The organism is Streptomyces sp. AB3(2024) (genome assembly GCF_041862025.1).
In the GTDB taxonomy this organism is placed as follows: domain Bacteria; phylum Actinomycetota; class Actinomycetes; order Streptomycetales; family Streptomycetaceae; genus Streptomyces.
The window spans coordinates 1-57,173 of record NZ_JBGWAB010000018.1 but is presented as its reverse complement, the minus strand read 5'-3'; the positions used below and the strand labels follow the sequence as shown (position 1 = coordinate 57,173).

Annotated in this window: 51 protein-coding genes (1 of these 51 running past the window's edge); 8 read left to right on the top strand and 43 right to left on the bottom strand. The window is 72.3% G+C overall.

The annotated features are described in order from the left end of the window. From ACEPPI_RS10710 to ACEPPI_RS10605, 22 genes are all read right to left on the bottom strand, one after another. A protein-coding gene (locus ACEPPI_RS10710; protein ID WP_373914992.1) for an MFS transporter crosses the window boundary here: on the bottom strand, nt 1–595 show its 5' end (the start). 677 nt of this gene lie to the left of the window's left edge; 595 of the gene's 1,272 nt are visible here — the first part of the coding sequence; it begins with the start codon at nt 593–595; its stop codon lies off the left edge, out of view. Between the two features lie 37 nt (nt 596–632). Next, a complete protein-coding gene (locus ACEPPI_RS10705; protein WP_373914991.1) occupies nt 633–1,454 on the bottom strand; it encodes a xanthine dehydrogenase family protein subunit M in 822 nt (273 codons plus the stop codon). Further along, on the bottom strand, nt 1,451–3,979 hold the full coding sequence (locus tag ACEPPI_RS10700; RefSeq protein WP_373914990.1) for a xanthine dehydrogenase family protein molybdopterin-binding subunit: 2,529 nt from the start codon (nt 3,977–3,979) through the stop codon (nt 1,451–1,453). The genes ACEPPI_RS10705 and ACEPPI_RS10700 overlap by 4 nt, the downstream gene beginning before the upstream one ends. A gap of 5 nt (nt 3,980–3,984) precedes the next feature. After that, nucleotides 3,985–4,512 (bottom strand): (2Fe-2S)-binding protein, encoded by a 528-nt coding sequence (locus ACEPPI_RS10695; RefSeq protein ID WP_373914989.1) that lies wholly within the window; start codon nt 4,510–4,512, stop codon nt 3,985–3,987. Further along, entirely contained in the window at nt 4,503–5,123 is a 621-nt protein-coding gene (locus ACEPPI_RS10690; RefSeq protein WP_373914988.1) for an NADPH-dependent F420 reductase, read from the bottom strand. Before ACEPPI_RS10690 ends, ACEPPI_RS10695 begins: the two co-directional genes overlap by 10 nt. 36 nt (nt 5,124–5,159) lie before the next feature. Next, a complete protein-coding gene (locus ACEPPI_RS10685) occupies nt 5,160–6,644 on the bottom strand; it encodes an aldehyde dehydrogenase (protein WP_373914987.1) in 1,485 nt (494 codons plus the stop codon). Nucleotides 6,645–6,669: 25 nt separating this feature from the next. After that, on the bottom strand, nt 6,670–7,410 hold the full coding sequence (locus ACEPPI_RS10680) for a type 1 glutamine amidotransferase domain-containing protein (protein ID WP_373914986.1): 741 nt from the start codon (nt 7,408–7,410) through the stop codon (nt 6,670–6,672). A 69-nt stretch (nt 7,411–7,479) separates the two neighbouring features. Next, nucleotides 7,480–8,226, bottom strand: coding sequence for a MinD/ParA family protein (locus ACEPPI_RS10675; protein ID WP_373914985.1), 747 nt, complete (start codon nt 8,224–8,226; stop codon nt 7,480–7,482). Beyond that, complete coding sequence (locus ACEPPI_RS10670; protein WP_373914984.1) at nt 8,226–9,485, bottom strand: PP2C family protein-serine/threonine phosphatase; 1,260 nt, start codon at nt 9,483–9,485, stop codon at nt 8,226–8,228. The genes ACEPPI_RS10675 and ACEPPI_RS10670 overlap by 1 nt, the downstream gene beginning before the upstream one ends. Next, the gene (locus ACEPPI_RS10665) at nt 9,467–9,922 is read right to left on the bottom strand and encodes an anti-sigma regulatory factor (RefSeq protein ID WP_266841494.1); all 456 of its coding nucleotides are present in this window, start codon (nt 9,920–9,922) and stop codon (nt 9,467–9,469) included. Before ACEPPI_RS10665 ends, ACEPPI_RS10670 begins: the two co-directional genes overlap by 19 nt. A gap of 29 nt (nt 9,923–9,951) precedes the next feature. Continuing rightward, nucleotides 9,952–10,263, bottom strand: a complete 312-nt coding sequence (locus tag ACEPPI_RS10660) for an STAS domain-containing protein (RefSeq protein ID WP_266837856.1) — start codon at nt 10,261–10,263, stop codon at nt 9,952–9,954. A 26-nt stretch (nt 10,264–10,289) separates the two neighbouring features. After that, the gene (glgX, locus tag ACEPPI_RS10655) at nt 10,290–12,434 is read right to left on the bottom strand and encodes a glycogen debranching protein GlgX (RefSeq protein ID WP_373914983.1); all 2,145 of its coding nucleotides are present in this window, start codon (nt 12,432–12,434) and stop codon (nt 10,290–10,292) included. Beyond that, on the bottom strand, nt 12,431–12,775 hold the full coding sequence (locus ACEPPI_RS10650; RefSeq protein ID WP_373914982.1) for an STAS domain-containing protein: 345 nt from the start codon (nt 12,773–12,775) through the stop codon (nt 12,431–12,433). The genes glgX and ACEPPI_RS10650 overlap by 4 nt, the downstream gene beginning before the upstream one ends. Nucleotides 12,776–12,812: 37 nt before the next feature. Further along, entirely contained in the window at nt 12,813–14,636 is a 1,824-nt protein-coding gene (locus ACEPPI_RS10645) for an AGE family epimerase/isomerase (RefSeq protein ID WP_373914981.1), read from the bottom strand. Between the two features lies 1 nt (nt 14,637). Then, nucleotides 14,638–15,072, bottom strand: coding sequence for a VOC family protein (locus ACEPPI_RS10640; protein ID WP_266837862.1), 435 nt, complete (start codon nt 15,070–15,072; stop codon nt 14,638–14,640). Then, nucleotides 15,072–15,683 (bottom strand): DJ-1/PfpI family protein, encoded by a 612-nt coding sequence (locus ACEPPI_RS10635; RefSeq protein WP_373914980.1) that lies wholly within the window; start codon nt 15,681–15,683, stop codon nt 15,072–15,074. Before ACEPPI_RS10635 ends, ACEPPI_RS10640 begins: the two co-directional genes overlap by 1 nt. Beyond that, the gene (locus tag ACEPPI_RS10630; protein WP_373914979.1) at nt 15,676–17,292 is read right to left on the bottom strand and encodes a GMC family oxidoreductase; all 1,617 of its coding nucleotides are present in this window, start codon (nt 17,290–17,292) and stop codon (nt 15,676–15,678) included. Before ACEPPI_RS10630 ends, ACEPPI_RS10635 begins: the two co-directional genes overlap by 8 nt. 17 nt (nt 17,293–17,309) lie before the next feature. Continuing rightward, on the bottom strand, nt 17,310–17,702 hold the full coding sequence (locus tag ACEPPI_RS10625; protein WP_373914978.1) for a nuclear transport factor 2 family protein: 393 nt from the start codon (nt 17,700–17,702) through the stop codon (nt 17,310–17,312). A gap of 4 nt (nt 17,703–17,706) precedes the next feature. Then, nucleotides 17,707–18,162, bottom strand: a complete 456-nt coding sequence (locus ACEPPI_RS10620) for a nuclear transport factor 2 family protein (RefSeq protein ID WP_373914977.1) — start codon at nt 18,160–18,162, stop codon at nt 17,707–17,709. A 13-nt stretch (nt 18,163–18,175) separates the two neighbouring features. Further along, on the bottom strand, nt 18,176–18,607 hold the full coding sequence (locus tag ACEPPI_RS10615) for a nuclear transport factor 2 family protein (protein ID WP_373914976.1): 432 nt from the start codon (nt 18,605–18,607) through the stop codon (nt 18,176–18,178). 33 nt (nt 18,608–18,640) lie between these two features. Continuing rightward, on the bottom strand, nt 18,641–20,284 hold the full coding sequence (locus tag ACEPPI_RS10610; protein WP_373914975.1) for a thiamine pyrophosphate-binding protein: 1,644 nt from the start codon (nt 20,282–20,284) through the stop codon (nt 18,641–18,643). A 35-nt stretch (nt 20,285–20,319) separates the two neighbouring features. After that, the gene (locus tag ACEPPI_RS10605; protein WP_373914974.1) at nt 20,320–21,144 is read right to left on the bottom strand and encodes a type 1 glutamine amidotransferase domain-containing protein; all 825 of its coding nucleotides are present in this window, start codon (nt 21,142–21,144) and stop codon (nt 20,320–20,322) included. A 277-nt stretch (nt 21,145–21,421) separates the two neighbouring features. Between ACEPPI_RS10605 and ACEPPI_RS10600 the strand changes: the two genes are divergently transcribed. From ACEPPI_RS10600 to ACEPPI_RS10580, 5 genes are all read left to right on the top strand, one after another. After that, the gene (locus ACEPPI_RS10600; RefSeq protein WP_373914973.1) at nt 21,422–21,694 is read left to right on the top strand and encodes a UBP-type zinc finger domain-containing protein; all 273 of its coding nucleotides are present in this window, start codon (nt 21,422–21,424) and stop codon (nt 21,692–21,694) included. Between the two features lie 131 nt (nt 21,695–21,825). Beyond that, nucleotides 21,826–23,463 carry an FAD-dependent oxidoreductase gene (locus ACEPPI_RS10595; RefSeq protein ID WP_373915014.1) on the top strand — a complete coding sequence of 546 codons (1,638 nt, stop codon included), beginning with the start codon at nt 21,826–21,828 and terminating at the stop codon, nt 23,461–23,463. 55 nt (nt 23,464–23,518) lie between these two features. Beyond that, on the top strand, nt 23,519–24,010 hold the full coding sequence (locus tag ACEPPI_RS10590; protein WP_373914972.1) for a hypothetical protein: 492 nt from the start codon (nt 23,519–23,521) through the stop codon (nt 24,008–24,010). 77 nt (nt 24,011–24,087) lie between these two features. Continuing rightward, on the top strand, nt 24,088–24,417 hold the full coding sequence (locus ACEPPI_RS10585; RefSeq protein WP_356218608.1) for an antibiotic biosynthesis monooxygenase: 330 nt from the start codon (nt 24,088–24,090) through the stop codon (nt 24,415–24,417). Further along, on the top strand, nt 24,414–24,893 hold the full coding sequence (locus tag ACEPPI_RS10580; RefSeq protein ID WP_373914971.1) for a group II truncated hemoglobin: 480 nt from the start codon (nt 24,414–24,416) through the stop codon (nt 24,891–24,893). The genes ACEPPI_RS10585 and ACEPPI_RS10580 overlap by 4 nt, the downstream gene beginning before the upstream one ends. A gap of 55 nt (nt 24,894–24,948) precedes the next feature. On the opposite strand, the gene ACEPPI_RS10575 is transcribed toward ACEPPI_RS10580, so the two are convergent. From ACEPPI_RS10575 to rpe, 5 genes are all read right to left on the bottom strand, one after another. Next, nucleotides 24,949–25,365 (bottom strand): barstar family protein, encoded by a 417-nt coding sequence (locus ACEPPI_RS10575; protein ID WP_373914970.1) that lies wholly within the window; start codon nt 25,363–25,365, stop codon nt 24,949–24,951. Then, nucleotides 25,362–25,811, bottom strand: a complete 450-nt coding sequence (locus tag ACEPPI_RS10570; RefSeq protein ID WP_373914969.1) for a ribonuclease domain-containing protein — start codon at nt 25,809–25,811, stop codon at nt 25,362–25,364. The genes ACEPPI_RS10575 and ACEPPI_RS10570 overlap by 4 nt, the downstream gene beginning before the upstream one ends. Nucleotides 25,812–25,877: 66 nt before the next feature. Beyond that, nucleotides 25,878–26,099 (bottom strand): CarD family transcriptional regulator, encoded by a 222-nt coding sequence (locus ACEPPI_RS10565; RefSeq protein WP_266837885.1) that lies wholly within the window; start codon nt 26,097–26,099, stop codon nt 25,878–25,880. A 95-nt stretch (nt 26,100–26,194) separates the two neighbouring features. Further along, nucleotides 26,195–27,241: a sugar-binding transcriptional regulator gene (locus tag ACEPPI_RS10560; RefSeq protein ID WP_078950459.1), complete on the bottom strand. Its 1,047-nt coding sequence runs from the start codon at nt 27,239–27,241 to the stop codon at nt 26,195–26,197. 104 nt (nt 27,242–27,345) lie between these two features. Then, nucleotides 27,346–28,032, bottom strand: a complete 687-nt coding sequence (gene rpe / locus ACEPPI_RS10555) for a ribulose-phosphate 3-epimerase (RefSeq protein WP_373914968.1) — start codon at nt 28,030–28,032, stop codon at nt 27,346–27,348. Nucleotides 28,033–28,199: 167 nt separating this feature from the next. On the opposite strand from rpe, the gene ACEPPI_RS10550 reads away from it, so the two are divergent. Continuing rightward, nucleotides 28,200–35,951, top strand: a complete 7,752-nt coding sequence (locus ACEPPI_RS10550) for an amino acid adenylation domain-containing protein (protein ID WP_373914967.1) — start codon at nt 28,200–28,202, stop codon at nt 35,949–35,951. 142 nt (nt 35,952–36,093) lie between these two features. Here ACEPPI_RS10550 and ACEPPI_RS10545 read toward each other — a convergent pair whose 3' ends face one another. Together ACEPPI_RS10545 and fmt are read right to left on the bottom strand one after the other, a co-directional pair. Next, nucleotides 36,094–37,581 (bottom strand): RsmB/NOP family class I SAM-dependent RNA methyltransferase, encoded by a 1,488-nt coding sequence (locus ACEPPI_RS10545; protein WP_373914966.1) that lies wholly within the window; start codon nt 37,579–37,581, stop codon nt 36,094–36,096. An 85-nt stretch (nt 37,582–37,666) separates the two neighbouring features. Next, nucleotides 37,667–38,611, bottom strand: coding sequence for a methionyl-tRNA formyltransferase (fmt, locus tag ACEPPI_RS10540; protein ID WP_373914965.1), 945 nt, complete (start codon nt 38,609–38,611; stop codon nt 37,667–37,669). Nucleotides 38,612–38,863: 252 nt separating this feature from the next. Here fmt and ACEPPI_RS10535 point away from each other — a divergent pair, with 252 nt between their 5' ends. Beyond that, a complete protein-coding gene (locus ACEPPI_RS10535) occupies nt 38,864–39,388 on the top strand; it encodes a hypothetical protein (protein WP_373914964.1) in 525 nt (174 codons plus the stop codon). A 230-nt stretch (nt 39,389–39,618) separates the two neighbouring features. Here the strand turns inward: ACEPPI_RS10535 and ACEPPI_RS10530 are convergent, their stop codons facing one another. The 14 genes from ACEPPI_RS10530 to pyrR form a co-directional block, all read right to left on the bottom strand. Then, complete coding sequence (locus ACEPPI_RS10530; protein WP_373914963.1) at nt 39,619–41,718, bottom strand: primosomal protein N'; 2,100 nt, start codon at nt 41,716–41,718, stop codon at nt 39,619–39,621. An 82-nt stretch (nt 41,719–41,800) separates the two neighbouring features. Further along, nucleotides 41,801–43,009 (bottom strand): methionine adenosyltransferase, encoded by a 1,209-nt coding sequence (gene metK / locus ACEPPI_RS10525; protein ID WP_356221221.1) that lies wholly within the window; start codon nt 43,007–43,009, stop codon nt 41,801–41,803. A 195-nt stretch (nt 43,010–43,204) separates the two neighbouring features. Then, nucleotides 43,205–44,440, bottom strand: coding sequence for a bifunctional phosphopantothenoylcysteine decarboxylase/phosphopantothenate--cysteine ligase CoaBC (gene coaBC, locus ACEPPI_RS10520; RefSeq protein WP_373914962.1), 1,236 nt, complete (start codon nt 44,438–44,440; stop codon nt 43,205–43,207). Between the two features lie 98 nt (nt 44,441–44,538). Further along, nucleotides 44,539–44,811, bottom strand: a complete 273-nt coding sequence (rpoZ, locus tag ACEPPI_RS10515; protein WP_004948662.1) for a DNA-directed RNA polymerase subunit omega — start codon at nt 44,809–44,811, stop codon at nt 44,539–44,541. Nucleotides 44,812–44,872: 61 nt separating this feature from the next. After that, the gene (gene gmk / locus ACEPPI_RS10510; protein ID WP_030234013.1) at nt 44,873–45,436 is read right to left on the bottom strand and encodes a guanylate kinase; all 564 of its coding nucleotides are present in this window, start codon (nt 45,434–45,436) and stop codon (nt 44,873–44,875) included. A gap of 61 nt (nt 45,437–45,497) precedes the next feature. Next, nucleotides 45,498–45,821, bottom strand: coding sequence for an integration host factor (locus tag ACEPPI_RS10505; protein ID WP_373914961.1), 324 nt, complete (start codon nt 45,819–45,821; stop codon nt 45,498–45,500). Nucleotides 45,822–46,123: 302 nt separating this feature from the next. Next, the gene (gene pyrF, locus ACEPPI_RS10500) at nt 46,124–46,966 is read right to left on the bottom strand and encodes an orotidine-5'-phosphate decarboxylase (protein ID WP_266837900.1); all 843 of its coding nucleotides are present in this window, start codon (nt 46,964–46,966) and stop codon (nt 46,124–46,126) included. Continuing rightward, entirely contained in the window at nt 46,963–48,072 is a 1,110-nt protein-coding gene (locus ACEPPI_RS10495) for a quinone-dependent dihydroorotate dehydrogenase (protein WP_373915013.1), read from the bottom strand. Before ACEPPI_RS10495 ends, pyrF begins: the two co-directional genes overlap by 4 nt. A gap of 92 nt (nt 48,073–48,164) precedes the next feature. Beyond that, complete coding sequence (carB, locus tag ACEPPI_RS10490) at nt 48,165–51,473, bottom strand: carbamoyl-phosphate synthase large subunit (protein ID WP_373914960.1); 3,309 nt, start codon at nt 51,471–51,473, stop codon at nt 48,165–48,167. Further along, nucleotides 51,466–52,608, bottom strand: a complete 1,143-nt coding sequence (carA, locus tag ACEPPI_RS10485; RefSeq protein WP_373914959.1) for a glutamine-hydrolyzing carbamoyl-phosphate synthase small subunit — start codon at nt 52,606–52,608, stop codon at nt 51,466–51,468. The genes carB and carA overlap by 8 nt, the downstream gene beginning before the upstream one ends. Next, on the bottom strand, nt 52,605–53,186 hold the full coding sequence (locus tag ACEPPI_RS10480; protein WP_266837905.1) for a hypothetical protein: 582 nt from the start codon (nt 53,184–53,186) through the stop codon (nt 52,605–52,607). The genes carA and ACEPPI_RS10480 overlap by 4 nt, the downstream gene beginning before the upstream one ends. Continuing rightward, on the bottom strand, nt 53,183–54,469 hold the full coding sequence (locus ACEPPI_RS10475; RefSeq protein WP_266837906.1) for a dihydroorotase: 1,287 nt from the start codon (nt 54,467–54,469) through the stop codon (nt 53,183–53,185). Before ACEPPI_RS10475 ends, ACEPPI_RS10480 begins: the two co-directional genes overlap by 4 nt. A gap of 2 nt (nt 54,470–54,471) precedes the next feature. Next, nucleotides 54,472–55,461, bottom strand: a complete 990-nt coding sequence (locus ACEPPI_RS10470) for an aspartate carbamoyltransferase catalytic subunit (protein ID WP_373914958.1) — start codon at nt 55,459–55,461, stop codon at nt 54,472–54,474. Between the two features lie 103 nt (nt 55,462–55,564). Next, the gene (gene pyrR, locus ACEPPI_RS10465; RefSeq protein ID WP_373914957.1) at nt 55,565–56,170 is read right to left on the bottom strand and encodes a bifunctional pyr operon transcriptional regulator/uracil phosphoribosyltransferase PyrR; all 606 of its coding nucleotides are present in this window, start codon (nt 56,168–56,170) and stop codon (nt 55,565–55,567) included. Nucleotides 56,171–56,435: 265 nt separating this feature from the next. Between pyrR and bldD the strand changes: the two genes are divergently transcribed. Further along, nucleotides 56,436–56,936: a transcriptional regulator BldD gene (bldD, locus tag ACEPPI_RS10460; protein WP_007263032.1), complete on the top strand. Its 501-nt coding sequence runs from the start codon at nt 56,436–56,438 to the stop codon at nt 56,934–56,936. The last annotated feature ends 237 nt before the right edge of the window (nt 56,937–57,173 follow it).

The following is a 57,173-nucleotide window of genomic DNA, read 5'->3' as shown; positions in this document are numbered from 1 at the left end:
TCGCGAAGGCTCCGACCAGCAGCAGGTAGCTGAGCACGGTGGGCGCGGGCGCGTACTGGACGAGGAGGCCGGCCCCGAGCCCGCCGAGGCCGATGCCCACGGTCGGTCCCGCGCTGTTGACCTGGGCGCCGAGCGCGGGCCGCGAGCGCGGGCTGAGTTCCAGCAGGGCCGCGCCCATCGCCCCGGTGGCCAGGCCCACCGCCAGCCCCTGGACGGCGCGGGCGGCGAGCAGCAGGACCGGTCCCCCGGCCCCGGCGAACAGGCCCATGGAGACGATCGCCAGGACCAGCGCGGCTCCGAGGACGGGCCGGCGGCCCACGGTGTCCGAGAGGGAGCCGAACAGCAGCAGTCCGGCGAGCACGGTGACGGCGTAGGCGGCGAAGACCACCGTGACCGTCCCCGGGGACAGGCCCCACCTCTCCTGGTAGAGCGCGTAGAGGGCGGAGGGCACGGAGGAGGAGAGCATCAGCAGGACGAGGACGGTGCCCACCACCCAGAAGCCCGACGGTCTGGCCGCGCCGCCCGGGGCGGCCGCGCGGGCGGCCCGGTGGTCCGCCGTGCCTCCTGTGGTCGTCGTCTCGGCCGGTTCGGCCATGGCGTCTACTCCCCTCCTCCTGGTGCCCGGCGGGCGGTCAGGCGGTGATCCGGGCCGCCCTCGCCAGCGCGCGGGCGGTGAGCACGCCCGCGAGGTGTCCCAGGTATTCGGCCGAGGTGCCGCGCCCGGGGACGAACAGCTCCCGGGGCTCGGCGCGGAAGGCGGCGAGCACCGCCTCCGTGGTGTACGGGCCGCCGCGCAGCCGGTCCTCGACCCCGCGCAGGCGCAGGGCGCGGGGGGTGGCTCCGGTGACGGCGATCCGCGGCCCGTCGGCGGTGATCCGTACGGCGGCCGCGCACAGCGGGTAGCGGGTGGCCCGGTCGGCGGCCTTCTCGAAGGCGGCGGCCGGGCCGGCGGCGGGCACCAGCAGGGCGGTGAGCACCGATCCGGCGGGCACCCCGCCGGCGGTGAACTCCTCGGCGCCCACCCGGGTGCGCCCGCCGGGGCCGGCCAGTTCCACCTCGGCGCCGGCGGCGAGGGCGGCGACCGGCAGGTCGGTCGGCCGGTCCGGGACCGCCAGGTTGCCGCCGGTGGTGCCGAGGTTGCGGACCTGGGGGTCGCCGTTGGCGCGGGCCGCGGCGGCCAGCTCCGGCGCCCCGTCCCGCACCAGGGGGTGCGCGGCGAGTTCGGCGAGGGTGGTCAGGGCCCCGACGCGCAGGGTCCCGTCGGCGCCGGAGATCCCCCGCAGCTCCTCCAGGTGGCGTACGTCGACCAGCAGCCGGGCCCGGTCGGTTCCGGCGCGCAGGCCGGGCAGCAGGCTCTGGCCGCCGGCCAGCACCCGGGCGCCGGGCCCGGCGAGCAGGTCCAGGGCCTCGTCGAGGCCGAGGGGGCGGACGTAGTCGAATTCGGTGAGGATCACTGCGTCTCTCCCTGCAGGCGGCGCCACACCTTCTCGGGGGTGAGCGGCATGTCGATGTGCCGGACGCCCAGGTCGGAGAGGGCGTCGACGACCGCGTTGACCACCGCGGCGGCGGGCGGCACGGTGGCGATCTCGCCGGCCCCCTTGGCGCCGAGCGGGTTGTGCGGGGAGGGCGTGACGGTCCGGTCGAGGGCGAAGAAGGGGACGTCGGCGGCGCGCGGCAGGGCGTAGTGGTTCAGGTCGGAGCTGATCAGGATGCCGTTCTCGTCGTACTCGGCCGCCTCCATCAGCGCCTGGCCGAGGCCGTGCACGATGCTGCCCTCGATCTGGCCGTTGACGATCTTCGGGTTGCCGATGTTGCCGGCGTCGTCGACGGCGGTGTAGGCCACCACCTCGGTCTCCCCGGTGAGTTCGTCGACCTCGACGACGGCGACGTGCGTGCCGAAGGGGTAGTTGAAGTCCGGCGGGTCGAAGTGCGTGGTCTCGTCGAGGGCCGGCTCGATCTCCGGGGGCAGTCCCCAGCCGTACCACATGGCCATGGCCAGGTCGGCGAAGCTCTTGGTGTTGTCGGGGTTGCCGTCCTCGTGGACGGCTCCGCCCCGGTAGACGACCTTGTCCTCGGGGACGCCCAGGAAGACGGCTCCGGCCCTGACCAGTTTGGCCTTGATCTTGCGGGCGGTGAGGGCGACGGCGGGGGCGGCCATGCTGTAGGAGCGGGAGCCGTAGGTGCCCTGCCCGTAAGGGGCCTTGAGGGTGTCCCCCTCGTACACCTGGACCTGGGAGGGGTCGATGCCCAGCTCGTCGGCGGCGACCATCGCGAAGACGGTGTGGTGGCTCTGGCCGGTGGAGGCGGAGCCGACGGTGACGGTGACCTCGCCGGTGGGGTGGACGCGGATGTTCGCGCTCTCCCAGGTGCCGCCGAGCATGCCCTCCTTGGACATCCGGGTGGAGGGGCCGACCCCGCAGATCGCGACGTAGGTGGCGATGCCGACGCCGAGCCGCTTGCCGCGCGTACGGGCCTCGGCCTTGCGGGCGGGCATGTCGGCGTAGCCGGACAGTTCGATGGCCCGGTCGAAGTTCGGCAGGTAGTTCCCGGAGTCGTAGGTCCAGCCCAGACCGTTGTCGTACGGGAACTCCTCCTTCGGCACCAGGTTCTTGCGCCGGACCTCCGCCGGGTCCATGCCGATCTCCCCGGCGTAGCGGTCGACGAGGCGTTCCATCAGGAAGGCTGCCTCCGCGCGCCCGCTGCCGCGCTGGGCGCCGAGCGAGACGGTGTTGGTGAAGGCGGCGTAGACCTCGCAGAAGGCCGCGGGGATCTCGTACATGCCGGTGATGGAGCGGCCCATCAGGGCGGTGGCGACGCCGGGGCCGATGGTGGAGGGGTAGGCGCCGAGGTTGGCGTAGCTGGTGCAGCGCACGGCGGTGATGCGGCCGTCCCGGGTGCCGGCGAGGGTGACGTGCTGGCGGTGGTCACGGCCCTGGACGGTGGAGTTCATCAGCCCGGTGCGGGTGTCCACCCATTTCACGGGCCGGCCGAGCGCCTTCGACAGGAGCAGAACGAGCGGCATGTCGGGGTAGAGGTAGCCCTTGGTGCCGAAGCTGCCGCCGACGGTGGGGGCGATCACCCGGAGCTTGTTGAAGGGGATGCCGAGGACCAGGGCGGAGAGCAGGAAGCGGTGGTTGTGCGGGCCCTGGGTGGTGGCGTAGAGGGTGTACTCGCCGGTGGTGGCGTCGTAGTCGCCGACCGCACCGCGCGGCTCGATGGGGCTGTTGATGGTGCGCTGGTTGACCAGGTCGAGCTCCACCGTGACCTCTGCTGCGGCGATGGCCGCGTCGGTGCGGTCCTTGTCGCCGCAGGTCCAGTACGCGTTCAGGTTCCCGGGGACGGCCTCGTGCAGCTGCGGCGCGCCCTCGGCGAGGGCCGCGTCGGCGCGGGTGACCACGGGCAGCGGCTCGTACTCGACGGAGATCGCGGCGAGCGCGGCGGCGGCCTGGCGCGGGGTCTCGGCGACGACCACGGCGATGGGGTCGCCGACGTGGCGGACGGCGTCGCCGGTGAGGACGGGGCGGGCGCCGGGCAGCCCGTAGGGGTGGGGCGGGAAGTGGCTCTCGACCCCTCCGGGGATCCAGATGCAGGGCAGCGGCATCACGTCGGTGAAGTCGGCGGCGGTGGCGACCTTGAGGACGCCGGGCATCTGTTCGGCGGCCTTGGTGTCGATGGAGAGGAGCTTCGCGTGGGCCACCGGGCTGCCGAGGATCGCCATGTGGGCGGTGCCCGGCAGGTCGATGTCCGCAACGTACGTGGCCTCGCCGCGCAGGAGCTGCGGGTCTTCGCGGGCGTCCATCGGCTGCCCGAGGACGGCGTGCTCCGCGGGCTCGGCGGCGGTCGCGGGCGGGGCGTCCTGCACGGCGATGGCGTCCCGCACCGGCGCGGCGTCCTGTACGGCGGTGGCGTCCCGCACGGCGATGGCGTCCCGCACCGGCGCGGCGTCCTGTACGGCGGTCTCCCCCGTCACTGCGGTCATCTCCCTCAGCCCTCCCGTCCGGGCGCGCCGGCCGCGGCCGTTCCCGCCGCCTCGGCGGGGGCGGGGGCGCAGGCGCGCTGTACCCCGCGGACCACGCTGTGGTAGCCGGTGCAGCGGCACAGGTTGCCGGTGAGCCACTCGCGGATCTCGGGCTCGGTGGGCGGCTCGCCGCCGGCGGTGTTCTCGACGAGCTCGCCGAGGGCCATGACCATGCCGGGGGTGCAGAAGCCGCACTGGGTGCCGTGCTCCTGGCGCAGGGCCTCCTGGAGGCCGGTCAGTTCTCCGCCCCGCTCCGCCACGCCCTCGATGGTGGCGACCTCGGAGCCGGCGGCCGCGGCGGTGAGGATCAGGCAGCTCTTGACCGACCTGCCGTCGAGCCGGACCACGCAGGTCCCGCACGTGCCGGTGTCGCAGCCGACCTTGGTGCCGGTGAGCCCGAGTCCGTCGCGGAGCCGCTCCACGAGGAGTTCGTTGGGCCGCGCCGCGAACCGCTCCGGTCTTCCGTTCACGTTCAGGTTCAGGTTCAGATCCATGCGAGCGCCTGCGCTTCCGTGAGCGACCGGTTGTAGAGGGGACCGCCGGGCTGCTGGAGAATTCCTCCGGAGTGCAGCGGGCCGGTGTCGACGGGCACGAATCCGAGGTCCGTGATGATTCCCGCGACGATTTCCTTCGCCTTCACGTCGTCGCCCGCCGTGAAATGGGCCAGGCGCTCGGACGGCTGTCGTCCGGGGGCGGTCCCGGCGACGGCGAGGGTCTCGAAGTACATGGTGTTCAGGGATTTCACGATCCGGGCACCGGGATACCACTCGGCGACCAGTTCGCTGGAGCCGCGGCCCGCCGGGTCGGCGGCGCCCCCGGGGCCGTTGAAGGCGTTGGTGGCGTCCACCAGCACCTTGTCCTGCACCACGTGCGGGGGCAGCAGCCCCCGCACGGTGGTGAAGGGCACCATCAGCACCAGGAGGTCGGCCTGCCCGGCCGCCTCGACGGGGCGTCCCGCCGCGGCGGCGGGTCCGAGCTCGGCCAGCAGCGGGGCGAGCGATCGCGGCCCGCGCGCGTTGGCGAGGACGACCTGGTGGCCCGCCGCCACGAGGATCCTGGCGAGGGTCGAGCCGATCCGCCCGGTGCCGATGACGCCTGTCCGCATGAGGACTCCTCGATCGGGGGTCCGGCCGGGTGGACCTCAGTCCATTCCGATCCAGACCGACTTGGTCTGCGTGTAGCTCTCCAGGGATTCCGGTCCGCACTCGCGTCCGTAGCCGGAGGCCTTGTAGCCGCCGTAGGGCACGGAGGGGTCGTACTGGTTGTAGCAATTCACCCAGACCGTGCCCGCCTTGATCTGCGAGGCGACCCGGTGGGCCCGCCGCAGGTCCTTGGTGTGGACCCCGGCGGCGAGGCCGTACGCGCTGTCGTTGGCGATGCGTACGGCGTCCTCCTCGGTGTCGAAGGGGATGATCGACAGGACGGGTCCGAAGATCTCCTCCTGGGCGATCCGCATGGAGTTGTCGACCCCGGTGAAGACGGTCGGCAGGAAGTACAGGCCCCTGCTGGAGGCGCCCTCGGGGGTCCAGCCGGCGCCTCCGGTGCGCAGGACCGCGCCTTCCTTCTCGCCGACCTCGATGTAGGAGCTGACCTTGTCGAACTGGCCCTGGTGGGCGAGTGGTCCGAAGAGGGTCCCGGGGTCGCGCGGGTCCCCGGGCTTGAGGTCGGCGGCCCGGCGCACCAGGCGTTCGACCATCTCGTCGTGGATGGGGCGGTGCAGCAGCAGCCGGGAGCCGGCGGTGCAGATCTCGCCCTTGTTGTAGTAGATGCCGAAGAAGGCGAGTTCCTCGGCGGCGTCGAGGTCGGCGTCGGCGAAGACGATGTTGGCGGACTTGCCGCCGAGTTCCATCGTCACCTTCTTCAGGGTGCCCGCCGACTTGCGGATGATCGACTGGCCGACCGCGGTGGAGCCGGTGAAGGCGATCTTGTCGATGCCGGCGTGGCCCGTGAGGGTCTCCCCCAGTTCCACGCCGGGACCGGTGATGACGTTCAGCACCCCGTCGGGGATCTCCGCCTCCTGGAAGAGTTCGGCGATCTTCAGGGCGGTGAGCGGGGTGGCCGGGGAGGGCTTGTGGACGACGGTGTTCCCCGCCGCGAGGGCCGGGGCGATCTTCGTCATCGACAGCAGGAGCGGGAAGTTGAAGGGGGTGATGGCGCAGACCACGCCCAGCGGTTCGCGCAGCGTGTACGCGAGCTGTCCGCCCGCCGGGGCCCGGGAGGACCCGTCGACGCGGGTGACCGCGCCGGCGTAGTAGTGCATCAGCTGGGCGGCCATGGGGGCGTCGACGGTGCTGGAGAAGGCGAACGGCTTGCCCATGTCCACCGTCTCCAGCAGCGCGATCTCCTCCAGGTCCCGCTCGATCAGTTCGCCGACGCGGTTGAGCCGCAGCGCGCGCTCCTGGGCGGAGAGCCGGCTCCAGGGACCTTCCTCGTAGGCCGTGCGGGCCGCGGTGACGGCGGCGTCGGCGTCGGACGCGGAGGCCTGGGCCACCGGAACGATCTCCTGTCCGTCGATCGGGCTGACGTCCGGTTCGGTACGGCCGTCCCGGGCGGGGATCCATCTGCCGCCGATGAACAGCTTCCCGGGGTTGGCCAGAGGTCGGTCGCTGAGCACGCGCTGGGTCATGGCTGCACCTTCCGGTGTCGCGGGGCTAGCCCTGGTCGAGCTGCTTCAGGAACGTCTCGGCGAGGGCCTTGGAGGAGTACGGGTTCTGGCCGGTGGTGAGCCTGCGGTCCACCACCACGTGCGAGTCCCAGATCGCTTCGGCCTTCTCGTAGCGGGCGCCGAGTCGGGTGAGTTCGGCCTCCAGGATCAGCGGGAGCCGGCCGGCCATGTTGGTGACCAGTTCCTCGGCGTGCGAGAAGGCGGTCATCCGGTAGCCCTCGAACGGCCAGCGGCCCTCGCCGTCGCGCAGGGACAGGAGCGCGGTGTGGCCGTGGCAGACGGTGGCGAGCGGCTTGTCCCGGTCGATGGCCCAGCGCAGCAGCTGGGCGAGTTCGTCGGACTTGGGCAGGTCGCCGATGGCCCCGTGGCCGCCGCTGATGTAGATGCCGTCGTAGTCGGCGATGTCCTTCTCGCCGAGGGTTTCCAGGGCGATGGGGTGCTGGAGCCGGGGGGTCTGCCCTATGACGCGGACGTACTCGGCGGCGTTGGCCGCGTCCTCGTCCGGGGAGCCTTCGGGCCGGACCCACCGCAGGAAGCCGGGGTCGATGCTGGTCCGGTCGACCGTGGGCGCCCGACCCCCGATCGTCGCCACGTCCACGGCGTGGCCGGCGGCCCGGAAGAGGGTATAGGGAACGACGAATTCCTCGGCCCAGAATCCCGAGGGGTGCTGTTCCCCGTCCAGGAGATGAAGCGTGGCCTTTGCCGTCATGACGACGAGAATCTTCATGATTCTCTCCTTGTTCTGGATTCGCTGCCGATTCAACACGCCCCCTTCCAGGGGCGTAAGGGGTGGACGTCAGGCCCGCGATACTTCGTCACGTGCGTCCAACGCCGAGAGGATCGCGCGGAATTCACCGACCAGGGGATGGTCGGGAAGGGCTTCCGCAAATATGCGCTCCCCGTACAGGGTGGCCATTTGTGGCACGTACGGGAGAATTCCGGCCAGCGGAGCCCCGTAGACCTCCTCGGCCCGTCGGCGGACGCTCTCCCGGTCGACGCCCTCGGGGGCCATGCTCAGTACGAGGGCCCGTCGGCAGGCCAGCCGCCCGGCCAGGGCGATGGTCTCCTCGACCCCGGAGAGGTCGACGCGGTCCGCCCGCGCCATGATCAGGACGATGTCGGCGCTGCCCAAGGCGGTCACCGACTCGTTGTTCAGTCCGGCGTGCGTGTCGAGCAGCAGCACGTCGAGCGCGAACCGCTGTGCCAGCCGGTCGAAGCCCTCCGGGAGCAGCCCCACGTCGTACCCGGTGGTCATCAGCTCCCGCAGGGCCGCCGTGCCGGACCGGGCCGGTACGACGTACAGCCCGGGCAGGAGGGTGCGGCGGGCCGCGGCCTCGATCTCGCAGCGGCCCAGCAGGTAGTCGGCCAGCGAGCCCGGACCCGGTCCGAGCCCGAACAGCAGGTCGAGGGTCGGCGACTGGAGGTCGGTGTCGACCGCCCCCACCCGCAGTCCCCCGGCGGCCAGCAGGACCGCGAGGTTGGCCAGCACTGAGGTCTTCCCGGTGCCGCCGCGGTGCGAGTGCACCACGATGGTCCGGGTCATCACGCCACCACCCGGTAGCCGTCGCCGGCCACGTGCGGCCCCCGCGCCGCACGTGGCCGGTGCAGGGCCAGCATGGTCACGTCGTCGTGCTGTTCGGCGGTCCCGGTGTGGCGGCGCACGGCCAGGTCCATCCGGTCCACCACGTCACGGCCGCTCGCCGGGGGGCCGGTGAGCAGTTCCAGCATCCGTTCGTCACCGAGGAAGCTGCCTTCGGGGCAGCGGGCCTCGGGTACCCCGTCGGTGAACACGAACAGGGTGTCGCCCGGGTCCAACTGGGCGTAGCCCAGGGTGTAGACGCAGTCGGGCAGCACGCCGACGGCCGGTCCCGTCACGTCGAGCGGCCGGGGCAGGGCGCCCTCGCCGGAGAGCAGCAGCGGCGGGTTGTGGCCGCCGTTGATGTAGACGAGGCTGCCGGTGAGCGGGTCCAGGACGCCGAAGAAGAGGGTGGCGAAGTAGCCCTGGCGCAGGTGGTTGCGGGTGAGGTAGCCGTTGGTGGCGGTGACCGCGTTGAGCAGCGGGGTGGCGCCGACGACCGGGGTGCGGCGGCTGCCGCCGGTGCGGCCGGCCGCCATCAGGTGCTGGAGTCCGCTGTTCTCGGCGGTGTGGCGCAGCAAGGAGCGGATCAGGGCCATGAAGAGGGCGGCGCCGACGCCCTTGTCGCAGACGTCGGCGACGACGACGGCGAGGCGCCGGCCCCGGGAGAGTTCGAAGACGTCGTAGAAGTCCCCGGCGACCTGACGGGCGGGGCGGAAGCGCACGTCGATCTCCCAGCCCTCGGGGACGGGCAGTGATTCGGGCAGGAAGCCGGCCTGGATCTCGCGGCCGATCTCCAGTTCCTTCTCGTATCCCATGAGTTCGGCGCGGGCGTCGGCCTCGCGCAGGGTGCGGCCCAGTCCGGCCCGCTCGGAGCAGCTGTGCAGCCGGGCGCCGACGAGGGCGGGCAGGAAGGGCGGGACGAGGTAGTCGTGGCCGAGGCTGACGTGCCGCTCCAGTGCGGCGAAGGCCGTGACGGTCCAGACGACCACGACGGGGGCTCCTGCCCGGCGGCGCAGCCGGCGCACGGCGCTGCGCACCGCTTCCCCGTCGGCCTCGGCGGGGGCGAGCAGCACGTCGGCGGGGGGCAGGGCCTCCAGTCGGCCGAGCAGCAGTTCGGACAGCGTGCGGGTGACGAGTTCCGCGTCCATCAGCCGGAGTGCTTCGAGCAGTTCGGCGGGTGGCGGCGGGTTCGCGTCGAGGATGATCACGGTGGTGGAGGGCATGCGTCCGTCCCCTCGGCCTTGACGGTCAGCGTGCTGATGTTGCGGCCGTCCCTGCGGGCGTAGGCGTACGTGTCCACGCTGGTCAGGGCCAGGTGGATGCCGAGGCCGCCGACCCGCCGCCGTTCCGGGGGGATCCCGGGGGCGGGGGGCAGGCGGCCTTCGACCGGGTCGAACGCGGGGGCGGTGTCCTCGATGACGATCCGCACCCCGTCGGGACCGCAGCGGCCGCGGACGGTGATCCGTCCGTCGCCGCCCCGGTACCCGTGCATCACGATGTTCGTGGCCAGCTCGTCCACCGCCAGCCGGATCCGGTACGTGGCCCCTTTGCCGAGGCCCGCCCGGCCGGCCAGCAGCAGGACGAACGCGGCGATCTCGCCCAGTGCCCCCACGGTGGCGGGCACCTCCAGCACGGCGGGCTTCCTCGCCAGTCCGACCATCTCACTCACCGTGCGGGCGGCCGTGGTGCTCAGCCATCGGACAGCTGGATGCTGCGGTCGAGGCCCGCCGTGCGGATGGTCCGGGAGACGGGCTCGATGGCGCCGACCACCTTGATGGTGACTCCGGAGCCCACCTTCTGCTGGGCGAAGACCAGGGAGCGCAGCCCGGCGCTGGCCATGTAGCCGACCCCGGCCATCCTGATCTCGACGGTGCCGGTGCCGTGACCGGCGGCCTTCTCGATCGTCTGGTGGAAGTCGGGGGCGGTCTTCGCGTCCAGCTCGCCCGTCAGTTCGATCACGGTGGTGTCGCCCTCGATGCTCAGGGACACGGAAAGCGGCATGTCAGGTCTCCTTCGGTCGGGGCGGCTCAGTCGTCCCGGGGGTCGGGGTCGTTCGCGCGGCCGACCAGGATCACGACCGAGCGCGGGCCGATCAGGTACTTGCCGGCGTTGTCCAGCTCCTGTTCGGTGCCCGGGGTGCGGATGTCGTGCGGTGCCTCGGCGCCGGTGTCCGCGAACAGGTGCCAGCTGCGGCCGCCGGGCAGCGCGGGCAGTTCCAGGTCGTGCGGCTCCCAGTGGGAGTTCATGGCCACGTAGACCACGTCCTCGTCGCCGACGCCGCAGCGGGCCACCGCCAGCAGCCGGCTCTCCGCCGACCAGTCGGGCTGCCAGGCCCGCTCCCCGTGCCAGCTGATGTCCGGCAGGCCCAGGCTGTCGCGCAGCCGGCCGGTGGGGTGCGAGGTGGAGCGCAGCTCGCGGTGGTGCCCCCGGAAGGCGATCATCTCCCGGGTGAACCGCAGCAGTTCGGCGTTCTCGTCGACCTGGTCCCAGTCGAACCAGGAGAGCTCGTTGTCCTGGCAGTAGGTGTTGTTGTTGCCCAGCTGGGTCCGCGCGACCTCGTCCCCGGCCAGCAGCATCGGGATGCCCTGGCTGGTGAAGAGGATCGCGAGGGCGTTCTTCATCTGGCGCAGCCGCAGCGCGTTCACCTCGGGGTCGTCGGTGGGCCCCTCGGCGCCGCAGTTCCAGCTGGCGTTGTCGTTGCCGCCGTCGTTGTTGCCCTCGCCGTTGGCCTCGTTGTGCTTGTCGTTGTACGAGACCAGGTCGGCCAGGGTGAAACCGTCGTGCGCGGTCAGGAAGTTGACGGAGGCCGAGGTCCCCCGGCTGGAGTAGAGGTCGGGCGAGCCCGCGATCCGGGTCGCCAGCTCTCCGGTGACCCCGGGGTCGCCCTTGAGGAAGCTGCGCACGGTGTCGCGGTACTTGCCGTTCCACTCCGCCCAGCGGCCGTAGGCCGGGAAGTTGCCGACCTCGTAGAGGCCGCCCGCGTCCCAGGCCTCGGCGATGAGCTTGGTGTGCCGCAGGACCGGGTCGAAGGCGAGCAGTTCCAGCAGCGGCGGGTTGGGCAGCGGGGTGCCGTCCGCGGACCGGCCGAGGATGGCGGCGAGGTCGAAGCGGAAGCCGTCGATGTGGTAGTCGGCGACCCAGTGGCGCAGGCAGTCGAGCACGAAGTTGCGCACGACGGGGTGGTTGCAGTTGACCGTGTTGCCCGTACCGCTGAAGTTGAAGTAGTACCCCTCCGGCGTGAGCATGTAGTACGTGGCGTTGTCGAGGCCCTTGAAGGAGATGGTCGGGCCCAGCTCGTTGCCCTCGGCGGTGTGGTTGAAGACGACGTCGAGGATGACCTCGATGCCGGCCGCGTGCAGGTCCTTGATCAGGGTGCGGAACTCGTCGCCCTGCATCCCGTAGCGTCCGGTGGCCGCGTAGCCGGCCTTCGGCGCGAAGAAGGAGACGGTGTTGTAGCCCCAGTAGTCGTAGAGCCTCTCGCCGGTCTCCGGGTTGGCCCGCGGGTTGTCGCTCTCGTCGAACTCGAAGACGGGCAGCAGCTCTATGCAGTTGACCCCGAGCTCCTTCAGGTACGGGATCTTCTCGCGCAGCCCCGCGAAGGTGCCGGGGGCGGTGACCTGTGAGGAGGGGTGGCGGGTGAAGCCGCGCACGTGGGTCTCGTAGACGACGAGGTCCTCGGCGGGGATCCGCAGCGGGGTGTCGTCGCCCCAGTCGAAGTCCTGGAGGCAGACCCGCGAGCGGTACTGATAGCCGCGGCTGCGGTCCGGTTCCACGCCCCACACGTCGCGGCCGGCGATCAGCCGGGCGTAGGGGTCGGAGAGGACCTGCCGGGCGTCGAAGCGGTGTCCGGTGGCCGGGTCGAAGGGTCCGTCCGCCCGGTAGCCGTACTCGATGTTCTCGTGGTCGAGGCCGAAGACGGTCATGGCGAAGACGCTGCCCGTGCGGAATTCCTCGGGGAACTGCAGCTCGGCCATCGGCTCGGGCTCTCCGCGCTTGAAGATGACCAGGGTCATGGAGGTGGCCTGGTCGGAGAAGACGGAGAAGCTGACCCCGCCCGGGACCACGTTGGCCCCGAACGGGAACGGCTTGCCGGCGCGGACGCGGTACCCGCCCACTTCGTGGGTCGGGTACGCGTCCACCCGCAGCACCTGGTCGGAGGAGGTCTCGCTCATCGCGCGACCTTGGCCCTGGCCGCGGCGGCCGCGGCCTCGCCGGTCTCGAAGAAGTCGAGGAAGCCGGTGGCCGACATGACGAACCGGACTTCCTCGCTCACCCCGTACAGGGTGACCGCGACGCCGACGTGCTGCGCCTCGCGGTAGACGACGAGCAGGGTGCGCAGGCCCGCGCTGGACACGTAGGTGACGGCGGTCAGGTCGATGCGCAGCGGCCGGCCCTCGCGGACCAGCGGCAGGAGTGCCTGGAGCAGGGCACCGGAGGTCTCGCTGTTGATCTCGCCGGTGGCGACGAGCACGGTGCCCGACTTGTTCCGGCGTTCCTTCACGGTCAGAGTCATTGCATTCCCCTCATGTTGGGGCGCCCCCCGTTGAGCGCTACTTCCGGTTCACCGGCCGGAGCCGGACCTTGACCTTGACCCGTCCCTGGACGTCGGGGAGGTGGACGGTCAGCTCGTCCGCGTCGAATTCCTCGTACGGCTTCTCGTCGATCTCCACGGACGCGATCCGCACCGAGCCCGCGGGCAGCAGGTCGGGTGAGACGCGCAGGGTCCGGCCGGGCAGGTCGGTCGGGTCGGGCTGGAAGTGGAAGTCCATCTCCCGGCCGTTGACGAGCAGGTTGTTGTAGACGGCGGCGAGGTAGCAGAGCTCCGCCGAGTGGTACATGGACATCGAGTGGCTGCCCTTGAGCCGCTCGGTGCCGAGCAGGTACGGCGTGCCGCTGGCGAGCACGTTGAAGTACACGGCTCCCTCGTCGTGGTCGAGGAAGAAGGTGTTGTAGAAGGCCTGCGCCTGCCGGGCCTCGCGCAGGTTCGCGTCGCCGCCGACCGTGCCGCCCAGGATGAGGTAGGCGAGGATCGCCTGTTCCTGCTGCCACCAGGCCTTGCGGTCGTGCCAGGCGAAACGATACGTCTCCTCGTCCCCCCGCTTCACCCGCTCCACCACGTCGTACCAGCCGCCCCGCTGGACGTCGCTGCCGACGGCCGGCATGATCTGGCCGATCTTCCGGGCCAGCTCCTCGTAGGCCGGCTTGGCCTTCAGGGAGTTCATCCGCATCAGGTTCCAGGCGATCTTGAGGTTGTGCCCGACGACCGCGCGGTTCTGCTGCCAGCTGTGCGCGGTGTCGTGCGACCAGTCGCGGAAGAAGCGCTCCTGGACGAACGGGCTGTTCTTGTAGTCCGGGAACCGGTCCGCGATGGTGTCGAAGGTGTACTCCAGGAAGTCGGCGTACTTCTGCTCGCCGGTCGCCAGGTACAGGTTGATCAGGTACGCGGGCGCGTGGTCGCCGACCGAGTTCCAGTTCTTGCGCTCGGCGTTCTCGCCCAGCGACTCGTGGTCGGGGCTGAAGAGGATCGGGTCGATGTGCGAGTAGTAGCCGCCCTGCTCCTCGTCCTTGAAGAACTTGTCGAAGAGGCGGATGGTGGCGTCCGCGTCGTTCCTGATCCGGGCGTCACCGGTGACCCGGTAGGTCTGGACGGGGCCGGCCAGCGCGTAGATCTGCTCGTACATCGGGATCGCGTCGTAGTCGTCGGAGAACTCCGAGGTGAACAGCTTGCGCTCGCTGTCCCCGTCGACGCTGATGCCGTGGTACCAGAAGACCACGTCCTCCTCGGTGTCGACGACCCGCATGTGCTTGCGCAGGTACTCGGTGCCGCGCTCGGCGATCTCCAGGTACTCGTCCTTGCCGGTCAGCAGGTAGGCCGAGGCCATGCCGTAGACCAGCCGGGAGATCGTGTCGGTCTCCTGGACGTGGCTGGCGGTCTTGTCCCCGCCGAGACGGATCTCGGTGCGGTACTGCGTGAAGTCCACCGGCCCGTCGCCGAACTGGGCCCGCTTGTAGAAGTCGGCCAGCGACTCGATCTGCTTGATCCACCAGCCGGTCTCCTCGAACCGGTAGTCCTCGGCCCCGCGGCCCAGGAACACCAGCCGCTTGGCCTCGAACCGTCCGTCCCCCTCCGGGTAGTGGACCCCGTAGGCGAAGAGGAAGCGGCCCGGGGAGAGCATCTCGTCGATGTGCCCGGAGGCGTCGATGTACGGCTCGTCCAGGTTGCGCACGAGCTCGGCACTGGGGTCGCCGGCGAGGGAGACCTCGAACTCGCGCTCGTCCGCGGTCTTCAGGCGCAGCAGTCGCGCCCCGGAATCGAAGCGGACGACGTAGCCCGCGATCGTGTCGGAGAAGGAGAAGCCGGGCGTGCCCGCCATGTCATGCACCGTCCTTGTCGTGTGAGCGGTCGTCCTCGAATCCCTGACTGACCTCGACGATCACCCCGTCGGGATCGCGGACCCACACGGTCCGCCACCCACAGATGAAGTCGTCGAAGTCCAGCGGCCCCAGGGTCACCTCGGCCGCGTCGCCCAGCTCCGCGAGGAACGCGTCGACGCTGTCGGTCTGGAAGGCCAGGTGCCGTATCCGGCCCGGGGCCGGCGGGCCGTCCTCGTGCGCCGTGCGGGCCGGCTCGGCCCCGGCCGCGAAGAGCTCCAAGTACGCGTCCCCCTTGCGCAGGAACACGATCCGGGCCTCCCCGAGGTCGACCACCCGGGCCCGGGTGAAGCCGAAGTGACGGGTGTAGAACTCCTCGGTGGTCTTCTGGTCCGCGCAGTTGAGGCCCACGTGCGACCAGACCATCGCGCCCGGCATCAGCCGGCCCTCCGGCCCCGCCCGGCGGCGAGCAGCTCGATGATCCGGCGGGCGAAGAGGTGGTGGTGGGCTCCGGTACGGCCGGTCACCAGGTCCCCGTCCACCACCACGTCCTCGTCCACGTACTCGGCGCCCATGTTGCGGACGTCGCCGATGAGGTTGTTGTGGCAGACGACCTTGCGGCCGCGCACCTTGCCCGGGATCGAGGACGCCAACCACATGCCGTGGCAGATGATCCCCTTGAGCACCGTCGGCTCCTCGAACGCCCGGCGCAGCAGCTCCGTCGCCGGGGCCGGTACGTCCACGTCCTCGGTGTAGCGCAGCCGGTCGGCGACCATGCCCGAGGGCACGATGAGCGCGGAGTAGCCGCGCAGCTCCTCGTCGGCCAGCCCCTCCAGGGAGCGGTCGGCGGTGAAGGGCGCCCGGTACTCGTGCCCGGTGAAGGTGAGGGAGTCGTTGCCCCACAGCCGGGTCAGGAAGTCGACCTCGGCACCCTCCTCCGCGAACCGGCGCTGGTAGTAGAAGATCTCGGGCTCGTAGAAGTCGCTCTCGACCAGGACCGCGATCCGGGTCCCGGACAGCGCTCCCTCGCGCAGGACCACGTCAGGCACGGGATTCCCCCCTGTTCCGGCCTCCGATGAAGTCCGCCGCGCGTTCGGCGATCATCGCGATGGCGGTGTGGCAGTTGCCCGACGGGACGGCGGGCATCACGCTCGCGTCGACGACGCGCAGGTTGCGCACGCCGTGCACCCGCAGCTCGGGGTCGACGACGGAGAGGTCGTCGACGCCCATGCGGCAGGAGCCGGCCTGGTGGTGGTAGCTCTCCGCCTTCTGCCGCACGAAGGTCCGCAGCTCCTCGTCCGAGACGTACCCCGGCCCCGGCTGGAGCTCCTGCTTGTACCAGGGCGAGAAGGCGGAGGTCGCGAAGAGCTCCCGGGCGGTCCTGACGCCCTGCACCATCCGCTCCAGGTCCCACCGGTCGCCCAGGTAGTTCGGGTGGATCAGCGGGTGGGCCAGCGGATCGGCGCTCGCGAGCCTGATCCAGCCCCGGGAGACCGGGCGCACGACGCCGGGCAGGATGGACACCGTGTTCGGGTGGTCCTGGCCGACGATCACGTCGAACGGGACGTGGACGAAGGCGATCTGCAGGTCCGGGGCCGGCAGACCGGGCCGCGAGGACAGGAACAGAGCGCTCTCGGAGAGGTTCTGCGCGGGTGGCGGCAGTTCCTGTGTGACCTCGGCCATGAGCCCGGTCAGCACGTGGTTGTGGAAGTTCTCCCCGACCCCGGGCAGGGCCGCGGTGACCTCGATGCCGTGCTCGCCCAGCTGCTCGGGGTGCCCGATCCCGGAGAGCATCAGCAGCTTCGGGGACTCGATCGCCCCGGCGGCCACGATCACCTCGCGCCGGGCCCGTACGGTGTGCCGGCCGGGCGCCGCCGCCCGGCTGTGGCCGTCGCGCACGGTGCGGCCCGGGATCTGGTCCGGGGCCCGGAGCTGTTCGTACTCGACGCCGGAGCAGGTGTCCCCGTCGAAGAGCAGCCGGGTGGTCTGGGCGTTGGTGCGCAGGGTCAGGTTGGGCCGTTCCAGCGCCGGTTCCAGGTAGGCGGCCAGGGTGCCCTGGCGGCGGCCGTCGGCCACGTCGATGTGGTGCCAGCCGGTGCCGAAGAGACCGCGCCGGGGGCCGTCGGTGTTGAAGTCGGCGATCTCCCGGTGGCCCAGTTCGACGGCCGCGTCGATGAAGGCGCGGGAGACCGGGTTGGGTCCGTGGAGGCCGGCGTTGGTGACCCGCTGCGGGCCGCCGGTGCCGGTGGTGGGCGCGGTGGGGTCCTCCTGGCCCTCCAGCAGGGCGAAGTACGGGAGCACGTCCTCGTACGCCCAGCCGGCCGCGCCCTGGTAGGCCCAGTTGTCGAAGTCCGAGGCGTGGCCCCGGATGTGCATCATGATGTAGAGGTTGCTGCTGCCGCCGGGCGCCTTGCCGCGCGGTTCGTACGTACGGCGCCCGCCCAGGCCCGGCTGCGGGACGCTGGTGTAGCCCCAGTCGACGGGCCCGCCCAGCAGCTTGTACCAGGAGGACGGGTCGTCCACCTCGGGCGGGATCCGGGAACCGCCCGCCTCCAGGACCAGGACCGAGACGTCCGGGTCCGCGGAGAGCCGGTTCGCGAGGACGCTGCCGGCGGTGCCGGAGCCGACGATCACGTAGTCGTACTGCTCTGTGGCCACGGGTGCGTTCCTCCCTCTCAGTCCTGGCCCAGCACCTGGAAGGGGACGGTGTCGTGGTAGTTCGCCATGTAGGCGATGCGTCCGTCCACGATCCGGAAGAAGTTCATGACCTCGGCCTCGATCGCCCCGCCGGAGGCGCTGACGGCGGTGAGGTGGGAGACGGCCGCCGCCTTCTCCCCGTCTACGAGGAAGTGCACGGGCTCGTTGCGGAAGACCCGGTACATGGTCCCCATGCCCTTCATCATCGAGCGCAGGGTCTCCAGGCCCTCGATGTGTCCGGCCAGCTGCTCGTCCATGACCTGGTCCTCGGCGAACAGGTCGCACCAGCGGTCCCAGTCGCCGGCGTTGGCGTACTCGTAGTACTTGGTGAGGATCGTTCGGGCGTCGTCCGTCGCGCTCACTGCAGTCATCCCCCTATCGGTCCCTGCGGGTTCCGTCCGGCGCGAAGGGCGCCCAGAACTGGCTGAAGGCGGAGGCGGTGTCGCCGAAGAGCCCGTCGCGGCCCTCGACGATCCGGCCGTCCCGCCAGCGCATGAAGTGGAAGACCGGGTAGTCCATCCGCTCGTACGGGGTGGTGCTCTCCGGGTCCGCGCCGTCCCGCAGGGCCACGTTGCGGCACACGTCGGCGCTGCAGTCCTCGCCGACCAGGACCGCCTCCAGGTCCATCCGGAAGGTGCCGCCCGTGAGCTTGTGGGTCTGCCCCATCAGCTCCAGGAAGGCGTCGAGGCTCTCGTACCAGCCGGCGAGGGGGTGGTTGCCCGGCACCAGCCAGCGCAGGTCCTCGGAGTAGTACTCCAGGATGCGGGCCCGGTCGCCGGAACCGAGGGCCCGGTAGGCCGCCTCGACGCGCTCGCGCGTCACTTCGGTCATCGTGGCCGTCCTCTCAGAGCGAGACCGAACCGGGCATCGGCGCCAGGTCGTTGACGGTGTACTGCTTGATCTGCGGCCCGTCCGGGCCGGCCACCACGGTCCATGTCTGGTCGGCGTCGAAGCCACCCCACTCGCTGCGGGCGGCAGGCGCGTCCCAGATCTTGAACTGCCAGTTGACGAGGACCCGGACGACGGCCCGGTCGCCCTCGATGACCGGCTCCACCTTGGTGACCGTGTGCACCTCGTCGAAGAACCGGTTGGTGACGGCGGCGTACCAGCGGGCGAAGTCCTGGTGTCCGCGGAAGGTGTCCTCGGGGACCTTGAACTCCAGGTCCTCGGTGATGAGGGCGAGCACCTGTTCCAGCGGCAGGTGCCGGTCCAGGGCCACGTACCAGTTCTCGGTGAAGGTGCGGATCGCGTCCTCGGTCAGCCGCTCGGCGGGCATGCGGTCTCCTCCTGTCCGTGGGTGTCGGTCGGGTCAGATCTGGATGTCGACGAGGTACGGGCCGGGGTGCGCCAGCATCCGCGCGACGGCGGCCACCGCCTCGTCCGGCTTCTCCACCCGGGTTCCGTCGGCGCCCAGCGCCCTGGCCAGGCCCGCGAAGTCGATCTCGGGGTGAGCGAGGTCGAAGGAGCCCGGATAGGGGTGCTCGGCGATGTCCCGCTCGCGCCAGTACTGGGCGATGTTGTCGTCGAGGAGGCGGTACTTGCGGTTGTTGCAGACCACGAACTTGGCATCGATCCCGTACCGGGCCGCCGTCCACAGCGCCTGGTGGGTGTACATCGTGCCGCCGTCGCCCGCGAAGCCGACGACGAGCCGGTCGGGGTGGGCGAGCTTGGCGCCGACCGCTCCCGGGAAGCCCACGCCCAGCGATCCGCCCCGGGTCAGGTGGTAGTCCCCGGGCCGCTCCGGCGGCAGGTACCGGGTCACCAGCGGCGAGGTGGTCAGCGCCTCGTCGAAGACGATCAGGTCCCGCCCGGTGCGCTCGGCCAGCGTCCGCAGGAAGACGGCCATCGGCGTGCCGTCGTCGTCCGCCGCGAGGTCCGCACGGGCCCGCTCCCGGGTCCGTACGTCCAGCCGCGCGGCGGCCGCGGCCCGCTGCGCCGGGGTCAGCCGCTGCTCCAGTACGCCGGCCAGCGCGCGCAGCGCGTGACGCGGGTCGGCGGCCAGCCCCAGGTCCACGGGGTGGTTCTTGGCGATCTCGTAGGCGTTCAGGTCGATGTGCACGACCTTCGCGCCCGGCCGGAAGGGGTTCTCCAGTTCGGGGAACACCTCCGGGAAGACGTAGGTGCCCACGATCAGCACCGCGTCCGCGTTCCCGACCAGCTCCTTGCTGTGCGGGCCGAACATGTGGCCCGTCTGGCCGCGCCGCAGCGGGTGCGGGGCGGCGATGTTCACCTCCGAGGAGTCGACCTCGAAGACGTCGGCGCCCAGCAGTTCGGCGACGGCGACGAGTTCGGCCTGCGCCCCGGAGAGCGCCACCCCGTCCCCGACCAGGACCACCGGCCGGGCGGCGCCGGCGAGCAGTGCGGCCGCCCGCCCCACCGAGGCCGGCGAGGGGGCCACGTCGGTGAGCGGCACCGTGGCGGGCAGCACGGGCTCGGAGTTGAGCTCGTCCAGCACGTCCATGGGCAGCGCCACGAAGACGGGGCCGCGCGGCGGGGTGAGGGCGATCTTCACGGCCCGCCGCACCGTGCGCAGCACGGACCGCGGGTCGGTGACCCGGGTCGCGTACTTGGTGACGGGCCGGGCCATGGCCACCAGGTCGCAGGCCATCTGCGCGTCCATGGCGTCGTAGCGCACCCCGGCGTCGCCAGCGACCACGACGAGCGGGGTGTGGCCGCGCAGCGACTGGTAGAGCATGCCTATGCCGTTGCCCAGACCCACGCCGGAGTGCAGCTGGAGCAGGGCCGCGCCGCCCGTGGCGCGGGCGTAGCCGTCCGCGATGCCCGCGGCCACGGTCTCCTGGAGCGCGAGGACGTAACGGAAGTCCGCCGCCGCGTCCACCGCGTCGAGGAATCCCTGTTCCACCGTTCCCGGATTTCCGAACATCACCTTCAGGCCGTCGGCCTTGAACTGCTCGATCAGCCTTTCCCGGCCGGGAGTCGCTTCGGCGTTCACGATATTCCCCCCTTTTTCTCCCGCGGATCGCAGAATTACCAGCCGTAGCGGGTGAGGCCGTCTTCCAGGACTTCCACGATCTTCTGCCCGGTGAGGTAGGAGTCCGGGGTCGAACGTCCCGTCACGAAGGGATAGTCGACGATCACGGAGACCGGCTTGCCGAAATTCCCGTGATAGGCGCCGCGCGGGCCCGTGGCATCGCGCAGGATGTACTCCAGCGGGTACGGGGGCGGGCCCATGTTGAAGTCGGTACCGAGGAATCCGGTGCCGTCCTTGTAGTCGTACTCCTTGCAGTGGCCGGTCACGTGCTTGCCCCAGACGATGCTCTTGCGGTCGTCCCAGTCCCGGGCGAAGGCCAGACAGGCGACCCCGTAGCACTCGGCGGCCACGACCTTGCCGGCCTTCTCGAAGGCCAGGATCAGGGCGTGCACGCGCTCGTTGTTGGCGAGGTCGGCGATGGGGCCGCTGCCTCCGACGATGAGGATCGCGTCGAAGTCCGCGATGTCGGCATCGAGTTTGTCCAGGTCGCGGTGGTACTGCTCCAGCTTGCGCAGATAGCCCTCGTCGCTCGTGTACGGGCGCTCGGGCACCCAGGCCTCGATGTCGAGCGGCGAGTCGAGCCGGCTCGACTGCTCGAACTCACGGCCCAGCCGGGCGTTCTCCTCGGTGGTCACCGAGCGGCCCAGCGGGGGGTCGATGTAGTTCGCGTCGAGGCTCGGCGGAAGTGCGTGGGCGCGCTTTCCGGTCGGCGTGGCGAATACGGTCTCATAGCCCCGATCGTCGAACTTCGATACGGGACCGATCAGCTCCTCGGCCCAGTAACCGTGTTCGGAGACAATGACCAGAATCTTTCTGCTCACAGATTCCTCCAGGCGCCGCCTGTTGTCGTTGGCGTCCCCCACACTGCGTGCGCCCGGTGCCCGCGTCAAAGGGCCCGAATACGACTTCGTGAGGTAGCGGGCAAGGTGGTCCGGGCACCTCACGTAGTCGTCCCGCGAGGTCATGAAGTACCCGCCGGACTTCCTGACCTCGGCCGGATCGATGAACCTTTCCCGGATCCCCGACTTATGGTCTGGACGCGCCGTGGACCCCGGGCGGGCCGGGGGGCACGAGTGCGCGAGGAGAGGGACGGGGACGATGACGATGGACCTGTTGTGCACACACGTCGACCGGATACGTCCGGTGAAGGCCGGCTCCGAGGGCTGTGAGGAGTGCCTGCGGTCCGGTGACGGCTGGGTGCACCTGAGGATGTGCCTGAGCTGCGGGCACGTCGGCTGCTGCGACTCGTCGAAGAACCGTCACGCCACACGGCACTACCGGACCACCGATCACCCCATCGCGGCCTCGCACGAGCCCGGCGAGGACTGGGCCTGGTGCTACGCCGACAAGCTGATGCTGGACCCGGCGTGAGCGCGGCCCGGGAGGGCGCCACCGCCCCCTCCACCACACCCTCCACCACCCCCGCCACCACCGCCGACGCCCCGGCCGGCGCCGGGGCGGCCACCGAGCGCGCGGAGAGCCGCAAGCCGGTCATCCTGGCCGTGGACGACGACCCGCAGGTGCTGCGGGCCGTCCGCAGGGACCTGCGCAGTGCCTACGGCGACCGATACCGGGTGCTCGGCGCCTCCTCCGCGGCCGACGCCCTCAAGATCCTGGACTCCCTCGACGAGCGCGGTCACGACCCGGCCCTGTTCCTCGTCGACCAGCGGATGCCCGACGTGACCGGCGTGGAGTTCCTGCTGGAGGCCGTCAGCCGGTTCCCGGACGCGCGCCGGGTCCTGCTCACGGCGTACGCGGAGACCGACGCCGCGATCACCGCCATCAACCGGGTGCGGCTGGACTACTACCTGCTCAAGCCCTGGGACCCGCCCCACGAGCGGCTCTTCCCGGTCCTGGACGACCTGCTCTCCGACTGGCTGGCCACCTACCGGCCGGCGTACGACGGGATCATCGTCGCGGGGCACCTGGTCTCCCCCGGCACCCACGCCGTCCGGGACTTCTTCACCCGCAACGGGCAGCCGTTCCGCTTCCTGAACGTCGAGCGCGACCCCGAGGCCCTGACGGTGATCGCCGCGGCGCAGGCGGACGCCGCGCTCCCGCTGGTGCGCTTCCCGGACGGATCGGTGCTCTCCGCCCCGAGCGACACCGAGCTGGCCCGGCGCCTCGGCCTGGCCACCACCGCCTCCCGCCCGCACTACGAGTGCGTCATCGTCGGAGCCGGACCCGCCGGGCTCGCCGCCGGGGTGTACGCGGCCTCCGAGGGCCTGTCCACGCTGATGCTGGACTCCCGCGCCCCGGGCGGCCAGGCCGGCACCTCCAGCCTGATCGAGAACTACCTCGGCTTCCCCTCGGGCCTCTCCGGCGGCGACCTGACCCGCCGGGCCACCATCCAGGCCGCCCGGTTCGGCGCCGAGATCCTGCACCCCGTCGAGGTGATCTCCCTGACCCGGGACGACCCGGCGAAGATCCTGACCCTGGCGGACGGTACGGAGATCAGCGCCGAGACGGTACTGCTGGCGACCGGGGTCTCGTACAACCGGCTGGACGCCCCCGGCGCGGACCGGTTCGAGGGTGCGGGGCTGTACTACGGCGCGGCCACCACGGAGAGCTCGGCCTGCATCTCGCAGCACGTGTTCATCGTGGGCGGCGCCAACTCGGCCGGGCAGGCCGCCGTCCACTTCGCCAAGTACGCGGCCCGCGTGACCATCCTGGTGCGCGCCGCCTCCCTGGACGCGAGCATGTCGCGCTACCTGATCGACGAGATCGAGCGGACCCCGAACATCGAGGTCCGGGTGCGCACGACGGTGGTGGCGCTGGACGGCGGCGAGCACCTGGAGCGGATCACCCTGCACGACGCCGACACCGGTGCGGACACGGTGACCCCGGCCCGGTTCATGTTCACCTTCATCGGCGCACGCCCGCACACCGACTGGCTGGCCGGGGTGGTGGAGCGCGACGAGTACGGCTTCGTCCTCACCGGCTCCGACCTGATCGCCAACGGCGGCGAACTCCCGGCGGAGTGGAGCCTGGAGCGCGCCCCCTACCCGCTGGAGACCAGCGTCCCCGGGGTCTTCGCGGCGGGCGACGTCCGGGCCCACTCGGTCAAGCGGGTCGCCTCGGGCGTCGGCGAGGGCGCCATGGCGGTGTCGCTGATCCACCGCTACCGCTCGATGGGCTGAGAGCGAACGGCCGAACCCTTGCGATCAAGAGGAGAGCGGATGCAACGTTGATTACATGATTACAGCCGAACAGAGCGAGAAGCTCCGCGCGTGGTTCGCCGAGCGCCTGCCGGTGGACGTCTACGAGTCCCTCGTCTCGGTCACCGTCGACCGGGAGGAGATCACGGTCGTCGGCACCGCCCCGGCGGCCGAGTCCGTCAAGGAGTTCCGCGAGCGCACCCGCGAACAGCGCATCGAGGTCGCCCGGGAGGCGGAGGAGCTCTACCGCCGCAAGGTCGCCTGGGGCGTGCGTTCGGGTGAGGAGACCACCCTCTTCACCCACCTCGCCGTCCCCGTCATGACCCGGCTGCGCCAGTCCGAGCGCCAGGTGCTCGACACCCTGGTCGCCGGGGGCGTGGCGCGCAGCCGGGCGGACGCCCTGGCCTGGTGCGTCCGCCTCGTCGGGAGCAACACCGACACCTGGCTCGCCGAGCTGCGGGAGTCCCTCGACAAGGTGCGGCAGGTCCGCGCCGAGGGCCCGGACATCCAGAAGTCGCAGTCCGAGTAGGGGAACCCCTCGCCGGGCACGCATGATCCCGGAAGGGTAGCCGGGACCACCTGATCCCAGGGAGAGGCACGCACACCATGACCACGACCGTCGAGTACATCCGCTACCGGATCGCCTCGCAGGACCAGAAGGCGTTCGAGGAGGCGTACGCGAGGGCCGCCGAGGCCCTGGCCGCCTCGCCCGAGTGCATCGACTACGAGCTGGCCCGCTGCGAGGAGGAGAAGGAGCGCTACATCCTCCGCATCCGCTGGACCTCGATCGACGACCACCTGAACGGCTTCCGCAAGGGCGAGCACTTCCCGGCGTTCTTCGGCGCCATCCGCCCGTACGTGACGGCCATCGAGGAGATGCAGCACTACCTCGTGACCGGCGTGGCGGGTCCGGGAAAGGCCGCCGGCCAGTCATGAGCACCACGCCCACGATCTACGAGTGGATGGGCGGTGCGGAGGCCATGCGCCGCCTCACCGACGTCTTCTACGCGCACGCCCTGCAGGACGAGATCCTGGCCCCGGTCTTCGCCGGCATGGACTCGGAGCACCCCCAGCACGTCGCCGTCTGGCTGTCGGAGGTCTTCGGCGGCCCGGCGCAGTACACGGCGCACCACGGCGGCCACCAGCACATGGCCACCAAGCACCTGGGGCGCGGCATCACCGAGAAGCAGCGCCGCCGCTGGGTGGACCTGCTGCTGGACACGGCCGACGAGGTCGGCCTCCCGACGGACCCGGAGTTCCGGGCGGTGTTCGTCTACTACATCGAGTGGGGCACCCGGATGGCCCTGATCTACTCGGGCCCCAACCCGCCGCCGGTGGACGCGGCGAAGATCCCGGTCTGGTCCTGGGGCCAGACCCCGCCGTGGGTCCCCAAGACCGCGGCGAACGGGTAACCACCGTGGGGGCGGCCGGGGCCGCCCCCACGGGCGTTCCCGGGCCCCGGGGCCCTCAGCCCCGGCGGGGTCCGGGGCGCGCGGCCCGGGACGGCGCCCCGTCCGGAGCGGACCCGGCCAGCAGCACCGTCAGCGGCGCGGCCCCCTCGGCCTCGCGCCAGAAGTCCACGGCCTCCTCCAGGACCTCCCGCAGCGTCTCCCAGTCCTGCGGACGCTCGGCCGCGTACCCGCGCCAGGAACCGACCACGAGCAGCCTCCCGGGCGCCGGCGGCAGCCACGACAGGTCCACCAGTACGTCGGCCAGCGCGTCCCAGTTCCCGCCGAACCACTCCGGCGCCCGCAGGGCGTCCGCGCACCGCCGCATCAGCGCGGCCTTGCTCCGCACGCCGTCCAGGTCCAGCCGTACGACGTCCCAGCCCGCCTCCTCGGCGGCGGCCAGCGCGGGGGCGAGCGGCTGCGGGTCCAGGCTCATCGGAGAACCGCCTTGAAGGTCTGGTAGTGGTCGTCCGTGTAGTAGAACTCCCCGGCCCCGCCGGTCACGATCCGCCGGGCCCCGCGGTCGCGTTCGCCCGGGGTGCGCACGGTGAACTCGTGGTAGTAGCCGCGTTTCTGCTTCGGCAGGACCTTCTCGAAGTTCCCGAAGACGGTCCCGTCCTGCCGGTACGCGTACGGCCCGCCCCTGTCGATCAGGGCCAGGACCTCGCGCGCCTGCTGCGGCAGCGCGTCGGCCCGCACGGCGGCCATCCCCCTGGCCCACCCGGGGACGTCGCGGGCACCCGCGCTGGTACCCGCGCCGGCGCTGGCGGCGGGCGGCGGGGCGGACTTCCCTCCGCAGCCCACCGCACCGACCAGCACGGCGCACAGGAACAGAGCCCCCAGCACATGCAGCAGCGACCGGGGCACGTTCCGAAAGATCATGCACCGATCGTGCCAAATATCCGATTCGCTCGCGAATCGCCTGATGGCGTCAGAACACTGACGGACTCAGAGCACGGACATCTTGGTGTACGGACTCAGGATTCGTTTCTGGACCGACCCGAAGTCGACGAGGACGGCGATCCCCTCCTCGATCCCGACGACACGGCCGAGGCCGTGCTCGTCGTGACTCACCCGGTCGCCGACGCTGAACTGCCGGAGCGGCGGTTCCACGGGGGCCTTGAACGGGCTGGACGGCAAATGGCGGCGAGGTACTGCTGACTTAGTCATCGAAGCCAGTATGCGCCCCCGGGGCCGCCCCGCGGCCCGCTGTTCGGGTCTCGATTCCGGCACCATCCGCATCACCGGCCGGCGCGGCCGCCCCGTCAGTCGTCCGGGTCGGCCCGGTCGAGCGCCGGACGGAGCCCGGGAGCGGACTCGGTGAGCAGGTAGTCCGCGACCGCCGTGTCCGTGACGAGGCTGGTCACCAGCCCGGAACGGAGCACCGCCCCGATCGCGGAGGCCTTGCGCAGGCCGCCCGCGATCGCCACGACCTCGGGGATCCGGCGCAGCCGGTCCGCCTCGACGGTGATGCAGCGCTCGCCGAGGTCGCGCCCGACCCTTCGGCCTTCCGAGTCGAAGAGGTGCGCGGACATCTCCGCCGCGACGCCGAGGGAGGCGTAGTGCGCCCGCTCCTCGTCGGTCAGCATGTCGTGGACCGTGGAGATGCCGGGCTCCCAGGAGCCGATCGAGACGGCGGCGACCGTCACCTTGTCGAAGTACTCGAAGGCCCGTGCGATGCCCGTCTGGCTGCGCAGGGCGGCCGCGGTCGCCGGATCCGGCAGCAGCATCGGGGCGTAGATCGGGTGCGCGTCCCCGCCGGAGACCTGCGCGGCCCGGCGGACGGCCTCCACGGAACCGCGCTCCGCCGTCCCGGCGTCGTACACGCCGGTCAGCTGGACCACGGTGCAGGGGGGCAGCCGGTGCAGGGAGGCGGCCATGTGGATGGTGGAACGCCCCCACGCCAGCCCCAGCACGTCGCCCTCGTTGACGAGCTCGCCGAGCAGGTCGGCGGCGACCGCGCCGAGGTTCTCCGGGTCCGGAGCGTCCTCGGTGGCGTCGGCCGGCGACTCCACCACGACCGCGTGCCGCAGCCCGTACCGGGCGCGGAGCGCGTCGGAGCGCTCCGCGTCCAGTTCGGCCGGCACCCGGATCTCGATGCGTACGAGGTCGCGTTCGAGGGCGGTCTCCAGGACCCGGGCCACCTTGAAGCGGCTCACGCCGAACTCCTCGGCGATCTGGATCTTGGACTTGCCCTCCAGGTAGAAGCGACGGGCCATGGCCGCCGCCTGCACCAGCTCCGCGGGTCCCATCCGCAGGGCTGACCGTCCCGCCGACATTGCAGACACCGCGTTCTCCTCACTGCTGTTCACACTGTCGTGTTCACACTCTCGACTCGCCGTTCATCCTGTCAGATCCGACGGCCGTTGATCAGCCTGGACGGCTTCCGTTCACCGAGCTGTTCATCAAGCCTCGCTCAGTGGTCGCACGCCCAGGGGGCTGCGGCGATCGCCGCACCCGCCTGCTCACGCAGGGTCCGCACCGCGGCGGCCGGGTCGACCGCCCCGTAGACCGCACTGCCCGCGACGAACACGTCGGCGCCGGCCTCCGCCACCCGCTCGATCGTGGAGGCCGAGACCCCGCCGTCGACCTGGAGCCACATCTCCAGCCCGTGCTTGGCGATCAGCTCCCGGGTCCGGCGGACCTTGGGCAGCATGATGTCGAGGAAGGACTGGCCGCCGAAGCCCGGCTCGACCGTCATGATCAGCACCATGTCGAGCTCGGGGAGGATGTCCTCGTACTGCTCGATCGGGGTGCCGGGCTTGAGCGCCATCGCCGCACGGGCCCCCTTCGCCCGGATCTCCCGCGCGAGGCGCACCGGAGCCGCGGCGGCCTCGGCGTGGAAGGTGACGGAACCGGCGCCGGCCTCCACGTACTGCGGCGCCCAGCGGTCCGGGTCCTCGATCATCAGGTGCAGGTCCAGCGGGATGTCCGTGGCGCGGCTCAGGGACTCCACGATCGGGACGCCGAGGGTGAGGTTCGGGACGAAATGGTTGTCCATGACGTCGACGTGCAGCCAGTCGGCCCCCTCGACGGCCCGTGCCTCGTCGGCGAGGCGGGCGAAGTCGGCGGACAGGATGCTGGGATTGATCTGAACGGCCATGCCCCCAAGCCTGCCATGCCCCCGGCCACTTCCGGCCACGGCCCCGCAACTCGGGCGACCCGCCCGCGGGGCGGCCCGACCGCGCGGTGGATCCGCGATATAGACCGCCCGTACACGATGCACCCCGGGGAACGTCGGACGAACAGACAGGACGGGGTGGCAAGGCCGTGTACCGGAACGACCGGATCCAGCAGGACGGGCAGCAGCGGGCGCTCACGGCGGGGCAGCTCTCCGTCTGGTACGGCCAGCAACTGGAGCCGGAGAGCGCCGCTTACCAGACGGGCGAGTACCTGGAGATCACCGGTGCGTTCGACCCGGAACTCTTCGCCCGCGCGCTGCGTCGCGCCGTGGCCGAGTCCGAGTGCATGCACCTGGTCTTCGACCGGGAGGCCGACGGCGGCGTGACCCAGCGCGTGGAGGTCACCGAGGACTGGCCGCTGCACTTCGTGGACGTGAGCGGCGAGACGGACCCGCGCGGCGCCGCCGTACGGTGGATGCGCGAGGACCTGGCCGGACCCGGCGGCCTCGCCCGCCCGCTGTTCACCGAGGCTCTCTTCCGGGAGTCCGAGGACCGGCACCTGTGGTACCACCGCATCCACCACATCGCCGTCGACGGGCTCAGCGGCGCGGTCATCGCGAAGCGGGTCGCCGGGGTCTACAACGCCCTCCTGGCCGGCGGCTCCGTCGAGGAGGGCGCCCTCGCGCCCCACGAGGTCCTGGTGGCCGCCGACGCCGCCTACCGGGCCGGCGAGGACCACCGCGTCGACGCGGAGTACTGGCACGGAGTCCTCGCCGGACGCCCGGAGGCGGTCACCCTGAGCGGACGCCGCCCGCTGCGCGACCTCCGGCCGCCCCTGCGGCACCTCGAAGGGATCGGGGCGCGGGAGGTCACGGCCCTGAAGGGGGCCGCCCGCGGCTTCCGCACGAGCCTGTCCGGCCTGGTCATCGCCGCCACGGCCGTCTACCTGCACCGGATGACGGGAGCCGGGGACCTCGTGGTCGGCATGCCCGCCCCGGGCCGGACCGGCGCGGCCGCGAAGGCCGTCCCGGGCATGACGTCCAACATCCTGCCGATCCGCCTCCGGGTGGATTCCGACACCTCCCTCGGCGATCTGTTCCGGCAGGTCGGCGACGCCGTACGGGGCGCCGTGCGCCACCAGCGCCACCGCTACGAGGACCTCGCGCGGGACTTCCGCACCGCCGACACCGGGGCCCTGTTCGGGCCGGTGGTGAACGTGGTCTCGTACGACTACGGGGTGCGCTTCGGCGACTGCCCGGTGGTCCCCCGCGGCCTGGCCACCGGGCCGGTCGACGACCTGAGCGTCAACGTCTACGACCGCGCGCACGACGGCAGCGTGGAGGTCGCCTTCGACGCCAACCCCGCCCGCTACGCGCCGGAGGCCACCGCCGCCCACGCCCGCCGCTTCCTCGCCCTCCTGGACTGGTTCGCCGGAGCCTCCCGGGAGGACCGGATCGGGGACGCGGACCTGCTCTTCCCCGAAGAACGCGCGGCCCTGACCGCCGAGCTGGACGCGGTGGCCCAGCGGCCGCGGGGCGCCACGCGGACCCTGGTGGAGCTGTTCGAGGAGCGGGCGGCAGCCTCCCCCGAGGCCGTCGCCGTGGTCTTCGGCGAGGAACACCTCACCTACGCGGAACTCGACGCCCGCGCCAACCGCCTCGCCCGCGCCCTCGCCACCCGCGGCGTCGGCCCCGAGGACCGCGTCGGCGTGGCCCTGCCCCGCTCGACGGAACTCGTCACCGCACTGCTCGCGACCCTCAAAGCGGGAGCCGCCTACGTCCCCCTGGACCCCGAGTACCCGGCCGACCGGCTCGCGTACATGCTCGACGACGCCACCCCGGCCGTCCTGATCACCACCACAACCGTCACCGACGCCGTCCCCGAACGCGGCGTCCCCCGACTCCTCCTCGACCACACCACCCTCACCGAAGAACTCGCCGGCCACTCCCCCCACCACCTCACCGACACCGAACGCACCTCACCACTGCTCCCCGAACACCCCGCCTACCTCATCTACACCTCCGGCTCCACCGGCCGCCCCAAGGGCACCGTGATCCCGCACGGCAACGTGGTGCGCCTCTTCCAGGAGACGGACCCCTGGTTCCGCTTCGGCCCCCGGGACGTGTGGACCTGGTTCCACTCCTTCGCCTTCGACTTCTCCGTCTGGGAGCTGTGGGGCGCGCTGCTGTACGGCGGCCGGCTCGTCGTCGTCCCCTTCGAGGTGAGCCGTACGCCGTCGGAATTCCTCGCGCTCCTGGTCCGCGAGGGGGTCACCGTGCTGAACCAGACCCCCTCCGCCTTCCACCAGCTGATGCGCGCGGACGAGGAGGACCCCGAGCTGGGCCGGCGCCTCGCCCTGCGCACCGTCGTCTTCGGCGGGGAGGCCCTCGACCCGGCCCGGCTGGCCCCCTGGTACGTCCGGCACGCGCAGGACGCGCCGACGCTGGTCAACATGTACGGGATCACCGAGACGACCGTGCACGTCACCCACCGCCCGCTCACCGCGGCCGACTCCGCGTCGGCCGCGGCCGCCGCCGAGGCCGGTACCGCCGCCGGCGGCCCGATCGGCCGGGGCATCCCCGACCTGGGCGTACTGGTCCTCGACGGGAACCTGCGTCCCGTCCCCACCGGGGTGGCCGGCGAGCTGTACGTCACCGGCGCCGGACTCGCCCGCGGCTACCTGAACCAGCCCGCCCTGACGGCGCAGCGGTTCCTCCCCTCCCCCTTCGGGGCTCCGGGCGGGCGCATGTACCGCACGGGCGACCTGGCACGGCGCGGCGCCGACGGGGAGCTGGAGTTCCTGGGCCGGGCCGACGACCAGGTCAAGATCCGCGGGTTCCGCATCGAGCCCGGCGAGATCGAGACGGTCCTCGTCGGCCACCCCGACCTCACGGAGGCCGCCGTGGTCGTCCGCGAGGACCGTCCGGGCGACCCCCGGCTCGTCGCCTACGTGGTGCCGGGCAGGCGTTCGCGCACCTCCGGGACGATCTCCGGCACGGCCCTGCGCTCGTTCCTGCTGGACTTCCTGCCGGACCACATGGTCCCGGCGGCGTACGTCACCCTGGACGCGCTGCCCCTGACCGTCAACGGGAAGCTGGACCGGCGCGCCCTGCCCGCCCCCGACCTCGTGTCCGGCGAACCGGGTCGGGGCCCGCGCGACGCCCGCGAGGAGGCCCTGTGCGCCGCCTTCGCCGAGGTCCTCGGCGTGGAGCGGGTCGGCATCGACGACTCCTTCTTCGCACTGGGCGGGCACTCCCTGTCGGCGGTCTCCCTGGTGGAGCGCCTGCGCGCCCGGGGCGTGAGCGTCGACGTGCGGACCCTGTTCACCTCGCCGACGGTGGCGAGCCTGGCCGCCGCGGCCGGCCGCGCGGCCGTCACCGTCCCGCCGAACGGCGTCCCGGCCGGGGGCACGGACACGCTCACGCCCCCGATGGTGCCGCTGGTCGACCTGGACGACGAGCAGCTGGCGCGGGTGGCCGCCGCCGTCCCCGGCGGTGCGCGCAACATCGCGGACGTGTACCCGCTGGCACCGCTCCAGGAGGGGATCTTCTTCCACCACCTGCTGGGCGCGGAGGGCGCCGGGAGCGCGGAGAGCGCCCACGGGGACCCGTACGTCATCTCGGCGGTCTTCGGCATCGGCACGCGCGTCGAACTCGACGGGTTCGTGACGGCGCTGCGCCGGGTGGTGGAGCGCCATGACGTCTTCCGGACCGCGGTGGTGTGGGACGGCCTCCCCGAGCCCGTCCAGGTGGTGCTGAGGGACGCACCCCTGCGCGTGACGGAGGTACCGCTGTCCACGACGGGGGACGCGGCCGTCGAGGAGCTGCGGACCCGCTGGAACGGGCCGATGGACCTCGCCCGCGCCCCGCTGCTCGACCTGCACGTCGCCCGTGACGCGGGCGCGGACCGCTGGCTGGTGCTGTACCGCTTCCACCACCTCATCGGCGACCACACCTCGCTGGACGTGGTCGCCCGCGAGGTGGGCGCCCTGCGCGCCGGGCGCGGGCGGGAGCTGCCCGCGCCGCTGCCCTTCAGGGACTTCGTGGCCCAGACCCGGCTGCGCGTCTCCCGGGAGGAGCACGAGGCCCACTTCCGGGCGCTGCTCGGGGACGTCACCGAGCCGACCGCCCCGTACGGGGTGCTGGATGTCCAGGGGGACGGCAGCGCCGTAGCCGAGGTGTCCGTGCCCGTGGATCCCGAGCTGGGCGAGCGGGTCCGGAAGGTGGCCCGCGAGCTGGGGGTGAGTCCCGCCACGGTGTTCCACGTCGCGTGGGCGCGGGTCGTGGCGGCACTGTCGGGCCGGGACGACGTGGTGTTCGGCACGGTGGTGTTCGGCCGGCTCCAGGCGGGCGCGGGCGCGGACCGGGTGCCGGGGCTGTTCATCAACACCCTGCCGGTACGGGCGAACGTGGCCGGGGTCTCGGTGGCGCAGGCGGCCCACGCGATGCGCCGCCGGCTGGCCGACGTACTGGTCCACGAGCACGCGCCGCTGACCCTGGCGCAGCGGGCCGGAGCCGTCGACCCGCAGTTGCCGCTGTTCACCACGCTCTTCAACTACCGCTACAGCACCGCGTCGGACGGCGCGGAGCCGGCCGCCCCGCCGATCGACGGCGTCGAATGGCTGCAGGCGGCGGAGCGCACCAACTATCCGCTCACGGCGGCCGTGGACGACCTCGGCTCGGGCTTCCACCTGATGGTCCAGGCGACCCCGCCCATCGACCCGGAGGTGGTCTGCGGCTACCTCCGCGCCACCCTGGAGCGGCTGACGGCGGCCCTCGCGTCGGCGCCCGACTCCCCGCTGCGGGAGGTCGACGTGGTCTCGCGGCAGGAGTGGGTGACGCTCACGGCCGGCGGGGACCCGGCGGGGCCGGCCTTCGTGCCCGACCACCGGGCGCTGGTGGAGCTGTTCGAGGAGCGGGCGGCAGCCTCCCCCGAGGCCGTCGCCGTGGTCTTCGGCGAGGAACACCTCACCTACGCGGAACTCGACGCCCGCGCCAACCGCCTCGCCCGCGCCCTCGCCACCCGCGGCGTCGGCCCCGAGGACCGCGTCGGCGTGGCCCTGCCCCGCTCGACGGAACTCGTCACCGCACTGCTCGCGACCCTCAAAGCGGGAGCCGCCTACGTCCCCCTGGACCCCGAGTACCCGGCCGACCGGCTCGCGTACATGCTCGACGACGCCACCCCGGCCGTCCTGATCACCACCACAACCGTCACCGACGCCGTCCCCGAACGCGGCGTCCCCCGACTCCTCCTCGACCACACCACCCTCACCGAAGAACTCGCCGGCCACTCCCCCCACCACCTCACCGACACCGAACGCACCTCACCACTGCTCCCCGAACACCCCGCCTACCTCATCTACACCTCCGGCTCCACCGGCCGCCCCAAGGGCGTGGTCGTCCAGCACCACAGCCTCGTGAACATGACCCACGCGGCGATCGACGCCAACCGGATCACCCCGCGGGGGCGGGTGCTCCAGTTCGCCTCCCCGAGCTTCGACGTCGCCACCATGGAAGTGTGGATGTCCCTGCTCGCCGGGGCCCGTCTGGTCATGGCTCCGGCCGCCGAACTGCTGCCGGGCGAGGGCCTGGTGACCCTGCTGAAGCGCTACGCGATCACCCACGCGGGCATTCCGCCCGTGGTCCTCGCCGCGCTCCCCGCCGACGCCCTGCCGGCCGGGATGACGCTGGTCGTGGGCGGCGAGTCCTGCACCCCGGCGCTGGTGGAGCAGTGGTCGGCGGGCCGCCGCATGATCAACCAGTACGGTCCGACGGAGACCACCATCTGCGCCACCATGAGCGGCCCGCTGTCCGGGGCCGTATCGCCCCCCATCGGCCGACCCATCGCCGGGACACGGGTGTTCGTCCTGGACGCCGCCCTGCGGCCGGTGCCGGCGGGGGTGCCGGGCGAGCTGTACATCGCCGGTGTGGGCCTCGCCCGCGGCTACCTGAACCGCCCGGACCTGACGGCGCAGCGCTTCCTCCCCTGCCCGTTCGGGGCGCCGGGCGAGCGCATGTACCGCACCGGCGACCTGGGCCGGTGGAACGTCGACGGGGAGCTGGAGTTCCTCGGCCGCGCCGACAACCAGGTCAAGATCCGCGGGTTCCGCGTCGAACTCGGCGAGATCGACGCCGTACTGGCCGGGCACCCGGGCGTCGACCGGGCCGCCGTGGTGGTCCGCGAGGACCGCCCCGGCGACAGGCGGCTCGTGGCCTACGTGGTCCCGACCGGGGACCGCCTCCCGGACGCCGACCCGGGCGGGGTGTCCGCCGCCGCGCTGCGCCGCTTCCTGGAGGGCTTCCTGCCGGCCCACATGGTCCCGTCCGCCTTCGTGTTCCTGGACGGACTGCCGGTGACCTTCAACGGGAAGCTCGACCACAAGGCACTCCCGGTGCCCGACCACACCCCCGCCGCCACGGGCCGCGCGCCCGTCACCGAGCTGGAGACCCGGCTGTGCGCGGTGTTCGCCGAGGTGCTCGCGGTGTCCGGGGCCGCGGCGGACGAGGACTTCTTCGCGCTGGGCGGGCATTCCCTGCTGGTGGTCCGGCTGCTGGCGAGGGTGTCGGCGGAACTGGGCGTACGCGTCGGGGTGCGCGAGTTCCTCGCGGCGCCCACCGCGGGCGACCTGGCCGCCCTGGTCGAGGACCGCCGGGCGGGCCGCACCCGCGGCCCGGTCGCCGTGGCCGGCGACGCCGACGCGTGGCTCGACCCGGGGCTGCGCTTCCCCGCGCCGGCCCCCGACGGGGCCGGCCGGGAGCCGCGCCGGATCCTCCTCACCGGGGCCACCGGGTTCGTCGGCGCCTTCCTGCTGCGGGAGCTGCTGACGCGGACCGCGCGGACCGGCGCCGAGCTGCTCTGCCTGGTCCGGGGGGAATCACCGGAGGCGGCCCGCGCCCGGGTGAACGGGGTTGCGGTCTCCTACGGCCTGGGGCCCCTCGCGGACGACCCGCGCGTGCGGGTCCTGCCCGGCGACCTGGCCCGTCCGTCGGTCGGCCTCGACGCGCGGACCTGGCGGGAGCTGGCGCACGGCGAGGGGGCGGTGGACGCGATCGTCCACTCGGGCGCCCACGTCCACCACCTCTCCCCGTACGAGCGGCTGAAGGCGGCGAACGTCGACGGGACGCGGGAGCTGCTGCGGCTCGCGGCGGAGGGCGGCGCCACGCGCGTGCACCACCTCTCCTCCCTGGGCCTCTTCCGCGCCGGAGCGGAGCCCCGGCTGATCACCGAGGACTCCGACACGGCGGACGAGACGCACCCGCTCGCGGACGGCTACGCCGCCGGCAAGTGGGTCGCCGACCGGATGGTGGGGCACGCCGTCGCCCGGGGCGCCGACGCCCGTGTCTACCGGCTCGGCCGCGTCTGGGCCGATTCCCGCCACGGGGCGGTCAACCCGGACGACATGTACTGCCGCCTGCTGACCACCTGCGCCGCGCTCGGCAGCGTCCCGCGCGACGCGGTGGCGTGGGCGGACCTGCTGCCGGCGGACGTCGCGGCGCGCGCCCTGGCCGCCCTGGTCCTCGACCGTGAGCCCACCGGCACCACCGGCACGGCCGGCGTCCGGCACCTCCACCACGTCCGTCCGGTCCACGCCCTGGACTTCCTCCGCGTGTACGACTCCCTGCACGGGACGCACACCCGGGAGGTCCCGCTCGGGGAGTGGCTGCGCGCGCTCCGGGAGGCCGGCGAGGCGGGCCGGGAGCTGCCCTTCCTGCCCTATCTGGACGCGTTCGAGGAGTACGCGCGCACCCTGGCGACGGGGCCGGTCCCGGCCGTCGACACCTTCCGCAGCCGGCGGACCGTGGAGCGGCTGGAAGCCCTCGGGGTGACGGTCCCGGAGATCGACGAGGCGATGATCACCGCGTTCTGGCGCCGCCTGGCCGCCACCGGCGACCTCGCGTAGGACGTCGAAGGGCCGGCGCCCCCCCCGCGCCCCCCCCCCCCCCCCCCGCGGGCCGGCCCCCCCCGCGCCCCCCCCCGGCCCGGACAACCCCTCCCCCCCGGCCGCCACCCCCCCCCCCACCCCTCCCCCCCCGGGGGCGTGCCTACGCCGTGCGGCGCAGCAGGGCGAGGTACATCGCGTCCGTGCCGTGCAGGTGCGGCCACAGCTGGACGTCGGGGCCGTCACCGAGGGCGGGGACGCCCTCCATGTAGGGGCGGGCATCGATCAGCTCGGCGGACACCGCGCAGGCGCCGGCGCCCCGGCCCTTGAGGACGTCGTCCACGACCACCCGGGTCTCCGCCAGGTGCGGGGAGCAGGTCGCGTATCCCACGACGCCGCCGACGCGCACCGCGGCGAGCGCCTCGCGCAGCAGCCCGCGCTGGAGCGGCGCGAAGCCCTCCAGGTCCTCGGGGCGCCGCCGCCAGCGGGCCTCGGGGCGGCGCCGCAGCGCGCCCAGACCGGAGCAGGGCACGTCCACCAGCACGCGGTCGAAGGACCCCGGCAGCCACGGGGGCCGGGTGCCGTCGGCCGCGATGACCTGGTACGGGCCCGGGTTCCCGGCCAGCGCGCGCTCCACGAGCCGGGCCCGGTGCGGCTGCTTCTCGGAGGCCAGCAGGAAGGCTCCGCGCCGCGCGGCCAGCGCGCCCAGCAGCGCCGCCTTGCCGCCGGGACCCGCACAGCCGTCGAGCCAGCGCGCGTCGCGCCCCTCGACGGGCACCGCGGCGAGGGCCATCGCCACCAGCTGGCTGCCCTCGTCCTGTACACCGGCGCGTCCCTCGCGGACGGCCTCCAGCGCGCCCGGCTCGCCGCCCTCGGCCATCCGCACCGCGTACGGGGACCAGCGCCCCGGCAGCGCCGAGTCCTCGCCGACGGCCTCCAGCAGCTCCTCGGGCGTGGACCGGCCGGGACGGGCCACCAGCGTCACCTCGGGCCGCTCGTTGTCGGCTTCGAGCAGGTCCTCGATCCCGGCGCGGCCGCCGCCCAGGGCGTCCCACAGGGCGCTGACGACCCAGCGGGGGTGGGAGTGGTAGACCGCGAGGTGTTCCTCGGCGTCGTCCTCGTACGGCGGGGCGACCCGCTCCAGCCAGCCGTCGAGGTCGTGCGCGGAGATCTTGCGGAGGACGGCGTTCACGAACTTGGCGCGGCCGTCACCGAGCACCACGCGGGCCAGTTCGACGCTGGCCGAGACCGCGGCGTGCGTGGGGATGCGGGTGCCGAGCAGCTGGTGGGCGCCGAGCGAGAGCACGTCCAGCACCGGCGGGTCGACCTCGCGCAGCGGCCGGTCGATGCAGGCCTTGATCACCGCGTCGTAGGTGCCCTGGCGGCGCAGGGTGCCGTAGACCAGCTCGGTGGCCAGGGCCGCGTCGCGCGCCTGGAAGCTCTCGTCCTGGCGGGCCTTCTTCAGCAGCGGGGGCAGCACGAGGTTGGCATAGGCGTCGCGCTCGTCCACCGCCCGCAGCACCTCGAAGGCCAGCATCCGGACGGGGTCCTTCTGGGGCCGGCGGTACGGCTTGGCCGGCCGGCCGCCCTGCTTGCCGGACGGCTTGCCGGCGCCTGCGGCGGCGGGACGACGACGGGGCTGTTCGCTCACGTGAAAGGTGCTCCGGGGTTACGAGGTACTGCGGTGGTGGGTCACGGGTACTGCCGGGCCCGCGCGGGGCGGACCCGTCGCGGAATCAGCCTACGTCGGCCGCGCCCAGGCGCTCGCCCGGAGCGATCCGCACCCCGCGGGCCCAGTCGGCGCCCTTCATCGGCTTCTTGCCCTGCGGCTGCACCCACAGCAGCTCGACGGCGTGCGAGCCGGTGCCGACGTACACGTTGTTCTTGGCGGGGGCCAGCACGCCCGGCGCGAGGTCGGTGCGGTCGGGGACGAGCCCGACGGAGATCAGCTTGAGCCGCTCGCCGCGGAAGACGGTCCACGCGCCCGGGGCGGGCGTGCAGCCGCGCACCACGCGGTCCGCGCGCAGCGCGGGGGCGTTCCAGTCGACGCGCGCGTCCTCGACCGTGATCTTCGGCGCGAGCGAGATCCCGTCGGCGGGCTGCGGCACGGCGCGCAGGGTGCCGTCCTCGATGCCGTCCATGGTCGCGGACAGCAGTCCGGCGCCGGCGAAGGCGAGCCGGGTCAGCAGGTCGCCGCTGGTGTCGCTCGGGCGGATCTCCTCGGTGAGCACCCCGAAGACGGGGCCGGTGTCCAGCCCCTCCTCGATGCGGAAGGTGGAGGCGCCGGTGACCTGGTCCCCCGCCATGATCGACTGCTGGACGGGGGCCGCGCCGCGCCAGGCCGGGAGCAGGGAGAAGTGCAGGTTGACCCATCCCCGGGCGGGGATGTCCAGGGCGCTCTTGGGGATCAGCGCCCCGTAGGCGACGACCGGGCAGCAGTCCGGGCCGATCTCGCGCAGCCGGGCCTGGAACTCCTCGTCGCGCGGCCGCGCCGGCTTGAGCACCTCGATCCCGGCTTCCTCGGCGCGCTCGGCGACCGGGCTGGCGACGAGCCGGCGACCGCGGCCGGCCGGGGCGTCGGGCCGGGTGATGACGGCGGCGACCTCGTGCCGCCCGGAGGCGATCAGGGCGTCCAGGGCGGGCACGGCGACCTCGGGGGTGCCTGCGAAGACGAGCTTCACTGGGGTCCTACCTCGCTATCTCGGCTGTCAGCAGCGCACCAGTCTATGGGGCCCGCCCCCGCCCGCCCACCTGCGGTGCCGAGGGGGCGTACGCACACACGCGCGCCTCTCGCATATGCCGACACGCCCCCGGAGCGTGACTTCATCGCGGTATGGCGCGTTGGTCAAGGCAGATTGACCGAAACGGGCCGCGAACGAGAACGGTGTCTGCGGCCCGATCCGCTCTCCAGCACCGGTTCGAGAGGCTTCTTCATGGCCGACCACGCCACTCATGACGCCCAAGCACGGGCCAGCCTGCACCTCCTCGTGCGGGACATCGAGCGGGTTCGCCGACAGGTGGACGCTCTGCGCACCCTCACCGCCCAGCTCGGCAACGTGTACCGCCCGCGCCGCTCCGGGCCGTCCACGGGCTTCGTCGTCTACGGCAGGGCCCCCGCACCCACCGTCCGGCTCGCCCAGGAGCTGCGGGACAGCGTCGAGACGCTGGTCACCGCGGCGGTGGACTTCGACCGCTCGCTCGGCTTCTCGTGGGACGCGGTCGGCTCCGCGCTCGGGGTCACCAAGCAGGCCGTGCACCGCCGCTACGGGGCACGCCGCGCGCAGGCCGCCGAGTCCGCGGAGCCGCCGGCCGAGGGCACCACGACCCGGACGCTCGGTCCGCTGCCCACCATCCCGGCGGCCCGGTCGGTGCCCCCGCAGCCCGTGCGCGAGGACACCCAGGCCGCCGCCGCCCCGGCAGTCCGCCAGTCGGCGTTCCCGGGACCCCGCAACGGCTGACCCCGTCCGCGCCGCCGGGACGCCGACCCCCGACGGCACCGACCCCGCAGGACCCCGTGCCCCGGACGCCGCGCGGGGCTGGATTCGCACAGCGAGACTCCAGCCCGCGCGGCGTTCGGGCGCACCGGGTGCGCAGCGCCCGGGACGGGGCCCGTGGCCCCGCCCCGGGGAACGGGCGAAGAGCCGGGCGGGGGGAACGGCCCCGCCCGGCGGCCCCCCGCCACCCGGCCTCAGCCGATGTCCGGCGGGTCGATCCGGATCCGGACCGCATCCGGCGCCGCGACGCCCCGCGCCATCCGCGCGGCCTGCGCCGACTTCAGCGCCGCGGCCAGCGCGGCCCCGCTCCCCGGCGGGACCCGGACCAGGGCCCGCTCCCCCGGCGAGGGCTCCCCCCGCCGCCCGGGCAGCGGTACGGGTCCCAGGACCTCCGCGTCCGGCGGCAGCTCGACGGCCCCGAGGAAGGCCTCCAGCGCCTCCCCCCGGCCCGCCACGGCGGCCATCCGCGACACCGGCGGGAAACCCAGCTGGGCCCGCTCGGCCAGTTCCCGTACGGCGTGCCCGACCGGGTCCCAGCGCACCAGCGCCTGCACGGGCCGCAGCGTCGGCTCGGCCACGACGACCACCTGCCCCTCCCCTCGCACCAGCGACGCGGCGGCGATCCAGCGGCGCAGCGCCTCCTCCCCCGCCCGCAGGTCGGGCCGGCCCAGCATGGCCCAGCCGTCCAGCAGCAGCGCCGCCGCGTACCCCGCGCCCGCGGCGACCGGCTCGGCCCCCGGGGTGCAGACCACCAGTGCCGGGCGGTCCGGCACCTCGTCCAGCACGTGGTCGCGCCCGGAAGTCCGTACGGGCACGGCGGGGAAGGCCCGGCCCAGCTCCTCGGCGGTGCGCCGCGCGCCCACCACCTGGGCGCGGAGCCGGAAGGACCCGCACTCCTGGCAGTGCCAGGCGCTCTCGGCCCGGCCGCACCAGCCGCAGTGCAGGTCCCGCTCGTCGGGGGCCTCCAGCGGCCCGGCGCACACGGTGCAGCGGGCGGGGGTCCGGCAGCGCTCGCAGGCGAGCCGGGGCGCGTAACCGCGCCGCGGCACCTGGACCAGGACCGGCCCGCTCTTCAGGCCCTCCCGGACGGTCTCCCAGGCGAGGCTCGGCAGCCGGGCCGCGCGGGCCGCCCCGTCGCGCGCCAGCAGTTCGTCGCCGACGGTACGGATGCGGGGGGCGACGGAGCGCACCGTCTCCCGGTCGGCCACGAGCGGGCGGGCCCAGCCCGTCTCGACGAGCTGGGCGGCCTCCACCGTGCAGCTGGTGCCGCCGGCCAGGAAGGCGCAGCCGTCGGTGACGGCACGCAGCTCCAGGACCTCGCGGACGTGCGGGAAGGGGGCGTGGTCGTCGCTGTGGCTGGAATCCCCGTCGTCCCAGATCGCCACCAGCCCGAGGTCGCGCACGGGGGCGAACATCGCGGCCCGGGTGCCGACGACCGCGCGCACCGAGCCCCGGCTCACCGCGAGCCACTGCCGGTAGCGCTTCTCGGGCCCGGACTCGGCCGTCAGCAGGGCGTGGCGCCCCTCGCCGAGCAGTTCGGTGAGGGCGGCGTCGACCCGGGCCGCGGTGCGCCCGTCCGGGACCACGGCCAGGGCGCCCCGGCCGGAGGCGAGGGTCGCTGCCATGGCACGGGCCAGTTCCCCGGCCCAGCCGGGGCCGGGCAGGGCGGTCCACACCGCGCGGGGGGCCCCGCCGGTGGCGAGGGCCCGCAGGAACGCGGGCCCGGCGCCGTACCGGGTCCAGCCGCCGGGCTCGGGCACGGGCGGCGGGGGCAGCGGTTCGGGCGAGGGCTTGGCCTCGGCGCGGGCGCTGCGCGCGGGCAGGGCGAGCTGGAGGACATCGGCCAGGCTGCCCGCGTACCGGTCGGCGACGGCGCGGGCGAGGGCCAGCACGGGCGGAGAGAGGACCACCTCGGGCGAGACCACCTGGGCCAGGGCGGCCAGCGCCCCGTTGTAGTCGGACTCGGCCCGCCGCTCCACGATGAAGCCGTCGATGAGCCCGCCGCCCTCACGGCGGCCGCCGTGCACGCGGTGGGAGCCGGCGCCGAAGCGGACCCGGACGCGGACGCCGGGCCGGGCGGTCTCCGCGAGCTCCGCGGGCACCGCGTAGTCGAAGAGCCGGTCGAGGTGGAGCACGCCCTTGTTCACGAGGACCCGGGCGACGGGCAGCTCCTCGGCGACCGCGGCCCCGCGCCAGGTCCGCGGTTTGGCCTTGGGCGCCTTGGCCTTCGCCTCGGCGACCATCTCCCGGATCAGTGCGAGCTGCTCCGGCGGGGAATCGTTCGCGCTGCTCACACAGGCATTCTTACCAAAGACCACTGACAGCGAACGGCCCCGGACCTGGAGGTCCGGGGCCGTTCGTCGCGTGCGGCGGCGTTTACAGACCGGCGGCGGCGCGCAGGGCGTCGACGCGGTCGGTGCGCTCCCAGGTGAAGTCCGGCAGCTCGCGGCCGAAGTGGCCGTAGGCGGCGGTCTGGGCGTAGATCGGGCGCAGCAGGTCGAGGTCGCGGATGATCGCGGCCGGGCGCAGGTCGAAGACCTCGCCGATGGCGTCCTCGATCTTCTGGACGTCGACCTTGTGCGTGCCGAAGGTCTCGACGAAGAGGCCGACGGGCTCGGCCTTGCCGATGGCGTACGCGACCTGGACCTCGCAGCGCGCGGCAAGACCGGCGGCGACCACGTTCTTGGCGACCCAGCGCATCGCGTACGCGGCGGAGCGGTCGACCTTCGACGGGTCCTTGCCCGAGAAGGCGCCGCCACCGTGGCGGGCCATGCCGCCGTAGGTGTCGATGATGATCTTGCGGCCGGTGAGGCCGGCGTCGCCCATCGGGCCGCCGATCTCGAAGCGGCCGGTCGGGTTCACCAGCAGCCGGTAGCCCTCGGTGTCCAGCTTGATGCCGTCCTCGACGAGCTGCGCCAGCACGTGCTCCACGACGAACTCGCGGATGTCCGGGGCGAGCAGCGAGTCCAGGTCGATGTCCGCGGCGTGCTGCGAGGACACCACGACGGTGTCCAGGCGCACGGCCTTGTCGCCGTCGTACTCGATGGTGACCTGGGTCTTGCCGTCGGGGCGCAGGTACGGGATGGTCCCGTTCTTGCGGACCTCGGACAGCCGCTTCGAGAGGCGGTGCGCGATGTGGATCGGGAGCGGCATCAGCTCGGGCGTCTCGTCGCAGGCGTAGCCGAACATCAGGCCCTGGTCGCCGGCGCCCTGCTTGTCGAGCTCGTCCTCGTCACCCTCGACGCGCTGCTCGTACGCGGTGTCCACGCCCTGGGCGATGTCGGGGGACTGCGCGCCGATGGACACCGACACGCCGCAGGAGGCGCCGTCGAAGCCCTTCTTGGACGAGTCGTAGCCGATCTCGAGGATCTTGTCGCGGACGAGCTGCGCGATCGGCGCGTACGCCTTCGTGGTCACCTCGCCCGCGATGTGGACGAGACCGGTGGTGATGAGAGTCTCCACGGCCACACGCGAGGTCGGGTCCTCGGTGAGGAGCGCGTCGAGGATCGTGTCGCTGATCTGGTCAGCGATCTTGTCGGGGTGACCCTCGGTGACGGACTCCGAGGTGAACAAGCGACGGGACACAACGCTCCCTGGGGTTGCAGCGGCTGCTGGCTGATCATTTGGCGGAACCACACCGGGGGCTGCGCCCGATCACGTTCCAGGTTGCAGTTTATCGGTCGCCACCGTTCGCCGGACCACCTGTCTCGCCTTATGGGAGCCATGTGACCTGCGGCACTCCATTCTGACGCACGGATTTGCCTCCGAGAAGAGCGACGCTCAGGCGCTTCTGGAGCCGTCCCGGGTCGCGAGGAGCCCCACCACCCGGTCCCAAATCACGTCCGCCAGAACCTCCTTCGGACCATGGAGTACGGGAGTCTCCACGCCATCGGAGGCCAGGACTACAGCCTCATTCTCCTCCGAACCGAAGGTCTTGCTCTCGCCGACCTCGTTGACCACGAGAAGGTCACATCGCTTGCGGCGGAGCTTGGCCCGGCCGTTGGCGAGCACGTCGTCGGTCTCGGCGGCGAAACCGACGACGATCTGGCCCTCCCGGGCCCGGTCGGCGGAGATCTCCGCGAGCACGTCGGGGTTGCGCACGAGGGCGACGGGCTCGGGCTCCTGTCCGTCCTTCTTCTTGATCTTGCCGTCGGCGTACCGGGCCGGCCGGAAGTCGGCCACCGCCGCCGCCATCACCACGGCGTCGGCGTCGGCGGCCGCCTTCAGCACAGCCTCGCGCAGCTGGAGGGCGGTCCCCACGCGTACGACGTCCACTCCGGCCGGGTCCGCGAGCGCGGTGTTGGCCGCGACGAGGGTGACCCGGGCCCCGCGCGCGGCGGCCGTGCGGGCGAGGGCGTACCCCTGCTTGCCGGAGGAGCGGTTGCCGAGGAAGCGGACGGGATCGAGCGGCTCCCGGGTGCCGCCGGCGCTGATCACCACGTGGCGTCCGGCCAGGTCGGGCCCGGCCGCACCGCGCGCCAGGACCCGGCGGCAGACCTCGTAGATCTCCTCGGGGTCGGGCAGCCGGCCCTTGCCGGTGTCCTTGCCGGTGAGCCGGCCCACGGCGGGCTCGATCACGACGGCGCCGCGGCGGCGCAGCGTGGCGACGTTCTCCTGCGTGGCGGGGTGCTCCCACATCTCGGTGTGCATCGCGGGGGCGAAGACCACCGGGCAGCGGGCGGTGAGCAGGGTGTTCGTGAGCAGGTCGTCGGCGAGCCCGTGGGCGGCCTTGGCCAGCATGTCGGCGGTGGCGGGGGCGACGACGACGAGGTCGGCGCCCTGCCCGATGCGCACGTGGGGCACCTCGTGGACGCTCTCCCAGACCTCGGTGGAGGCCGGGTTCCCGGAGAGCGCGGACCAGGTGGCCTCGCCGACGAAGTTCAGGGAGGCGGCCGTGGGCACCACCCGGACGTCGTGCCCCGACTCCGTCAGCCGGCGCAGCAGCTCGCAGGCCTTGTACGCGGCGATCCCGCCGCTGACCCCCAGCACGACCTTCGGCCTACCCGGCTTGTCCACCACTCGCTCCCCGTTCGGAATCGTCTACGCCACCTATGACACACCACAGGCCCGGCAGATGTTCTGCCGGGCCTGTGGTGAAGAGAATGTTCCGCGCCTTACTGGGCCGGGGCCTCGATGGCCTCGGAGGTCAGCAGGCCCGCGTTGATCTCGCGCAGCGCGATCGAAAGCGGCTTCTCGTGGACGTGGGTGTCCACCAGCGGGCCGACGTACTCAAGCAGGCCCTCGCCGAGCTGCGAGTAGTACGCGTTGATCTGACGCGCGCGCTTGGCCGCGTAGATCACGAGGCTGTACTTCGAGTCCGTGGCCTCGAGCAGCTCGTCGATCGGCGGGTTGATGATGCCCTCGGGCGCAGTGATGGAAGAGGACACGCTCTACCTTCCGAAGATGGGTGAAAGATCAAACATCAATCGACATGACATCGATCAACGATCAAACAACTTTCATCAAGGCTAGCAGCTCACGCGCCACGTCCTCGACGGAGGTGTTGACCAGGGTGGTGTCGAACTCGGACTCGGCAGCCAGTTCGATCTTGGCGGAGTCGAGCCTGCGCTCGATCACCTCGGGGGATTCGGTACCGCGGCCGGTGAGCCGGCGGACCAGTTCGTCCCAGCTGGGCGGTGCCAGGAAGACCAGCTGGGCGTCGGGCTTGGACTCGCGGACGAGCCGGGCGCCCTGGAGGTCGATCTCCAGCAGCACCGGTTCGCCGTTGTCCAGGCGTTCCAGCACCGCGCCGCGGGGCGTGCCGTAGCGGTTGCCCGCGAATTCGGCCCACTCCAGCAGCTCGCCGTTGGCGATCAGCTTGTCGAACTCGTCGTCGTTGACGAAGAAGTAGTGGACTCCGTGTCGCTCACCGGGCCGCGGCTTGCGGGTGGTGGCCGACACCGAGAGCCATACCTCGGGGTGAACCTTGCGCATATGCGCGACGACCGTGCTCTTGCCGACCCCAGAAGGGCCGGAGAGCACGGTCAGCCGCGGACGAACCTCTGCTGCCATAGAGCGATTATCCAGGTTCTCGGGACTGCCTGAGAACGCCGGGAGAACTTCGGGCGACGCCTCAGGCGCCGCTACCGCCGAACTCACGCTCCAGAGAGGCGATCTGGTTGGAACCGAGACCTCGGACACGCCGGGACTCGGAGATGCCGAGGCGCTCCATGATCTGCTTGGCGCGGACCTTGCCCACGCCGGGCAGCGACTCCAGAAGGGCGGAGACCTTCATCTTGCCGATGACGTCGTTCTCCTGGCCCATCTTGATGACGTCATGGAGCGAGGCGCCGGAATGCTTGAGTCGATTCTTCACCTCGGCCCGCTCCCGGCGAGCCGCGGCGGCCTTTTCGAGCGCTGCTGCGCGCTGTTCAGGGGTAAGGGGCGGAAGAGCCACGCCTACGTCACCTCGGATGTCGAACTGTCGGATACGGACCGGCGAGGAGCCCCAGGGCACCACGCCGGGCGAGCTCCCGAACAGCGCAGGAAATCGTTCGCTGCTCGTTCACTCTGGTCGGAGACTAGCGGCCATGGCCGCTCCAGTCAGCGAGAACGGACGAAAAGTCCTGGTCAGCCTCCACTGAACCGTACATCACGGACAAACTACCCCGGTTTTGTCCGGGGAAAGACGTTCGAATTTCGTCAAGCCGTGCCATGTGTCCGTGCCGAGGTGTTCGCGGGCGTGGCCCCGGACGGGGATTACGCCGCGACAGCCGCGCGGATCTCGTCCGCGAACCGGCGGGACGCGTCGCGCAGGGCGGTCACGTCCGGGCCGTGCTTCAGGACGCCCCGCGACACGTTCGGGACGACGTTGCCGACCGCCTTGCCGAAGACCGCCGGGAGGTCCGCCGCCGTCGCGCCCTGCGCGCCGATGCCGGGAGCCAGCAGCGGCCCGTTGATGTCCAGGTCGAAGGAGGACAGGTCGCCCAGCGTCGCCCCGACCACGGCCCCGAAGGAGCCCATCGGCGCGGCCCCCTCGTTCTCGGCGGCCAGGTGCGCCAGCATCGTCGCCCCGATGGTCCGGCCGTCCTCGCGGACCGCCCGCTGGACCTCCGCGCCCTCCGGGTTGGAGGTGAGCGCCAGGACGAACAGCCCCGCGCCGGACTCCCGTGCCAGCTCCACGGCCGGCTTCAGCGAGCCGTAGCCGAGGTACGGGGACACCGTCAGCGCGTCCGAGAACAGCGGGGACGCCGGGTCCAGGAAGGCCGAGGCGTACGCGGCCATGGTGGAGCCGATGTCGCCCCGCTTGGCGTCCATCAGCACCAGCGTGCCCGCCGCCCGCGCGTCGGCCACCGTCCGCTCCAGCACCGCGACACCGCGCGAGCCGAAGCGCTCGAAGAAGGCCGCCTGCGGCTTGAAGACCGCCACCTGGTCGGCCAGGGCCTCCACGACGGTGCGCGAGAACCGCTCCAGGCCCGCGATGTCGTCGTCCAGGCCCCAGGAGGCCAGCAGGGCGGCGTGCGGATCGATGCCCACGCACAGCGGGCCCCGCGCGTCCATGGCGGCGCGCAGACGGGTACCGAAGGGGGTCACAGGGCTCACAGCGCGGCCTTTCGGGTCTCGGCGCCCACCGCTTCGGCGAGGGTCGCGTAGGGGCTGGCGGCCAGGCGCGCGGCCAGGCCCTTGTGGATGGCGCGGGCGTAGAACGGGCCCTCGTAGATGAAGGCGCTGTAGCCCTGGATCAGGGTGGCGCCCGCGAGGATGCGCTGCCAGGCGTCCTCGGCGTTCTCGATGCCGCCGACGCCCACCAGGACCATCCGGTCCCCCACGCGCGCGTACAGGCGGCGCAGGACCTCCAGGGAGCGTTCCTTGACGGGCGCGCCGGACAGCCCGCCGGTCTCCCCGACCAGGGCGGGGTCGGACTTCAGGCCCAGGCCCTCGCGCGCGATGGTGGTGTTGGTGGCGATGATGCCGTCCAGGCCCAGCTCCAGGGCGAGATCGGCGACTGCGTCGACGTCCTCGTCCGCGAGGTCGGGGGCGATCTTCACGAGCAGCGGCACCCGGCGGCCGGTCACCGCGTGGTCGGCGGCCTCGCGCACGGCGGTCAGCAGCGGGCGCAGCGACTCGGTGGCCTGGAGGTTTCGCAGGCCGGGGGTGTTCGGCGAGGAGACGTTGACGACGAGGTAGTCGGCGTGCCGGGCCAGGCGCTCGGTGGAGAGCACGTAGTCCGCGGCGGCCTCCTCCTCGGGCACCACCTTGGTCTTGCCGATGTTGACGCCGACGACCGTCCGGAAGACGGGGTTGCGGGCGGCGAGGCGGGTCGCGACGGCCGCGGAGCCCTCGTTGTTGAAGCCCATGCGGTTGATCAGGGCGCGGTCGGGGACGAGGCGGAAGAGCCGCTTCTTGGGGTTGCCGGGCTGCGCCTGTCCGGTGACCGTGCCGATCTCGACGTGGTCGAAGCCGAGCATGGACATGCCGTCGATGGCGACGGCGTTCTTGTCGAAGCCGGCCGCGAGCCCGAAGGGGCCGTGCATCCGCAGGCCGAGGGCCTCGGTGCGGAGCCCCTCGTACCGGGGCGCGAGGGCCGCCGCGACGAAGGTGCGCAGCACGGGGGTGCGGGCGGCGAGGCGGATCCAGCGGAAGGCCGTGTAGTGGGCCTGCTCCGGGTCCATCCGCTTGAAGACGAGGTTGAAGAAGAGTTTGTACACGGTGCCTGAGGATCCCTCTGCGCTCATGAGGAAGGGGACACCCGGCGCGCGGTCGGCGCGCCGGGGTCCCCCTCCGTCGTACGGGCCTGTCGTCAGTCGCGGGCGGCGGTCAGGTGCTCCGCGTGCTCCTGGAGGGAGCGGACGCCCACGTCACCGCGGTTGAGCGCGTCGATGCCCTGGACGGCGGCGGCGAGCGCCTGGACCGTGGTCAGGCACGGGACGCTGCGCGCCACGGCCGCCGTGCGGATCTCGTAGCCGTCGAGGCGGCCGCCGGTCCCGTACGGGGTGTTGACGATCAGGTCGACCTGGCCGTCGTGGATGAGCTGGACGATGGTCTTCTCGCCGGCGGGTCCCTCGCCCTCGCTGAGCTTGCGGACCACGGTGGCGTTGATGCCGTTGCGGCGCAGCACCTCGGCGGTGCCCGAGGTGGCGAGGAGTTCGAAGCCGTGGGCGACGAGCTCGCGCGCCGGGAAGATCATCGAACGCTTGTCGCGGTTGGCGACGGAGATGAAGGCGCGGCCCTTGGTGGGCAGCGGGCCGTAGGCGCCCGCCTGCGACTTGGCGTAGGCCGTGCCGAAGACGGAGTCGATGCCCATGACCTCGCCGGTGGAGCGCATCTCCGGGCCGAGGACGGTGTCCACGCCGCGGCCGTGGATGTCGCGGAAGCGCGACCACGGCATGACGGCCTCCTTGACGGAGATCGGCGCGTCGAGCGGCAGGGTGCCGCCGTCGCCGGTCTTCGGGAGCATGCCCTCCTCGCGCAGCTCGGCGATGGTGGCGCCGAGGGAGAGGCGGGCGGCGGCCTTCGCGAGCGGGACGGCGGTCGCCTTCGAGGTGAAGGGGACGGTCCGGGAGGCGCGCGGGTTGGCCTCCAGGACGTAGAGGATGTCACCCGCCATCGCGAACTGGATGTTGATCAGGCCGCGGACGCCGACGCCCTTGGCGATGGCCTCGGTGGAGGCGCGCAGGCGCTTGATGTCGTAGCCGCCGAGGGTGATCGGGGGCAGGGCGCAGGCGGAGTCGCCGGAGTGGATGCCGGCTTCCTCGATGTGCTCCATGACGCCGCCGAGGTAGAGCTCGTGGCCGTCGTAGAGGGCGTCCACGTCGATCTCGATCGCGTCGTCGAGGAAGCGGTCGACCAGGACGGGGCGGGTCGGGGAGATCTCGGTGGACTCCGCGATGTACGACTCCAGGCGGGTCTCGTCGTAGACGATCTCCATGCCGCGGCCGCCGAGCACGTAGGACGGGCGCACGAGGACCGGGTAGCCGATCTCGTCCGCGATCGCCTTCGCGCCCGCGAAGGTGGTGGCGGTGCCGTGCTTGGGGGCGGGCAGGCCCGCCTCGGCCAGGACCTGGCCGAAGGCGCCGCGGTCCTCGGCGGCGTGGATGGCCTCCGGCGGGGTGCCGACGACCGGGACGCCGTTGTCCTTGAGGGCCTGGGCGAGGCCCAGCGGGGTCTGGCCGCCGAGCTGGACGACGACACCGGCGATGGGGCCGGCCAGCGACTCGGCGTGGACGATCTCCAGCACGTCTTCGAGCGTCAGCGGCTCGAAGTACAGGCGGTCGGAGGTGTCGTAGTCCGTCGAGACGGTCTCCGGGTTGCAGTTGACCATCACGGTCTCGTAGCCGGCGTCGCTGAGGGCGAAGGAGGCGTGGACGCAGGAGTAGTCGAACTCGATGCCCTGGCCGATGCGGTTCGGGCCGGAGCCCAGGATGATCACCGCGGGCTTGGTGCGCGGGGCGACCTCGGACTCCTCGTCGTAGGACGAGTAGAAGTACGGGGTCTTCGCGGCGAACTCGGCGGCGCAGGTGTCGACCGTCTTGTAGACCGGGCGGACGCCGAGCGCGTGGCGGACCTCGCGGACGACGTCCTCGCGCAGGCCGCGGATCTCGGCGATCTGGGCGTCGGAGAAGCCGTGGCGCTTGGCCTCGGCGAGCAGCTCGGGGTGGAGCTTCTCGGCGGCGGCCAGCTCGTCGGCGATCTCCTTGATCAGGAAGAGCTGGTCGACGAACCAGGGGTCGATCTTCGTGGACTCGAAGACCTCTTCCTGGGTGGCGCCGGCGCGGATGGCCTGCATGACGGTGTTGATACGGCCGTCGGTGGGGCGTACGGCGGTGGCGAGGAGCTCGTCCTTGTCGCCGACGGGGCCGACGAAGGTGAACTGCGAGCCCTTCTTCTCCAGGGAGCGCAGGGCCTTCTGGAGGGCCTCGGTGAAGTTGCGGCCGATGGCCATGGCCTCGCCCACCGACTTCATGGTGGTGGTGAGGGTGGAGTCGGCGAGCGGGAACTTCTCGAATGCGAAGCGCGGGGCCTTGACGACGACGTAGTCGAGGGACGGCTCGAAGGAGGCCGGGGTCTTCTCGGTGATGTCGTTGGGGACCTCGTCGAGCGTGTAGCCGATGGCCAGCTTGGCGGCGATCTTGGCGATCGGGAAGCCGGTGGCCTTCGACGCGAGCGCCGAGGAGCGCGAGACGCGCGGGTTCATCTCGATGACGATGACGCGGCCGTCGACCGGGTCGATCGCGAACTGGATGTTGCAGCCGCCGGTGTCGACGCCGACCTCGCGGATGATCGCGATGCCGATGTCGCGCAGGCGCTGGTACTCGCGGTCGGTGAGGGTCATCGCCGGGGCGACGGTGATGGAGTCGCCGGTGTGGACGCCCATCGGGTCGAAGTTCTCGATGGAGCAGACGACGACCACGTTGTCCTTGGTGTCGCGCATCAGCTCCAGCTCGTACTCCTTCCAGCCGAGGATGGACTCCTCCAGGAGCACCTCGGTGGTCGGGGAGAGCGTGAGGCCCTGGCCGGCGATGCGGCGCAGCTCGTCCTCGTCGTGGGCGAAGCCGGAGCCGGCGCCGCCCATGGTGAAGGAGGGGCGCACGACGACGGGGTAGCCGCCGAGGGTGTCGACGCCGGCGATGACGTCGTCCATCGTGTGGCAGATGACCGAGCGGGCGGACTCGCCGTAGCCGATCTTGGCCTTGACGGCCTCGACGACGCCCTTGAAGAGGTCGCGGTCCTCGCCCTTGTTGATGGCCTCGACGTTGGCGCCGATGAGCTCGACGCCGTACTTCTCCAGCACACCCTGCTCGTGCATGGAGATCGCGGTGTTGAGCGCGGTCTGGCCGCCGAGGGTCGGGAGCAGCGCGTCGGGGCGCTCCTTCGCGATGATCTTCTCGACGAACTCGGGGGTGATCGGCTCGACGTACGTGGCGTCGGCGATCTCCGGGTCGGTCATGATCGTCGCCGGGTTGGAGTTCACCAGGATGACCCGCAGGCCCTCGGCCTTGAGGATGCGGCAGGCCTGGGTGCCGGAGTAGTCGAACTCGGCGGCCTGGCCGATGACGATCGGGCCGGAGCCGATGACCAGGACGGACTGGATATCGGTGCGCTTAGGCACGCTCGGCCTCCATCAGATTTACGAAGCGGTCGAAGAGGTACGCGGCGTCGTGCGGGCCGGCTGCCGCTTCGGGGTGGTACTGGACGGAGAAGGCCGGCTGGTCGAGCAGCTGGAGGCCCTCCACGACGTTGTCGTTCAGGCAGACGTGCGAGACCTCGGCGCGCCCGTAGGCGGTGTCCGAGACCTTGTCGAGGGGCGCGTCCACAGCGAAGCCGTGGTTGTGCGCGGTGATCTCGACCTTGCCGGTGGTGCGGTCCTGCACCGGCTGGTTGATGCCGCGGTGGCCGTACTTCAGCTTGTAGGTGCCGAAGCCCAGCGAGCGGCCGAGGATCTGGTTGCCGAAGCAGATGCCGAAGAGCGGGGTCTTGCGCTCCAGCACGCCCTGCATGACGGAGACCGCGTGATCGGCGGTGGCCGGGTCGCCGGGGCCGTTGGAGAAGAACACGCCGTCCGGGGAGACCGCGTAGACGTCCTCGACGGTGGAGGTGGCGGGCAGGACGTGCACCTCGATGCCGCGCTCGGCCATCCGGTGCGGGGTCATGCCCTTGATGCCGAGGTCGACGGCGGCCACGGTGAACTTCTTCTCACCGATGGCGGGGACGACGTAGGCCTCCTTGGTGGCGACCTCAGCGGAGAGGTTCGCACCCTTCATCTGGGGGGCTTCCAGGACGCGCGCCAGCAGCGCGGCGTCGTCGGCGACGGCGTCGCCGGAGAAGATGCCGACGCGCATGGCGCCGCGCTCGCGCAGGTGGCGGGTCAGGGCGCGGGTGTCGATGCCGGAGATCCCGACGACGCCCTGCTTGACCAGCTCCTCGTCCAGCGAGCGCTGCGCGCGCCAGTTGGAGGGGACGCGGGCGGGGTCGCGGACCACGTAGCCGGACACCCAGATGCGGGAGGACTCGGGGTCCTCGTCGTTGACGCCGGTGTTGCCCACGTGCGGGGCGGTCATCACGACGACCTGCCGGTGGTACGACGGGTCGGTGAGGGTCTCCTGGTAGCCGGTCATGCCGGTGGAGAACACGGCCTCGCCGAAGGTCTCCCCCACAGCGCCGTAGGCGCGGCCGCGGAAGATCCGACCGTCCTCCAGGACGAGTACGGCGGGAGCTTTGGCTGCTCCCCTGGTGGAGGTCGTCATCGTTCGGCGCCTTCCGTCGTGATGGATGGGTTCATGAGGTTGATCGCTTCGACCCAGGCGGCGTGTTCGGCCGCGCGGTCGGAGCGGAATCCGGAGTCGATCAGCTTGTCGCCGTGCGCCCAGGTGACGACGAGGAGACCGCCCTCGGTGAGTACCTTGCCCGCGATTCCCTTGTCGAGGCGGGCGCCGCGCAGCTGCGCGGCCGGTACGAAGAAGTCGGTGGCACCCGGACGGACCACGTCGAGGCCCGCGTCGGTGAGCGTGAGCTCCACCCGGCTGCGCACCCCCAGACCGTGGGCGACGATCCGGTCGAGCCACTGCCCGGCCGTGGTGGACCCGTGGTACCGGCCGGTCAGGGCCAGCCGGTGCTCGGGGAGACCGCCGGGGGCGGCGGGGAGCTCCGGCAGATCGCTCTGCAGGGCCCCGCGCCATTTCCAGCCCTGCCGCATCAGCCAGTACACGAACGCGATGAAGACGAGCAGACCGATCACCCACGCGATGCGGGCGCCCCAGTCCGTCACCTCCGCCGACTGTCGTTCGGCGGCCTCGGCGGCCAGTTGGATTACTGCAGGTGTCACGCCAGTTTCCCGTCCACGACCGTTGCCCGGCCCCGCAGGAAGGTGTGAGTGACGCGCCCCGGCAGCTCACGGCCCTCGTAAGGCGTGTTGCGGCTGCGGGAGGCGAAGTGTGCGGGGTCCACAGCACCACGGTACGAGGTATCGACCAGCGTCAGGTTGGCGGGTTCACCAGCCGAGACGGGACGGCCGTGGCCGGAGAGCCCGCCGATGCGCGCCGGCGCGGCGGACATCCGGTCGGCGACGCCCGCCCAGTCGAGCAGGCCCGTCTCCACCATCGTCTGCTGGACGACGGAGAGCGCGGTCTCCAGGCCCACCATGCCCATGGCGGCGGCGGCCCACTCGCAGTCCTTGTCCTCGTGCGGGTGCGGGGCGTGGTCGGTGGCGACGATGTCGATCGTGCCGTCGGCGAGCGCCTCGCGCAGGGCCATCACGTCGCGCTCGGTGCGCAGCGGCGGGTTGACCTTGTAGACCGGGTTGTACGAGCGGACGAGCTCGTCGGTGAGGAGCAGGTGGTGCGGGGTGACCTCGGCGGTGACGTCGATGCCGCGGGACTTGGCCCAGCGGACGATCTCGACGGAGCCGGCGGTGGAGAGGTGGCAGATGTGCACCCGGGAACCGACGTGCTCGGCGAGGAGGACATCGCGGGCGATGATCGACTCCTCGGCGACGGCGGGCCAGCCGCCGAGGCCGAGCTCGGCGGAGACGACGCCCTCGTTCATCTGGGCGCCCTCGGTGAGGCGGGGCTCCTGGGCGTGCTGGGCGACGACGCCGCCGAAGGCCTTCACGTACTCCAGGGCACGGCGCATGATCACGGCGTCGTCCACGCACTTGCCGTCGTCGGAGAAGACGGTGACGCGGGCGGCGGACTCGTGCATGGCGCCCAGCTCGGAGAGCTTCTTGCCCTCCAGGCCGACCGTGACGGCGCCGATGGGCTGCACGTCGCAGTACCCGGACTCCTTGCCCAGGCGCCAGACCTGCTCGACGACGCCGGCGGTGTCGGCGACCGGGAAGGTGTTGGCCATGGCGAAGACGGCGGTGTAGCCGCCGGAGGCGGCGGCGCGGGTGCCGGTCAGGACGGTCTCGGAGTCCTCGCGGCCGGGCTCGCGCAGGTGCGTGTGCAGGTCGACGAGGCCCGGGAGCAGGGTCAGGCCCTCCGCCTCGATGACGGTCGCGCCCTCGGCGGACAGGCCGCTGCCGACCTCCGCGATGGTCTCGCCGTCGATCAGGACGTCCTGCGCCTCGCCACCGAGCACCTTCGCGCCACGAATAAGGATCTTGCTCATCTTTACTTGGTCTCCTCGGTGCGCGGGGCTGCGGTGGTGGTGACGGCGGGCTCGGATCCTCCGAGCAGCAGGTACAGGACGGCCATGCGGATGGAGACGCCGTTGGCGACCTGCTCGATGACGGTGCAGCGGTCGGAGTCGGCGACCTCGGCGGTGATCTCCATGCCGCGGACCATCGGGCCGGGGTGCATGACGATGGCGTGCTCCGGCATCCGCGCCATCCGGGCGGCGTCCAGGCCGTAGCGGCGCGAGTACTCGCGCTCGGTCGGGAAGAAGGCGGCGTTCATCCGCTCGCGCTGCACACGCAGCATCATGACCGCGTCGGACTTCGCCAGCACGTCGTCGAGGCTGTACGAGATCTCGCAGGGCCAGGTCTCCACGCCGACGGGCACCAGGGTGGGCGGGGCCACCAGGGTGACCTCGGCGCCGAGGGTGTGCAGCAGGTCCACGTTGGAACGGGCCACGCGGCTGTGCAGGACGTCGCCGACGAGGGTGATCCGGCGGCCGTCGAGGCCCTTGCCGAGGCCGGCGTCCCGGCCGACCAGGCGGCGGCGCATGGTGAAGGCGTCGAGCAGGGCCTGGGTGGGGTGCTGGTGGGTGCCGTCGCCCGCGTTGATGACGGGGGCGTCGATCCAGCCGGAGTTGGCGAGGCGGTAGGGCGCGCCGGAGGCGTGGTGGCGGATGACGACCGCGTCGACGCCCATGGCCTCCAGGGTCTGGGCCGTGTCCTTGAGGGACTCGCCCTTGGAGACGCTGGAGCCCTTGGCCGCGAAGTTGATCACGTCGGCGGACAGGCGCTTCTCGGCGGCTTCGAAGGAGATCCGGGTGCGGGTGGAGTCCTCGAAGAAGAGGTTGCAGATGGTGCGGCCGCGGAGGGTGGGCAGCTTCTTTATCGGCCGGTCCGCGACGCGGGCCATCTCCTCGGCGGTGTCGAGGATGAGGACGGCGTCGTCGCGCGTGAGGTCGGCGGCCGAGATGAGGTGGCGCTTCATCCGGTTACTCCGTAAGTCGGGAGGGCAGGCGGGAGGACTGACTGGATGCGGGCAGGGCAGGCTGCGGCGCGGACCCCGCGAAGGGGTCCGGCACCCGGAGGGGCTACTGCCCGGAGGCCTGGTCGGTCCGCTGGCCGAGCAGCACGGCGTCGCGGCCGTCCTCCTCCTGGAGCTGGACCTTGACGGTCTCCCGCAGCGACGTGGGGAGGTTCTTGCCGACGTAGTCGGCGCGGATCGGGAGCTCCCGGTGGCCGCGGTCGACGAGGACCGCGAGCTGTACGGCGCGGGGCCGGCCGATGTCGCCGAGGGCGTCGAGGGCGGCGCGGATGGTGCGGCCGGAGAAGAGCACGTCGTCGACGAGGATCACCAGACGGCCGTCGATGCCGTCGCCGGGGATCTCCGTGCGGCCGATCGCCCGGGCGGGCTTCAGGCGCAGGTCGTCGCGGTACATGGTGATGTCGAGGGATCCGACCGGGATCTTCGTGCCGGTGATCTCTTCGAGCTTGGCCGCCAGCCGCTCGGCGAGGAACACGCCGCGGGTGGGAATGCCGAGGAGCACCACGTCGTCGGCGCCCTTGGCGCGTTCGACGATCTCGTGGGCGATGCGGGTCAGGACCCGGGCGATGTCCTGCGCCTCCAGCACGGGGCGCATTGCTTCGCCGGCGTTCCGACCGCCGTCTTCAGAAATCTGAGAAGTCTGGCTGTCCATGAAAAGGACCTCCTTCTCCGCCTCACGGGACGGACCTTAAAGGACGTCTGACGTACGCCGTCCACGGTACCAGGACCCTGCGCCCGGCCCCGCACGCGGGGTCCCGCGGAGCCCTCGTCAGTGGGCGGCGAAGACCATTCGGCTTGACGCATCCACGTAACGCTGCGTAACCTCACAGTGAGTTACCAGCCGCGCGACGGCCCCGCATGTCATCCATGCAGCCCGTCGTCCATGTCGTCACAGCGTCACAGCGTCCGGGAGCGTTATGTCCAGCGAATACGCCAAACAGCTCGGGGCCAAGCTCCGCGCCATCCGCACCCAGCAGGGCCTCTCCCTCCACGGTGTCGAGGAGAAGTCCCAGGGCCGGTGGAAGGCCGTGGTGGTCGGCTCCTACGAGCGCGGGGACCGCGCCGTGACCGTCCAGCGTCTCGCCGAGCTGGCGGACTTCTACGGGGTTCCGGTGCAGGAACTGCTGCCGGGCACGACCCCCGGCGGAGCGGCCGAGCCGCCGCCGAAGCTGCGCCTCGACCTGGAGCGCCTGGCGGGCGTCCCCGCCGAGAAGGCCGGCCCGCTCCAGCGCTACGCGGCGACCATCCAGAGCCAGCGCGGCGACTACAACGGCAAGGTGCTGTCGATCCGCCAGGACGACCTGCGCACCCTGGCCGTCATCTACGACCAGTCCCCCTCGGTCCTGACCGAGCAGCTGATCAGCTGGGGCGTCCTCGACGCCGACGCGCGGCGCGCGGTGGCCCACGAGGACATCTAGTCCTGAAGCCCGGACATCGGGCCCAGGCCAGCAGAAACGTTTACCGGGGGGGGGGGGGGGGGGGGGGGGGGGGGGGGGGGGGGGGGCGGGGGGGGGGGGGGGGGGGGGGGGGGGCGGGGGGCGCCCGCCCCCCCCCCCCCCCGCCCCCCTTCGTGGTCACTGCCGGGCCGCGGCCTCCGCCGCCCCGGCCTGTGCCGGGACCTCGGTGGAGCCCTCGGCGGCCGGGGCGTGGGCGGC

Excerpts from the sequence above, each read along its gene's own strand:
- ACEPPI_RS10700 (WP_373914990.1), bottom strand. The coding sequence starts at position 3,979 with ATGACCGCAGTGACGGGGGAGACCGCCGTACAGGACGCCGCGCCGGTG.
- ACEPPI_RS10695 (WP_373914989.1), bottom strand. The coding sequence starts at position 4,512 with ATGGATCTGAACCTGAACCTGAACGTGAACGGAAGACCGGAGCGGTTC.
- ACEPPI_RS10690 (WP_373914988.1), bottom strand. The coding sequence starts at position 5,123 with ATGCGGACAGGCGTCATCGGCACCGGGCGGATCGGCTCGACCCTCGCC.
- ACEPPI_RS10685 (WP_373914987.1), bottom strand. The coding sequence starts at position 6,644 with ATGACCCAGCGCGTGCTCAGCGACCGACCTCTGGCCAACCCCGGGAAG.
- ACEPPI_RS10680 (WP_373914986.1), bottom strand. The coding sequence starts at position 7,410 with ATGAAGATTCTCGTCGTCATGACGGCAAAGGCCACGCTTCATCTCCTG.
- ACEPPI_RS10675 (WP_373914985.1), bottom strand. The coding sequence starts at position 8,226 with ATGACCCGGACCATCGTGGTGCACTCGCACCGCGGCGGCACCGGGAAG.
- ACEPPI_RS10670 (WP_373914984.1), bottom strand. The coding sequence starts at position 9,485 with ATGCCCTCCACCACCGTGATCATCCTCGACGCGAACCCGCCGCCACCC.
- ACEPPI_RS10665 (WP_266841494.1), bottom strand. The coding sequence starts at position 9,922 with ATGGTCGGACTGGCGAGGAAGCCCGCCGTGCTGGAGGTGCCCGCCACC.
- ACEPPI_RS10660 (WP_266837856.1), bottom strand. The coding sequence starts at position 10,263 with ATGCCGCTTTCCGTGTCCCTGAGCATCGAGGGCGACACCACCGTGATC.
- glgX (WP_373914983.1), bottom strand. The coding sequence starts at position 12,434 with ATGAGCGAGACCTCCTCCGACCAGGTGCTGCGGGTGGACGCGTACCCG.
- ACEPPI_RS10650 (WP_373914982.1), bottom strand. The coding sequence starts at position 12,775 with ATGACTCTGACCGTGAAGGAACGCCGGAACAAGTCGGGCACCGTGCTC.
- ACEPPI_RS10645 (WP_373914981.1), bottom strand. The coding sequence starts at position 14,636 with ATGGCGGGCACGCCCGGCTTCTCCTTCTCCGACACGATCGCGGGCTAC.
- ACEPPI_RS10640 (WP_266837862.1), bottom strand. The coding sequence starts at position 15,072 with ATGCCGGGCGCGATGGTCTGGTCGCACGTGGGCCTCAACTGCGCGGAC.
- ACEPPI_RS10625 (WP_373914978.1), bottom strand. The coding sequence starts at position 17,702 with ATGACTGCAGTGAGCGCGACGGACGACGCCCGAACGATCCTCACCAAG.
- ACEPPI_RS10620 (WP_373914977.1), bottom strand. The coding sequence starts at position 18,162 with ATGACCGAAGTGACGCGCGAGCGCGTCGAGGCGGCCTACCGGGCCCTC.
- ACEPPI_RS10615 (WP_373914976.1), bottom strand. The coding sequence starts at position 18,607 with ATGCCCGCCGAGCGGCTGACCGAGGACGCGATCCGCACCTTCACCGAG.
- ACEPPI_RS10600 (WP_373914973.1), top strand. The coding sequence starts at position 21,422 with ATGACGATGGACCTGTTGTGCACACACGTCGACCGGATACGTCCGGTG.
- ACEPPI_RS10590 (WP_373914972.1), top strand. The coding sequence starts at position 23,519 with ATGATTACAGCCGAACAGAGCGAGAAGCTCCGCGCGTGGTTCGCCGAG.
- ACEPPI_RS10585 (WP_356218608.1), top strand. The coding sequence starts at position 24,088 with ATGACCACGACCGTCGAGTACATCCGCTACCGGATCGCCTCGCAGGAC.
- ACEPPI_RS10580 (WP_373914971.1), top strand. The coding sequence starts at position 24,414 with ATGAGCACCACGCCCACGATCTACGAGTGGATGGGCGGTGCGGAGGCC.
- ACEPPI_RS10575 (WP_373914970.1), bottom strand. The coding sequence starts at position 25,365 with ATGAGCCTGGACCCGCAGCCGCTCGCCCCCGCGCTGGCCGCCGCCGAG.
- ACEPPI_RS10570 (WP_373914969.1), bottom strand. The coding sequence starts at position 25,811 with ATGATCTTTCGGAACGTGCCCCGGTCGCTGCTGCATGTGCTGGGGGCT.
- ACEPPI_RS10565 (WP_266837885.1), bottom strand. The coding sequence starts at position 26,099 with ATGACTAAGTCAGCAGTACCTCGCCGCCATTTGCCGTCCAGCCCGTTC.
- rpe (WP_373914968.1), bottom strand. The coding sequence starts at position 28,032 with ATGGCCGTTCAGATCAATCCCAGCATCCTGTCCGCCGACTTCGCCCGC.
- ACEPPI_RS10535 (WP_373914964.1), top strand. The coding sequence starts at position 38,864 with ATGGCCGACCACGCCACTCATGACGCCCAAGCACGGGCCAGCCTGCAC.
- gmk (WP_030234013.1), bottom strand. The coding sequence starts at position 45,436 with ATGGCAGCAGAGGTTCGTCCGCGGCTGACCGTGCTCTCCGGCCCTTCT.
- carA (WP_373914959.1), bottom strand. The coding sequence starts at position 52,608 with ATGACGACCTCCACCAGGGGAGCAGCCAAAGCTCCCGCCGTACTCGTC.
- ACEPPI_RS10475 (WP_266837906.1), bottom strand. The coding sequence starts at position 54,469 with ATGAGCAAGATCCTTATTCGTGGCGCGAAGGTGCTCGGTGGCGAGGCG.
- ACEPPI_RS10470 (WP_373914958.1), bottom strand. The coding sequence starts at position 55,461 with ATGAAGCGCCACCTCATCTCGGCCGCCGACCTCACGCGCGACGACGCC.
- pyrR (WP_373914957.1), bottom strand. The coding sequence starts at position 56,170 with ATGGACAGCCAGACTTCTCAGATTTCTGAAGACGGCGGTCGGAACGCC.
- bldD (WP_007263032.1), top strand. The coding sequence starts at position 56,436 with ATGTCCAGCGAATACGCCAAACAGCTCGGGGCCAAGCTCCGCGCCATC.